Below are 55,267 nucleotides of genomic sequence, written 5' to 3' on the forward strand. Positions count from 1 at the left end.
TGTCGATGCGGGCAAAAAGCGGGGCATTCATGCCGATCTTCGAATAGTGGCGCGACAGCTTCGGCGAGATCTCCCGCTCCAGCGCCTGGATTACATCGTTGGTATGGGCGCCGGCCTTGTTCCAGAACAACGCCGAGACGCGCGAGAGCGCATCGCCGGCAATCTCCAGCGCCACCACCGTATTGTCGAATGTCGGCGCATCACTGTTTCCGGCAATCTCGTCGATCTCCTGCTCGTGCGCGGCGAGTGCGGCGTCGAAAGCGGCGGAAAAATCGCCGTCATCGATGGCATCGAACCGTGGCAGGCCGTGGAGAGCGTCCCAGTTGATGAGCGCCGGATTGAAATCGTGGGGAGAAGCCATCGGAGAATTCCTTTTGGTATGCGGGATGGTCAATATAGGAGAGCCGTCACGGAATTGGTATGTCGTCGCGATGGGCTTTTGTCTCATTCGGCGATCTGACGCACGTCAGCCGGTGGGCAAGATTTCACAGTTGAAAATTAACCGTTTGTTAACGATTGACGCGAATCACCCACAAGCGCTAGTTTCCCGGTGATCTTTCCTGCCAGGGGACATGCGCCATGGAAATTTTTTCCCTGCGGTCTTCTCAGAGTTTGCTATTTAAAAACAACCCTAATAACGCAGGAAATTCGAAGACAGCCGATATTCAAATCGAGACCAAGGCTCCGGCTCCGGTCTCGTTCCACATCGAAGATAATCTCGACCAAGGGCCGGATTTCACCGCGGTCAGCCCCGGCGAGCTGCGCAACTACGCCCGCCAAAGCTTCGATAGCGGCCTGATCGACCAGAACACTTACGCCGCGATTTCGGAACCGCTGCCGATGCATGCGATCGATCCGCTAGGCAATATCATCGATCTCTCCGGCGTCACCGACGGCACGAGTTTCAATTTCCTCGATTATTACAAGAACCAGCTGCAGGTCGCCATGTCGATCGGCGATCCTCATGAGGTTCAGACGCTGAAATCGATCGTCAGTTTCTTGAATGCATGATCGCAGTTAGGCCTTGCGCCAACCGATGAGACCGGGCGTGGCGTGCCATAGCGCCTGGGCGGCAAAGCCCATGAACAGGACGCCGGACGAGCGCACGATCAGCCGCTCATGGGCGCGATAGAAGCGCCGCACCGCACCCGCGCCAATGACGCCGATCAGGATGATGTCGGCGGTCACGAAACCCAGGAAGGACACAGCGAGAAGCACCGGCAGCGCCTCGAAATCGAGTGCACCGGCCGAGCCCGCGACCAGCGCCGTGAAGGTGGCAAGCGCCACCGGGTACCCCTTCGGGTTGGTGACCCCGAAAATCAGGCCACGCCGGAACGGCCGCTCGATCACGACAAGCGCCTGCCCATCCGCTTTTGGCTTGGCATTGACGGCGCCCCAGCCGATCCAGGCGAGGTAGAAACCGCAGGCGAGCCCGAGCAGATCGAAGACGAAGGTTCCGATCGTCTTGGCGCCGACGATCGCAATCAGCGCCAGCGACGACCAGATGAGATCCCCGACCAGATGCCCCATCATGAACAAGGCGCCGGCCTTGCGCCCCTGCCCGGCGCCGATGCCGAGCAGTTGCAGAAAGGCGGGGCCTGGTATGAGCACATAGAACAGCGCCGCCAGAAAGGCGCCGAAGAGCAGGGACTGCGTCATGGACATGCTCCGAAGAATGACCGGAGCAGACTAAGCGATGGCAGGCATCCGTCAAGGGCGATGACACGGCCATGAAAAGGTCAGAGCGGTTCTGCGCTCCGTGAGAAGCTGAACCGCTCCAATCGCAATCTGCATGTCGTCATCACCGTCCGGTTGGCATCGGCCGGGCTCGAGCCCGGCGCCGCGTCCGGGGCGCTTCCGCAACGGGTCGCCGTCGGCCGGGCGACGGATGCGACGTCGCCCGGTCACCCATCAGGTGCCCAGGACCTCAATTCCGTGCCTCTGGCACGCCGCCAATACCGCGCCGATTTCCTCCGCCGAAGGGGGGCCATCCGGCGGAACTTCGCTCTGGCCGATGTCGCGGAAGAAGTGGCTCATCGAATCTTCCACGACTGCGATCATCTGGGCGGGAAGGCTTCCGGTGTTGGCATAATTGTGCGGCTGGAAGGACCGCAGGGTGAGAACGTCGCCGGTCCGCGCGACCATCTGCGAGGGAGGTACGCTGTCGAACACCGTGAAAGTGATCTCACCGCTCAGGACCCGGAATATCTCCACGGATTCGTGCTTGTGCGGCGGCGTACCGGAACCGGGAGGCACGGTCACCTCCAGGATCGACAAGCCCTTCTCCGGCACTTCGCCCATGAACTGCACCTTGTCGCGAATGACCCAAAGGACGTCCGCGGTCTCTCGTGTCTTGAATGCTTGATCCATTATCGGCTCCATCGTCGGGCCGGCTCTTGCCGGCATGTGTGTGATCAGTTCTCGTCAGTCTCGGCAGCCTTCAACAGCGCCTGCATCGCCCAGGACGCGACCTGTCCCGCGTCCTTCCCCGTCAATCCGCCGTAGTCTTTAAGCGTTTCCCAGGCGCTGGCGCTGTAGAGAAGGTGGAAGAGCGCCTCGACCTTGCGGGCGCTCTTGGAATTTATATCCAGATTGGCGTCTTCGAGGCACGTCCGGAACGCAACGCGCCGTGTCTTGACCGTCCGCATCCGCATGGCGTGACCCGTGGGCGTATGAAGGCTGGCGCGAATGATACCTTCGTTCTTGTCGAACTGCGGAAAGGCGTCGAGGGGCGAGCGAAGAAGCTCCTCCAGGGTCGTTGGCAGGGTCGCCGCATTCATGTTCTGGTTAATGTAGACCCAGAACGCGTCGAACAGCGCTTCCTTCGTTGCAAAATGCCGAAACACCGTTCGCCTCTCCACTCCGGCAGACCGCGCAACATCGTCCATGGAAATGTCCGCGAACGCATTGCCGTTGAGAAGGTCTGAGGTGGCGCGCAGGATGCGCTCCCGTGTTTCCTGGGCCTGCGATTCCCGTAAGGGGGAACTGTACTTTCGTGTGGGCGACTGTTGGGACATTATGTCTCTCATGATGTATTAATGTCGCTGCTAGTGACACCATTTTACGATCATGTCAACTGGAGTTGTTGACCGTTGGCGGAGAGGGTATCGGCAAGACCTGGACGCAGGCGATGGCGCGCGAACAGCGACGATTGATGAGCGTCGTTGGGGCAATCCGGTCATCTTGGATGCCCCGAGAGGTATTGGCGCGCTTGCCACTCATTCAATAAAAAGCCCGCGCGGCGATGCCGGCGGGCCGATGTCCGTCCGAAGACGAATTCCGCGATTACTTCGCGAGGTTGCGCTTTCCGAGCGTGCGCAGGCGCAGTGCGTTGAGCTTGATGAAGCCGGCCGCGTCCTTCTGATCGTAGGCGCCCTGGTCGTCCTCGAAAGTGACGAGCTTGTCGGAGTAGAGGGACTTTTCGCTCTCGCGGCCGATGACCATGACGTTGCCCTTGTAGAGCTTCAGCGTCACTTCGCCTTCGACATGCTCCTGGCTCTTGTCGATCAGCGCTTGCAGCATCTCGCGCTCCGGCGAGAACCAGAAACCGTAATAGATCAGCTCGGCGTAACGCGGCATGATCTCATCCTTGAGATGGGCGGCACCCCGGTCGAGCGTAATCGATTCAATAGCGCGATGCGCAGAGAGCAGGATCGTGCCGCCGGGCGTTTCGTAAACGCCGCGCGACTTCATGCCGACGAAGCGGTTCTCGACGAGATCGAGACGGCCGATGCCGTTGTCGCGGCCGTAGGTGTTGAGCGTGGCGAGCAGCGTCGCCGGCGACATCTCGACACCGTTGATCGACACGGCATCGCCCTTGCGGAAGCCGACCTTGATTGTCGTCGCCTTGTCGGGCGCTGCTTCCGGGGAGATCGTGCGCATATGCACATATTCCGGCGCCTCCTGAGCAGGGTCCTCGAGAACCTTGCCCTCGGAAGATGAATGCAGAAGGTTGGCGTCGACGGAGAAGGGAGCTTCACCCTTCTTGTCCTTGGCGACCGGGATCTGGTGCTGTTCAGCAAAGGCCAGCAGCTCCGTGCGGCTCTTGAACGCCCAATCGCGCCAGGGCGCGATGATCTTGATGTCGGGGTTCAGGGCATAGGCGGAGAGCTCGAAGCGAACCTGATCGTTGCCCTTGCCGGTCGCGCCGTGGGCGATCGCATCGGCGCCGGTCTTATGGGCGATATCGATCAGATGCTTTGAGATCAGCGGACGGGCGATCGAGGTGCCGAGCAGATAGACGCCCTCGTAAACGGCGTTGGCACGGAACATCGGGAAGACGAAATCGCGGACGAATTCCTCGCGGACGTCCTCGATGTAGATCTCCTTGATGCCGAGCATCTCGGCCTTCTTGCGCGCCGGCTCCAGCTCCTCGCCCTGGCCGAGATCGGCGGTGAAGGTGACGACTTCGGCGCCGAGTTCCGTCTGCAGCCACTTCAGGATGATCGAGGTGTCGAGGCCGCCGGAATAGGCGAGCACGACTTTCTTCACGTCTTTGTATGATGCCATGATGATGAGGTCCGTTGCATAAGGCCGGCGAAAACCCGGTGTCGCGGCACTTTTAGCGAGATTGGCGCGTGACGCAAGGGCAAGTGCGATCGCTGAGGCGCCGATAGCGTTTGACACTGCGAAAGCGGCGCCCATATTCGGCTGCGTGCGAACAACGCTCGAGGAGGGGCTGTCCCCGTGACGAATATTCAAGACATTTTCAAGAAGTCCAATGTTGCCGTCATCACCGGCGGCGCTTCCGGCATCGGGCTTGCGGCGGCGAAGTACTTTGCCGGGCGCGGCATGAGCGTCGTCATCGCCGATCTCGGCGGCGACCGGCTGGCTAACGCCGCCGACGAACTCAAGGCCATTGCCGGCGAAGAGGATGTGATGGCGGTCGAGACCGACGTCGCCAGCCGCGACTCCCTGGAGGCGCTTGAACGCGCCGTGCTCCAGCGTTTTGGCCGCGTCCACGTGTTGATGAACAATGCCGGTATCGGTCCGGAAACCTCGATCTTCAGCCCGCAGGGCAATTGGGACCATATCCTCGCCGTCAACCTGATGGGCGTCGTCAACGGCACACGCGTCTTCGGGCCGAAGATGCTGTCCCATGGCGAGCCCGGCCTGATCATCAATACCGGCTCCAAGCAGGGCATCACCACGCCACCGGGCAATCCCGCCTACAATATCTCCAAGGCTGGCGTTAAAGTCTTTACCGAAGCGCTCGAACACGAGCTTCGCAACACCGCGGGGTCAAAAATCTCGGCGCACCTGCTGATCCCCGGCTTCGTCTTCACTGGCCTCACCAAGGGTGACCGCGCGGAAAAGCCGGCTGGCGCCTGGACACCGGAACAGACCGTCGACTTCATGGTCGAGAGCCTGGAACGCGGCGATTTCTATATCCTCTGCCCGGACAACGACGTCACCCGCCCGGTCGATGAACGCCGCATGGCCTGGGCGGCCGGCGACATCATCGAGAACCGCCCGCCGCTGTCGCGCTGGCACAAGGACTATGCCGACAAATTCAAGGCCTTCCTGGAGCAGAAGTGATCGTCGCCATCAGGAGGTTTGATTGGTAATTTTCTGAAAGCCGGATTAGAGATCGTCAGGTTTTTTCCGGCTTGCAGAGAGTGCCATGGATTTCGTGCCCAGCCTGCCAACACTTCTGGCCTTTGCCGCCGCGACGCTCCTCCTTGCCGCGACGCCCGGCCCCGACATGACGCTGTCGATCAGCCGCGCGCTGGCCCAAGGAAAGAAGTCTGCCCTCTTCGTCGTCGTCGGCACCAGCCTCGGCATCGTCGTCCACACCATGCTGGTCGCCTTCGGCATCTCGGCGCTGATCACTGCCTCACCAACGGCTTTCCTGATCCTGAAGACCGGCGGCGCGGCCTATCTGTTCTGGCTCGCAGTACAGGCGATCCGCTTCGGATCGAAACTTACGGTCGCCAAGGTCGAGACGCAGAAGGGGACCGCGTTTGCCAACATCTCATCCGGCTTCTGGGTCAATCTTCTAAACCCCAAGGTCATCATTTTCTTCATGACCTTCCTGCCGCAATTCGTCAGCGCCGGCGATCCCGCCGTTACGCAGAAACTGCTGTTTCTCGGATTTTGCTTCATCCTGATCGGCATGCCGGTCAATGCCAGCGTGATCCTCGCCGCCGATTGGCTGGCGTCCTGGCTGCAGAACAACAAGAAGGTTCTGCGCGGCATGGACTATACCTTCGCCGGCGTCTTCTCGGTCTTCGCCGCCAAAATCCTGCTCACCCAAGCGCGATAGGCCGCTATCGGCTTCGCCGATCGGCTCAGCCGATCAGCAAAGCGTCATCATCGAGTGTCTGGCCGCGCATCTTGCGGAACATGGCGATCAGATCTTCGACCTGCAGGTCCTTCCTGCTGTCACCCGCCACGTCGAGAACGATCTCGCCGCCATGAAGCATGATCGTGCGATGGCCGTAATCCAGCGCTTGGCGCATGGAATGCGTTACCATCATCGTCGTCAGCTTGCGCTCGGCAACGATCTTCTGCGTGAGGTCCATCACGAACTCAGCCATGCCGGGATCGAGCGCCGCCGTATGTTCGTCGAGCAGGAGCACCTCGGAGCCTGCAAGTGTCGCCATGACGAGCGACACGGCCTGCCGCTGCCCGCCCGAGAGCAGATCCATGCGATCCTTCAGCCGATTTTCCAGCCCGAGATTAAGCTCGGCGATCCGTTCCTTGAAATAGTCCCGACGTTTGCCGCCAAGCGCCGGCACAAGCCCGCGCTTTTCGCCGCGCCGGGCCGCCAGAGCAAGATTCTCTTCGATCGACAACGAGCCGCAGCTGCCAGTCAGCGGATCCTGGAAGACGCGCGCCACCAGGCCGGCGCGCGCTGCCGTCGATTTGCGCGTCACCTCGCTCTTGCCGATCAGCACCTGTCCCTCACTCGGGATGACATCGCCAGCGAGCACGCCGAGCAGCGTCGATTTGCCGGCGCCGTTGGAGCCGATGACGGTGACGAAGGAGCCTTGTTCGATGGTCAGGCTGACGCCGTTCAGAGCCTGCTTCTGCAGCGGCGTGCCGCGTCCGAAGACGACCTTGATATCCTTGACGCTGATCACGATGCGGCACCTCGGCGAAGACGGGGGAGAATGAGCGCGAAGGTGACGAGCACCGCCGTCACGAAATTGAGATCGGAGGCCTGCAGGCCGATGACGTCGCTCGACAGCGCCAGCTGGATGGCGATGCGATAGAGGATCGAGCCGAGCACGCAGCCGACGAGGGCGATCAGCAGGCCCCGGCGTCCGAGCAGCGTCTCGCCGATGATGACGGCGGCAAGACCGACGACGATCGTGCCGACGCCCGAAGTGACGTCGGCAAATCCGTTGGTTTGGGCAAACAAGGCGCCACCGAACGCCACCAGCGCGTTCGAGATCGCCATGCCGAGATAGATCTGCCGGCTGGTGTCGACGCCCTGGGCGCGGGCCATGCGGGCATTGGCGCCGGTGGCGCGCATCGCAAGCCCGGCATCGCTTTCGAGGAAGCGCCAGACAATGATCAGCGCGACAATAACCAGAACGCCGACGAAGAGCGGCCGCACGTAGAAATCACGCAGGCCATGGCCGAAAAACGGGCTGATCATCGTATCGGCATTGATGAGGGCGACGTTCGGTTTTCCCATCACCCGCAGATTGACCGAAAACAGCGCGATCATCGTCAGGATCGAGGCGAGCAGATTGAGGATCTTGAAGCGCACGTTGAGCAGCGCCGTCACCATGCCGGCCGCCGCACCCGCCGCCATCGCAATCAGCGCCGCGAGCCAGGCATTGACGCCGGCAATGATCAGCACCGCGGTAACCGCCGCACCGAGCGGAAAGGAACCGTCTACCGTGAGGTCAGGAAAATCGAGGACGCGGAAGGCGAGATAGACGCCGAGGGCGACGAAGGAATAGACCAGGCCGAGCTCGACGGCCCCCCAGAATGCGATTTGGCTCAAGGCTTTCAGCCCCTTTTGTTTTCGTTCCGCCCGTCGCGAAACCGCAGCCTTTTAATACTTCAGCCGCCCCCGTGCAAACGGGAGCGGCTGAATGTGAATGGTTGATGCGACGATGAGCGCTTATTCGATGACCTTGTTGGCGCGTGAAAGCACGCTCTCGGGCAGGGTGACGCCCATCTTGGCCGCAGCCGCCTTGTTGACGACGAGATCGCTGCCGGCGGCGGTCTTGACCGCGATGTCGCCCGGGTTTTCGCCCTTCAGGACGCGCACGACGATCTCGCCCGTCTGCTTGCCGACGTCGTAATAATTGAAGCCGAGCGCGGCGATCGAACCGCGCGAAACCGAATCCGTATCAGCGGTGAAGAGCGGCAACTTGCTCTCTTCGGCAACCGCAACGGCGCCCTCGAGCGCGGAGATGATCGTGTTGTCGGTCGGAATATAGATGGCATCGGCGCGGCCGACGAGGGCGCGGGCGGCACCCTGAACCTCGGCCGATTTGGTCGCGGCCGATTCGACCACCGTCAGGCCGGCCTTTTCGGCTTCGGCCTTCAGCACGGCGAGCAGCGAAACCGAATTCGCCTCGCCGGAGTTGTAGAGATAGCCGATCGTCTTCACCTTCGGCAGGATTTCCTTGATCAGCGCCAGGTGCTCGCCGACGGGCGACATGTCGGAAAGGCCGGTGACGTTGCCGCCCGGCTTGTCCATGTTCTTGACGAGCTGGGCGCCGAGCGGATCGGAGACGGCCGTGAAGACGACAGGAATGTCGCGCGTCGCCGAGACGACGGCCTGGGCCGACGGCGTGGAAATGGGGACGATCACGTTGGGCTCGTCGCCGGCGAACTGACGGGCAATCTGGGCTGCCGTCGCCGGATTGCCCTGCGCCGATTCGAACATGAATTTCAGGTTCTCGCCTTCCTTGTAGCCCGCCGACATCAGCACGTCGAGAACGCCCTTGCGGGCGGCATCGAGCGCGGGATGCTCGACGATCGCAGTGACGGCAACGGTCACATTATCGGCCTTGGCGGGCAGGGAAAGGGCCAAAGTGGCGGCAAGAGCGAGCAAAATCGGGCGCATGGATGTCCTCCTGAATGATTTTGGCGGCACTATTAGGAAAAGCGCATGCTTAAATCAATGCAGGAGAATTGTAGCGAGGATCAAACTTGCTGATCAGTCGTCGGCGCCGTGATTGGCGATCATCATTGCCTCGAAGGCCAGGCGCTCGGTCTTGCGCATGCGTTCGGATTCCGATTTCAGCTGGCCGCAGGCGGCAAGGATGTCGCGGCCGCGCGGTGTGCGGATCGGCGAAGCGTAACCGGCCGAATTGATGAAATCGGCGAACTTTTCGATCTGCTCCCAATCCGAACACTGGTAGTTGGTGCCGGGCCAGGGATTGAACGGAATGAGGTTGATCTTCGCCGGCACGCCTTTCAGGAGCTTGATCAAACCCTTCGCGTCTTCGAGGCTGTCGTTGACGTCCTTCAGCATCACATATTCGAAGGTGATGCGCCGGGCATTGGAAAGGCCCGGATAGGCCTTGCAGGCGTCGATCAGTTCCTTCAGCGGGTACTTCTTGTTGATCGGCACCAGAATATCGCGCAGGTCGTCGCGCACCGCATGCAGCGAGATCGCCAGCATGACGCCGATCTCCTCGCCGGTGCGGAAGATCTCCGGCACGACGCCGGAGGTGGAAAGCGTCACGCGGCGTTTGGACAGCGACAGGCCGTCGCCATCCGTGGCGATCAGCAGCGCTTGCTTGACGCTGTCGAAATTATAGAGCGGCTCGCCCATGCCCATCATGACGATATTGCTGACCTTGCGGCCCTCGGCAGGCATGATCGTGCCTTGCGGCGCTTCACGATCCGGGAAGTCGCCGAGCCGGTCGCGAGCGAGCAGCAACTGCGACAGAATTTCCTCCGCCGTCAGGTTGCGCACCAGGCGCTGTGTACCGGTATGACAGAAGGAACAGGTCAGCGTGCAGCCGACCTGGCTTGAGATGCAGAGCGTGCCGCGGCCCTCTTCCGGAATGTAGACGGCCTCGATCTCGACCGGGCGGCCCGCGCCCCGCGCGGGAAAACGCAGCAGCCATTTGCGCGTGCCGTCGTTCGAGACCTGCTCCTCGACGATTTCCGGACGCGCGATGGTGAAATGCGTCTTCAGCATTTCACGCAGATCCTTGGCGATATTGGTCATATAGTCGAAATCGGAGACGCCGCGCACATAGATCCAATTCCAGAGCTGCGAGACGCGCATCTTGATCTGCTTTTCGGGCACGCCTTTTTCCCGGAGCGCCGCCGCCATTTCCTCCCGGGAGAGCCCGATCAACGACGGCTTCTCGGCGCCGGAAGACGGGCGCGCGGCCTGAGGTTTGTTGATGACGATCGCATCCATGACGGACATAGGCTTCTGACCCCGAATTCGAACACGTAACCGTTCCGCAAGCCGCGGACTTCGGGATCTGATCCGGAAGACTTGCGGAGGCATGACGGCACATTGGCAGAAATTGATGGCGGACGGCGACTGATATCGCGATCTGTCCGCTGTTTGCGCGGCCTTTAGCATTATTTTGCCCGCGCGTCACTAATGCATGTCGCCCAAAAGTGTGAAGCGGTTTTGGAAAAACGACATGCATACAGCAGAGACCTAAACGGCAAGAGCCGGCACAAGGCCGGCTCTTGAAACTTTGTGACTGAAAGTCCCGCTTACTTGCAGCTTTCGATCTGCTTGAGCGCAGCCGAGATGCCCGACAGCGAATAGCTGTAGGACGTGCCGGTGCCTTTGCGCGAAACCGCATTGACGGTCATCGAATGGCCGGTCTTCATCGCCGCGACGAGGGCCGGCTCCTGGGCAGCATTCTCGACCCAGCCCGCCTTGTCCTTGGTAAACATGACGAAGGTCTTGTTGTCGATGACGACATTGATCTTCGAATTTTCCTTCACCGTGTAGCCCATCATCGCCTGCGGCTCGTAGGAGATGTTCTGGCCGGGCCGCTGCGAAACGATGAAGAAATTGTCGCCATGGTCGACGCTTGCTGGCTGCTTTGCCGTTGGAACGGACAGCACGTAGCACACGGTGCTATTGCCCGACTTATAGGAATAGGCGCCCCATGCCTGGAACTGCTGAATGCGGGTCGGCGCGGCCTGCTGCGCTGCCGCCACTCCGGCCATTGTCAGGGTGAGGGCGAGGGCGGATACGATACTTCTTACAAACATGGATTCCTGCCGGTTCTTGCGATTCAAGGCCCGAAGCGATCATAGCGGGCGCCGCATAATCACGATCTGCTTTATTTTGACTTAATTCAGGTTACCAAATGGTCAACAATAGCTGCGATTTGTATGTGCCTGTGTCATTTCAGCTCGACTACCACCTTTGCCCCTTGCCGAAATCGGCTGCGATGCCGGTGCGCCGATGGCACCGACTGGCCGTTCGGCTGAACTTAAGACACAAAGATTCAGGCAACAGTTTGACCTTTCAAAAATCCGCTGTACCTCATTAAGACTTTGGAAATCCGGGACGAAATTTTCGCCGCAGGGGGCTGGTGAGACGACATGGATGCCGAGGAAAGACAGCGTTTCGCTGCCCTCGCAAAGGCCGTCGCGGATGATCGCGACCAGCAGGCCTTTTCTATCCTGTTCGACTATTTCGCGCCGCGCCTGAAGAGCTGGCTGATGCGCCAGAAGATGACATCAGGCGAGGCCGAAGAGCTGGTCCAGGAGATCATGATCGTGCTCTGGCACAAGGCCTATCTCTACGATGCGACGCGATCTTCTCTGTCGACCTGGCTGTTTCGCATCGCCCGCAACCGCCGCATCGATCTGCGGCGCCGCACCAGCACCCGCACTTTCGACGAAACGGACCCGACCCTGCTGCCACCGGCTGAGATCGGTGCCGATGAAATCATCGCCAATGGCGATCGCGATGCCAAGCTGCGCGCCGCTGTCGAGCAACTGTCCGAAGAACAGCGCGATATGCTGCGTGCAGCCTTCTTTCTCGGCCAATCGCATTCTGAGATAGCCGAAGCGACCGGGCTGCCGCTCGGCACGGTGAAATCACGTATTCGGCTTGCGTTTGGAAAGCTTCGCAAGATGCTCGAGCAGGAACTCAGGTGAACCGCGCCGCGGCCTTCAAATCGTTTTCATCGTGTCCGCAGGCCGGTCGGCAAGGACGCGGTCCGCTGCGTCGTAATGGCTCGGCCGGATATGACCGCGCACCATGGCGAAGGCGGCGGAAAGCACGGCGATGTCGTCAGAAAAGCCGATAACAGCGAAAATATCCGGGATCATGTCTATCGGCATGACGAAGTATGCCAGCGCGGCCAGCAGCACGCCGCGCACCTTGGTCGGCGTCTGCGGATCCAGCGCACAGTAGAAACCGGCGACGACGTCGCGCGAGAAGGGAATCTGGCGCACGGCCCGGCGGAAGGTCGGCCAGAACTTCTGCCGTACGGTTTCCTCCCGCCGGCTCTGGGTGTCCTCGTCGCCCGGCAGCAGGATTTCCCCGAATTTGACCTCGTCCATTCCTGACATCCTTTCGTCCATGCGAACATATGGTGATGGCGCTTCGGCTTTCAATCAGCGCTCGTTTCAAACGGCACCGCGTGCCGCCGCCTTGTCCATCGCCCTGGCGAGCTTGAAATCCAGTTCCGTCAGCCCGCCGGCATCATGCGTGTTCAGCGTCACATCCACCCGGGAATAGACGTTGAACCATTCGGGATGGTGGTTGAGTTTCTCGGCCGTAATCGCTGCCTGCGTCATGAAGCCGAAGGCCTCGATGAAATTTGAAAACTTGAACGTTTTCGAGATTGAAGAGGCCGCATCGTTGAGCGCCCAGCCTGAAAGCTCAGCCAGTCGTGCCTCGGCCGCCGCCCGTTCCAGTCTTTCCTGTTTCATGCCATGGTCCTCTCATCTGTCAGCAGGTCACTGATGAAAGACATCAGCATCCTTTTCGTTTGCATGGGCAATATATGCCGTTCTCCGCTTGCGGAGGGAATTTTTACCCACCTTGCCGCCGAGGCGAGGCTGACCGATCGTTTCACGATCGATTCCGCCGGCACCGGCGGCTGAGATGAAGGTGAACCGCCCGACTGCCGTTCGATCGCTGTTGCCCGCAACCATGGCATCGACATAGCAGGGCAACGCGCCCGGCGCATCCGTTCGATCGATTTCGTCAGTGTCGATCTGATCGTCGCCATGGACCGCGACAATGTTGCGGAACTCAACAGGATCGCCCCTCCCGAGGCGAACATCCAGCTGTTCGGCGATATCGCGCTGGGAACGGGGAGGACATTGCCGACCCCTATGATGGCGGTCCGGAAGGTTTCGAGCTGCTCTATACCAAGCTCTTGACCGGCTGCAGCAGCCTGCTCGAAACGCTGGTCCCCGAACGTACTTCGTGCAGCGGGAACACTTCCTCGGTGAGATAGGGCCCGCCGCCGACCGATTCGCGCGATGAAAGCAGCACGAAACGCGGCGCCGTGAAGGTCGCGGTGTGGAAGTTGCCACGCCCACTCAGATATTGCACGACATCGTCGAGCCGCGAGGATTTCAGCCGGGCCAGCGTCACGTGCGGCGTGAATTTGCGCGGATCCGGCGGCAGGCCGATGCGCTGGCAGATCCGTTCGATCTCAGCCTGCAGGGCGTACATCTCAGGCGACTGAGAAACGCCCGCCCAGACCGAATGCGGCTTCTTCGAGCCGAAGGACCCGATGCCTTCGAGCCGGAACTGAAATTCCGGCCGATCGATCCGGTCGAGGCGTTCAACGATTTCATCGGCCGTTCGGCCGTCGACATCACCGATGAAGCGCAGCGTGATATGGTAATTTTCCACATCGATCCATCGTGCTCCGGGGAGGCCACCGCGCAGCAATGAAAGGCTCATTGCCGCATTGCGCGGAATTTCGAGGGCGGTAAACAGTCTCGGCATAACGAGCACTCCCCGAATCTTTTGCAGGTGCTTACACGGAATCACGCAATCAATGGCCGTGCAAGCCCCTAATTCTTCACAGAAGAAATCGTATCGATGAAATTTGTGACATCAGCTTCCATTTTCTCGACCATGACGTCGACACCTCTCGCGTTTGGATGCATGCCGTCATCGAGCTTCAGCCCCGCATCGAGCGCAACCCCGTCGAGGAAGAAGGCATAAAGTGGAACTCCATATTTGTCGGAAAGTTTCCGATAAATCGGATTGAAGCGCGCCGCATAATCCGCTCCCATGTTCGGCGGCGCCATCATGCCGACAAGCAGCACCGCTATGCCGCGCGCCTTGAGCCGGGCGATCATCTGATCGAGGTTTTTCTCGCTCTCTTCCGGCGGAATACCGCGCAGCGCATCATTGGCGCCGAGCTCGAGGATAACGCCATCGGTGCCGTCGGGGACCGACCAGTCGACCCGGGCAAGCCCACCTGTCGTGGTATCGCCCGAAACCCCGGCATTGGCAATGGAAACGTCGAGCCCCTTGGCCTTCAAAGCCGCCTGCAGCTTTTCCGGAAAGCCCTCGCCGGGCGGCAGCTGATAACCCGCCATCAGGCTGTCCCCGAATCCGACGAGATTGATCGTCCGCGCATTGACTCCAACGGCAAAGATCAGCGACACCGCGATGACGGTGAATTGAAGCGCGGCAACTTTAAATCTCATTCTGGCTTCCCTAGATTGGCGAGGTGCCGTGATGCGGCCATTGCGTTAGAGATTAATATAGGTCGATTTCTGTTGGCAAAAACCATCATCGAGTTGAAGGGCGCCGATCTCACCCTTGGCAGTGCGGCCGCCTCCGTCCATGTTCTGAAGGGCATCGATCTCGGTATCGCTGCCGGCGAATCCGTTGGCATCGTCGGACCTTCCGGTTCCGGCAAATCCACCCTGCTGATGGTGCTTGCCGGACTGGAAAAGCTCGACAGCGGCGAAATCAATATCAACGACACGCCGCTCCATGCCCTGAGTGAGGATGAGGTCGCCGATTTCCGCGGCCGCAACATCGGCATCGTCTTCCAGTCCTTCCACCTGATCGCCAACATGACGGCGCTGGAAAACGTCGCGGTGCCGCTGGAGCTCGCCAATATCAGCAACGCCTTCGAAATCGCCCATCGCGAACTGAGTTCGGTCGGCCTCGGCGAACGGCTGAACCACTATCCCGGCCAGCTTTCCGGCGGCGAGCAGCAGCGCGTGGCGATTGCCAGAGCGCTCGCTCCCTCGCCCGCCTTGCTGATCGCCGACGAGCCCACAGGCAATCTCGATACCGAAACGGGCCGACAGATCGCCGACCTTCTCTTCGCCAAACAGGCCGAACGCGGCATGACCCTGCTTCTCGTCACCCACGACGTCTCGCTTGCAAACCGCTGCTCGCGCCAGATCCGCGTCCGTTCCGGCAGGATCGAGGGCGACAGCGCCGCCCGCCGCAGCGAGGCGGCAATCGCATGAGCACGGTCACGCCACGCGTCGCGCTCGCTTTTCGCCTGGCGCTCCGCGAGCTGCGCGGTGGCATTCGCGGCTTCTACATCTTCCTGGCGTGCATCGCGCTCGGCACCGGTGCGATCGCCGCCGTCAATTCCGTTTCGCAGTCGATCACTGACACGATCGCCTCGCAAGGGCAGGAGCTGCTGGCGGGCGACGTCCGCTTCGAGCTCAACAATCGCCAGGCGACATCTCAGGAAATGAGCTTCCTTCAGGGCCTGGGAACCATTTCGGTTTCAACCGGCCTTCGCTCGATGGCCCGCAAGCCCGACGGTTCCGACCAGGCGCTGGTCGAGGTCAAGGCCGTCGACGACGCCTATCCGCTCTACGGCAGGTTCGTCGCCGAACCGGACTATCCGCTTGCAGCCCTGCTCTCCAGCCAAGGGGGCACCTATGGCGCGGTCGCCGCCCCGCTGCTTCTCGATCGGCTAGGCCTTGCGGTCGGCGACGAATTGCTGCTCGGCAATGTCAAGCTCAGCATTACCGGCACGGTGAAGACCGAGCCCGACGCGCTGTCGGAAGGCTTCGGTTTTGCGCCGCGTCTGCTCGTCAGCCGCCAGGCGCTCGAAGCGTCGGGGCTGATCCAGACCGGAAGTCTGGTCGAACACGCCTATAAGATCCGGTTGGAAGATAAGGGCGCCATGTCGGGCATCCAGGCCCGCGCCTCCAAGGAGTTTCCCTCCGCCGGCTGGGCGATCCGTACCAGTGATCGCGCAGCACCCTCCCTCACCGAAAATATCACCCGTTTCTCGCAATTCCTGACGCTGGTCGGCCTCACCGCGCTGATCGTCGGCGGCGTCGGCGTCGCCAATGCCGTGCGTGCTTTCCTCGATTCCAAGCGCACCACCATCGCCACCTTCAAATGCCTCGGCGCTCCAGCCGCCGTCGTCGTTCTGATCTATCTCTTTCAGATCGCCATCATCGCCCTTGGCGGCATCTTGGCCGGCCTCGTCATCGGCGCCCTGTCGCCGATCTTTGCGGCACAGTTCCTGGCGCAATTCCTGCCGGTCTCAACCGCGCCGACCCTCTATCCCGGCGCCCTGCTGCTCGCGACGCTGTTCGGCATCCTGACGACGCTCGCCTTCGCCATTCTGCCGCTTGGTCATGCCCGCGAAGTGCCGGCAACGGCGCTCTTCCGAGAGCAGGGCTTCGAAGCCCGCCGGCTGCCGTCCTGGCCTTATATCCTGCTTGCCGCCGTCTTCATGGCGGCCCTTGCCAGCCTTGCCATCCTCACCGCCTATGATCGTTTTATCGCCGTCGTCTTCGTCGGCGCAATCATCTTCGCCTTCGTCGTCCTGCGCCTCGTCGCCGCCTTGATCGCCTGGCTCGCGCGCCGCAGCCCGCGCGTTCACTCGCCGGCGCTCAGGCTCGCGATTGGCAACATCCACCGCCCCGGAGCGCTGACGCCCTCGGTCGTCCTCTCGCTCGGCCTCGGCCTGGCATTGCTGGTGACCCTGACCTTGATCGACGGCAACCTGCGCCAGCAGCTGACCAGCCGCATGAACGAGGGGGCACCCAACTTCTTCTTCGTCGATATCCAGAGTGCCGAGGTCGATGCCTTCCGCAATCTCGTCCAGGCGCAAGCGCCAAGGGGCAAGCTGATGGAGGTGCCGATGCTGCGCGGCCGGATCGTCGCCTTCAATGGTGAGGATGTCACCAAGATGAATGTGCCGGCCGCCGGCCGCTGGGTGCTGAACGGCGATCGCGGCATCACCTACGCCGACACGCTGCCCGAAAATGCCGCGCTCGCCGAAGGCAGCTGGTGGGACAAGGATTACAGCGGCGAGCCGCTCGTCTCCTTCTCCTCGGAAGAAGCGCATGAACTCGGCCTCAAGATCGGCGATACCGTCACCGTCAACGTGCTCGGCCGCAACATCACTGCAAAGATCGCCAATCTGCGCCGTGTCGAGTGGGAATCGCTGTCGATCAATTTCGTCATGGTCTTCTCGCCGAACACGTTCCGCGGCGCCCCGCATGCCTGGCTGGCGACGCTAACCGATCCCTCCTCAACACCGGCCGAAGATGCTGCCATCCTGAAATCCGTCACCCACACCTATCCGACGATCACCAGCGTGCGCGTCAAGGATGCGATCGATATCGTCAACCAGCTCGTCGCCCAGCTTGCGACAGCGATCCGCGCCGCCGCATCGGTGGCGCTCGTCGCCTCTATTCTTGTCCTTGCCGGGGCGCTCGCCGCCGGCAACAGGGCGCGCACTCACGACGCGGTGGTGCTGAAGACGCTCGGCGCCACGCGCGCTATGCTGATTCGCGCCTTCAGCTACGAATATCTGATCCTCGGGCTGGCCACCGCGATCTTCGCACTCTTTGCCGGCGGTATCGCCGCCTGGTTCATCGTCGCCCGCATCATGCGACTGCCGTCTGCCTTCCTGCCCGATGTGGCGGGACTGACGCTCGTCACCGCGCTCGTGCTCACCGTCGGCATCGGCCTCATCGGCACCTGGCGCATCCTCGGGCAGAAGGCCGCACCGGTGCTGCGTGAGCTTTAGACGGATAGCACGGTCGACACGACTTCACGTTACGGCGATTTAACCGGCCGCGCCTTTGCAAGCCCCTTGTTTGCAAAGGGCGAAAGCCTCATATTGTCTGCAGGCATGCTGGAGCTCCGCAGCGGCGCCCGGGTCGAAAACCCCGACACCGTATCTCCTTCGGAGCTTGTAAGAGGAAACTATGGCTGATCTTCGTAACTATCAAAGCCGCGTCCAGACCGGCGAGATGATTGATCAAGGCCTGCGCGCATATATGCTCAAGGTCTACAATCTGATGGCGCTGGGCCTGGCGATCACCGGCGTGGCAGCATATCTCGGATTCAACTTCGCGGTCCAGGACGGCCAGCTCACCCAGTTTGGCGCGCTTCTGTTCCAGTCGCCGTTGCGCTGGGTCGTGATCCTTGCCCCCCTTGCGGTCGTCTTCTTCCTGAGCTTCCGCATTCATCAGATGAGCGTGTCCGCCGCCCAGACCACCTTCTGGATCTACGCCGCCTTGGTAGGGCTGTCGCTCTCGTCGGTCTTCCTGGTCTATACAGGCCAGAGCGTCGTTCAGACCTTCTTCGTCACCGCCGCCTCCTTCGGCGCGCTGTCTCTTTACGGCTATACGGCGAAGCGTGACCTGTCGGCGATGGGTTCGTTCCTGATCATGGGTCTCTTCGGCCTGATCATCGCCTCGCTCGTCAACATCTTCCTGGCTTCATCCGCGCTGCAGTTCGCGATCTCGGTGATCGGCGTGCTGATCTTCGCAGGTCTCACCGCCTACGACACGCAGCGGATCAAGGAACTCTACTATGAAGCGGATGACGTCGCTGTTGCCGGTCGCAAGGCGATCATGGGCGCACTGACGCTATACCTCGACTTCCTCAACCTGTTCATGTTCCTGCTGCAGTTCATGGGTAACCGCAGATAACAGGCGCATTGATAGATCGAAAAGGCGGCTTCGGCCGCCTTTTTTGTTGCACCGGTTTCTCAGGGGTGGTTTTAGAGGAGCCTGCTCCTTCCGACGGACCTGCCGCCCGATGTCCTTCCTCCTGCGCGACGCCTCCCAAACCGACATCACCGCCATTACGGAGATCTATCGCGACTCGGTCCTCAATGGCGTTGCAAGCTACGAGATTGCGCCGCCCTCCGAGGCCGAAATGGCCCAGCGGTTTTCCGTGATCGTCAGCCAGCAATATCCCTATATCGCCGCAACCGATGCTGACGGGAAACTCCTGGGCTACGCTTATGCGTCAGCCTTCCGCACCCGCCCTGCCTATCGCTGGATGGTGGAGGATTCGATCTACCTGGCACCCGAAGCCCGCGGCCGCGGCATCGGCAAGGCACTGATCGCCGAGCTGATCGACCGCTGCACCGGGCTTGGCTTTCGTCAGATGGTAGCCGTCATCGGCGGCGCGAGCCCGGCCTCGATCGCGCTTCATCTGAAGGCAGGTTTTGTGGAGGTCGGACTGATGAAGGGTACCGGCTACAAGCACGGCCGCTGGCTGGACACGATGCTCATGCAGCGCAGCCTCGGCGAGGGCATGAGGACCGATCCGGATCCCTCCATTTATCCCGGTACGCTGTTTGCGGGCTGATGAGAATTATTTATCGACAAGCTTCAAGGCCTTGTCGAACACCTTGAGGACCTGATTCAGCTCGTGCCCGCGCTTCAGGATCATGCCGTTGACGTTGATGACAGAATAGGCGCCCTGCTTGGCGGCAAGCTTCGGGTTCTTTTCGATCCGGAAGAGCGGCATCTCGCCGGAGCGCTTGAAGACGGAAAAGACTGCTCTGTCCTTCAGATGGTCGATGGCATAATCGCGCCATTCCCCCTCGCCGACCATGCGGCCGTAGATCCAGAGGATCGCGTCCAGCTCGCGCCGGTGGAAGGTCACCGGAAGCGGGTCCTTGCTTTGCTTGTACTCCCTGAGATCGACGACGACCGAGGAACTATTGTCGACGGAGCGGCTTTCGCCGTGTCGCAAATCCGGCTGATCTGTCATCAGGTCTCCAAGGCCTCCGCTTGTGACAGGAGAGTGACAGTTTGCCCGAGCCGCCGCAAATTGCAAGAGCGCGGCCCCTCACATTCGGCCTACGGCAGCGCCGCACGTCCAGACACCTTTCGCTGGGGACGAAGCAGTGCTTTCTCCCCAGCGCCGCATTTCAGTCAAAACAGCGCCTCATTTGCAGGGGATTTATGCATCCCGGTTTGGCGCCAGCGCGCCAAAGGGCCCGGCGGAGCGTATCGACCTTAACCCCAGCCCCGAATACGCTCGGCCGGGCCGCCCGGCATTTCACCCGTAATCGGTTGAAATATCAGATATTTTTTCCCGCCATTACCACGGTCGCCCCGAGAATCGCTGCCGGATCGCCGTCGGCCGTTGCCGACTGCAGCAGAATCGCGCAGCCCTCGAGCTGCGGCCGCTGCAGGACGCTCGCCGGCAGCGTCAGACTGGTCGCCTTGCCGTCCCACATGCCTACGGTTTCGACATTGGTGACGCTGTGCAGATAGGAGATCTTCTTGCCGCTGTTTTCGCCTTTTTCGACGTCGATCGTCTTTTCCTTGTCGAAATAGACCATCACGACATTGGCCTTTCCCTGCCCTGCGCCGATTTTGATCTCCAGCTCGTCGCCGCGCATTGCCGCGCTGACGGGGATGGTCAGCCCGTTGCCTTCGCTGCTGTAGGTGTCGATCTTGCTGTTGATGCCGGTGAGATCGGCGCCGGCCAAATGGCCACGGCCATTGACGATCGCCTGCGGCGTATAGACGTTGCTGCGACCCATCGTCCTGGCATAGCCGTACTGCCGCTCGGTATTTTCCTTCGAGCTCAGCGTGTCGGCCCAGCCGAGATAATTCCAGTAGTCGATGTGATAGGCGAGCGCGATGACATCGCCCTGGTTCACCAGCTTGCGAAAGGCGGCATCAGCGGGAGGACAGGAGGAGCAGCCCTGCGACGTGAAAAGCTCGACGACGCCTTTGGGCTTGCCGTCTTCGGCCTGCAGCGAGCCTGAAAAAGCGATGCCGACGATCAGCGGAATCAAGAAACGGGGGGACATTCACCTGCACCTCTTTTTCAGCGCCGGCGGCGTTTGGAACTGAAGGCTCTGAGATATGAACGTACGAATAATCCTTCCGGGTCCAAACGAAAAATCACGAACGGGTGAGACCCTAGCTCGGCCGGAACGCAGCTGAAACAAATCATCGTGAGCCCCCGGCAAAGACTCTTGCAGCAAAGAAAAAGCCGCCGGAAACGCTCTCCGGCGGCCATTATCAATCCACTCTCCTAGACCCGGGTGATTTTAGGCCGACCGGCCTAAAATCTGAATCCGGATCTACATCAAAGAAGAAGAGCATGATGTCGTCCGAAAACCGCTCACACTTTTCGGCATCATGCCCTGAAAATCAGGCAGCGAGATCACGCAGGACCGTCTGCAGAATGCCGCCATTGTTGAGGTAGATCACCTCGTCGAGCGTATCGACACGCGACAGCAGCGGAACTTCCTTCACAGTGCCGTCGCCATAGGTAATCTTGGCGATCTTCCTCTCGCGCGGCTTGATCTTGTCCAGCCCCTCGATGGTGACGAGCTCATCACCCTTGAGGCCGAGGCTCTGCCAGGTCGTGCCCTCTTCGAAGACGAAGGGGATGACGCCCATGCCGACCAGGTTCGAGCGATGGATGCGCTCGAAGCTCTGGGCGATGACAGCCTTGACGCCGAGCAGGTTGGTGCCCTTGGCAGCCCAGTCGCGCGAGGAGCCGTTGCCGTATTCGACACCGGCGAAGATGACGAGCGGAACGCCTTCGGCCTTGTACTGCATGGCGGCGTCGTAGATCGAAGTCTCTTCCTTCGACGGGTAGTGGATGGTGTAGCCGCCTTCCTTGCCGTTCGGGCCGAGCATATGGTTGCGGATGCGGATATTGGCAAAGGTGCCGCGCATCATCACCTCATGGTTGCCGCGCCGCGTGCCGTACTGGTTGAAGTCGGCAACCGCGACGTCATGGCCGATGAGGTAGGCGCCGGCCGGCGATGCCGCCTTGATCGAGCCGGCCGGAGAGATGTGGTCGGTGGTGATCTTGTCACCGAACAGGCCGAGGACGCGGGCGCCCTTGATGTCGGCAACGCCGGTGCCCTTCTTGCCCATGCCGACGAAGTAGGGTGGGTTCTGGACATAGGTCGAGTTGTCGTCCCAGGCATAGGTCTGGCCCGGCGGAACCTGAACCGCCTGCCAGTTGATGTCGCCCTTGAAGACATCGGCATATTTGCTTTCGTAGAGTTCGCGGGTGACGTATTTCTGGATGAACTCCTGCACCTCGTGCGAGGTCGGCCAGATATCCTTGAGGTAGACGGGCTTGCCGTTCTGGTCTTCGCCGATCGGCTCCTTGGTCAGGTCCTTCTGCACCGTGCCGGCGAGAGCGTAGGCGACGACAAGCGGTGGCGAAGCAAGATAGTTCGCCTGGACGTCGGGCGAGATGCGGCCTTCGAAGTTGCGGTTGCCGGAGAGCACGCCGGAAACGATCAGACCCTTGTCGTTGATCGTCTTCGAGATCGGCGCCGGCAGCGGGCCGGAATTGCCGATGCAGGTGGTGCAGCCGAAGCCGACGAGATTGAAGCCGAGCTTGTCGAGATCGGCCTGCAGACCTGACTTGGCGAGATATTCACCGACCACCTGCGATCCCGGAGCCAGCGAGGTCTTGACCCACGGCTTGGTCTTCAGTCCCTTGGCAACGGCGTTGCGGGCGAGAAGGCCGGCCGCGATCAGCACCGACGGGTTGGAGGTGTTGGTGCAGGAGGTGATGGCGGCAATCGCGACGTCGCCGTGGCCGAGATCGAAATCGGTGCCTTCGACCGCATAGCGGTTGGCAAGCTGGCCGGGCTTCTTGTAGTCGGCATCCATCGAGCCGGCAAAGCCGGAAGCGATGTTTTCAAGCGCGATGCGGCCTTCCGGACGCTTCGGGCCGGCCATCGACGGCACGACGTCGCCGAGGTCGAGTTCCAGCGTGTCGGTGAAGACGAGGTCGGAACCGTCGCCTTCGCGCCACATGCCCTGGGCCTTCGAATAGGCTTCGACGAGGGCGATGCGGTCATGCGTGCGGCCGGACATGGTGAGGTAGTTGATGGTTTCGCCGTCAACCGGGAAGAAGCCGCAGGTGGCGCCGTATTCCGGACCCATGTTGCCGATTGTCGCGCGGTCAGCGAGCGGCATGTTGTCCATGCCGGGGCCGAAGAATTCGACGAACTTGGAAACGACGCCCTTCTTGCGCAGCATCTGCACGACGGTCAGAACGAGGTCGGTCGCGGTGACGCCTTCCTTGAGCTTGCCGGTCAGCTTGAAGCCGATGACTTCAGGCAGGAGCATCGAAACCGGCTGGCCGAGCATGGCGGCTTCAGCCTCGATACCGCCCACACCCCAGCCGAGAACGCCGAGACCATTGATCATCGTCGTGTGGCTGTCGGTGCCGACACAGGTATCGGGATAGGCGATCGTCTCGCCGTCCTCTTCCTTGGTCCAGACGGTCTGGCCGAGATATTCGAGATTGACCTGGTGACAGATGCCGGTGCCCGGAGGAACGACGCGGAAATTCTTGAATGCCTGCTGGCCCCACTTCAGGAAGCGGTAGCGCTCGCCGTTGCGCTGATATTCCAGCTCGACATTCTTGGCGAAAGCCTGCGGCGTGCCGAACTCGTCGACGATGACGGAGTGGTCGATGACGAGGTCGACAGGAACAAGCGGATTGATCTTCTCGGGATCGCCGCCGAGCGACACCATCGCGTCGCGCATCGCGGCAAGATCGACGACGGCGGGAACGCCGGTGAAGTCCTGCATTAGCACGCGCGCCGGGCGATAGGCGATTTCGTTTTCGACAGCGCCCTTGTTGTTCAGCCACGCGGCGACGGCGAGGATGTGCTCCTTGGTCACCGACTGGCCGTCTTCGAAGCGCAGCAGATTTTCGAGCAGCACCTTCATCGAATAGGGAAGCTTCGATACGCCGGCCAGACCGTTTGCCTCAGCCTTGGGCAGGCTGTAATAGACATAGTCCTTTCCACCAACGGAAAGCGTGGAACGACAATTGAAACTGTCAAGAGATTTAGACACGAGAAACCCCGTTCTGATAGCCAACACAGTCGTGCGAACGCCTATGCACTTAATGCACATCAGGATGCGGGTACGGCCATTTCCGCTGTCCGCACGTGGAGCAGATGCTCCAAGTTCGGCGCAAGGATGAAATTCACGCCGACCGCTGGCGTGGTTGCCGGTCTTATAGATAATTTCCTAAAAACTTGCCATACCCGAGCACTGCCAAAACCAGACATTTTTTGAGCCTTCCGAAAGCCGCAACGAAGAAAGAGCAGACGCATGCAACTCACCGCCGAAAATCTGGCTGCAAGGCGCGGTGAGGATCTCATTTTCGTAAACATTTCCTTTCACTTGACGGCCGGAGAAGCCCTCGTTCTGACCGGCAAAAATGGATCGGGAAAATCCACTTTGCTGCGCGTTGCCGCCGGTCTTCTTAAGCCCGAAAAGGGAACTGTCATCTTCCGCGATAAAGAGAGCCCGCAAGGCCGCCATCCGGGCGAGGCCAGCCATTACCTCGGCCATCGAAATGCGATGAAGAATGAACTTACGGTTGCAGAGAATTTGGAATTCTGGCAGTCCTTCCTCAGCAGCCCGGGCGCCGCCGGCCTCCCTGTCGATGACGCCGCCGAAGCCGTCGGCCTCTTAGGGATCACCCACCTTCCCTTCGGCTATCTCTCCGCCGGCCAGCAACGCCGCTTCGCCTTCGCCAAGCTGCTCGTCGCCCACCGCCCCATCTGGATCCTCGACGAGCCCACCGCGGCCCTCGACGCCAGCGCCGACCGGCTGTTTGCCGGATTGATCGAAGCGCATCTGGCAAAAGGCGGCATCGTGCTGGCGGCAACTCATCAGCCACTGGGGCTCCAGAATGTGCAGGAATTGAAGATGACGGGCTTTGCCGGCGTGGATCAGGGAGTGTGGGGATGACCACCCTCTTTCTCCGCGACCTGAAACTTTCCATCCGCGCCGGCGGCGGCGCGCTGATCGGCGTGCTGTTCTTCCTGACCATTGTCGCCGTCATCCCCTTCGGCGTCGGACCCGATCTCAAGCTGCTCTCGCGCATCGGCCCCGCCATTGTCTGGATCGGCGCGCTGCTTGCCGCCCTTCTCGGCCTCGACCGGCTGTTCCAGGCCGAGCGCGACGATGGGTCGCTCGACCTGATGCTGATGCAGGAAACGCCACTTGTGCTCACCGTGCTCCTCAAATGCTTCGCCCACTGGACCGCGACCAGCCTGCCGCTGGTCATCGCTTCGCCGCTGCTCGGCCTGTTCATGAACATGGACGAGACGGCGATCGGCGCCACCATGCTGACGCTCTTCGTCGGATCGCCGGCGATCACCTTCATTGGCGCCGTCGGGGCTGCCGTCGCCGTTGCCCTGCCCCGCGGCGGTCTGCTGGTCTCGATCCTCGTATTGCCTTTGACGATCCCCGTGCTGATCTTCGGTGTCAGCGCCACCTATGCCGCGGTCGAGGATCCTGCGCCATTCCTGCCGCCCTTCCTCATATTGATCGCACTGACGCTGTTCTTTGCGGTCATCGGCCCCGCCGCCGCCGCCTTGGCGCTGCGAAACACGTCGGATTGAATGCCTTTCGATTGCGGGAAAAGCCGGATCAAGGTAAGGAAGCGCTCATGAGCCAAACCAGCCTTGCCATCAGCAAAATCAGCGATCTCGCCAACCCGACGCGGTTTCTGGCGCTGGCCGCGCGCATCATTCCCTGGATGGCCAGCATTACCGTTCTCTGTTTTGCGGTCGGTCTTTATCTGAGCTTCGCGACCGAAGGCGATTACCAGCAGGGCGAGACGGTGCGCATCATGTATATCCATGTGCCCGCCGCGTGGCTGTCGATGATGTGCTATACGATCATGAGCTTCTCGGCGATCGGCACGCTGGTGTGGCGCCACCCGCTCGCTGATGTTTCCGCCAAGGCCGCAGCCCCGCTCGGCGCCGCCTTTACGCTGCTGGCGCTCATCACCGGCTCGCTCTGGGGCAAGCCGATGTGGGGCACCTGGTGGGTCTGGGATGCCAGACTGACCTCTGTCTTCATCCTCTTTCTGATGTATCTCGGCCTCATTGCGCTGAGCCGCGCCATCGACGATCCCTCGAGGGCCGCACGCGTCTCCGCCGTGCTGATCCTCGTGGGCTTCGTCAACATCCCGATCATCAAGTTTTCCGTCGACTGGTGGAACACGCTGCATCAGCCGGCAAGCGTGATGCGCCTCGATGGCCCGGCGATCGATCCGGAATTCCTGCGCCCGCTCTTCGTCATGGCGACCGCCTTCACGCTGCTCTTCTTCACCCTGCACCTCATGGCCATGAGAAACGAGATCTGGCGCCGCCGCGTCGCCGCCCAGCGCCGTCTCGCCGCCCGCATGGCCAGCCGGGAGGAATAGGCCGTGACGCACGCCTTCTATGTCTATGCATCCTATGGCATCGCCGCATTGGTGACACTCGCCGTCATCCTGTGGACCTGGGCCGACGGCCGGGCGCGCCGCCGCGAGCTTGCGAGCCTCGAAGCCGCCGGTATCCGCCGCCGCTCGGCGCGGCCAAAGGATGGCGAATGACCGAGACGCCCGACACCAAAACTGCCAAGCCCCGAGGACTTGGCCGCTACGCCCTGGCGCTTCTGCCGCTGATCGTGTTCGGCGGCATTGCGGCGACGGCCGCGAAGATGCTCTATGACCAGGATTTCCACGGCAAAAACATCGCCGAAATCCCGTCCGCCCTGATCGGCACCAAGGCGCCGTCGCTGAACCTTCCGCCACTCGACGGCGCCAACCTGCCAGCGCTGACCGACGCCGCGATCAAAGACAAGCTGACGCTTGTCAACGTCTTCGCCTCCTGGTGCATCCCCTGCCGCGACGAACACCCTATTCTCAAGGAACTCGCCAAAGACGGCCGGCTGAACATCGTCGCCATCAATTACAAGGACAAGAATGAGAACGCCCTGCGCTTTCTTGGCGAACTCGGCAATCCCTATCAAGCGATCGGCATCGATCCAAACGGCAAGGCGGCGATCGACTGGGGCGTCTACGGCATCCCGGAAAGTTACCTCGTCAGCGCCGACGGCACCATCCTCTACAAGCGCGTCGGCCCCTTCGACGACATCAGCCTGAAGGAAGGCCTGTATCCGGCGATGGAAAAGGCGCTGGGCAAGCCGGCTTCGTAAGTTTCTCCCTACGAACATACGATTAGCTGTCGATTACGCCCGCCGAGGGCGATGCCTCCAGCCCCGCGCCTCCAGATGATCATTGATCCGGCTCCACGGACCGGCCGCACGCCGTTCACCGCGATCAATCTTTTCGCGATGGTTCATATCAAAACCTCTGCCTAGACATCAGAATATTGATTTCAGACATCAATAGGCACATCATGGACCTCAACTGTCAGAGTGTGCGCAAGATAAGCGATGTTTAATCGTGATCACTGCAGCTCAGATGCGGGCCGCCAGGGCCATTCTCGGTATCGACCAGCGGCAGTTGGCCGAACTGACGGGAGTTTCGGTTCCGACGATCCAGAGAATGGAGGCGAGTGCCGATGTGGTGCGCGGGAATGTCGACACCCTGATGCGTCTGCTGGCGGCGCTGGACAGTGCAGGTGTCGAGGTGATCAACGAGGGAGCCGTTAGCACGGATGGCGGGCGCGGGGTCAGGCTTAAAGCGAAGACCAAGCCCTCAGAGAGCGCAACCACGGAACGGTTGGCGTCCTTGTCCACAGCGAGGACGAACTCGTGACATCGGTTTCAGTCCTATTGTTATGCGCGGCGGCATTGCTTGGGACGGCGGTTTTGGCGGTACTGCTCACTCATTCGAGCCGGTCGACGCCAGTTGTCTACGGTGTGAGCCTGGCTTTCTCCGCCATCGCCTTTGTCACTGCCCTCGCATATCTTGGCGGAGGGCTTCCTTCCGCCGAAGCATCGTTGCTTGCCCTTCCTATCGGCCTCCCGTGGCTGGGAAGCCATTTCCGGCTCGATGCGCTCGCTGCCTTCTTCATAATCGTCGTCAATCTCGGTAGTGCCCTTTCGGCTCTCTACGCCCTTGGTTACGGCCGTCACGAACATGCGCCGCATCGCGTGCTGCCGTTCTTTCCCGCCTTCCTCTCCGGCATGAACCTGGTGATCCTGGCAGACGATGCCTTCACCTTCCTCATCTCCTGGGAGTTCATGTCGCTTGCTTCCTGGGCGCTGGTGATGGCCCACCATCGCGATGCCGATAACCGGAAGGCCGGCTACGTCTACATCGTCATGGCGAGCGCCGGCTCGCTTGCCCTGTTGCTCGCATTCGGCCTGCTTGCAGGATCTGCCGGCGATTATAGCTTCGCAGCCATGCGGTTATCGGCGCACAGTCCGTTTGTGGCCGGCCTCGCGCTTGTCCTGCTGCTGCTCGGCGCGGGTTCCAAGGCTGGTCTCGTGCCGCTGCATGTCTGGTTGCCGCTGGCGCATCCAGCAGCCCCAAGCCATGTTTCCGCCTTGATGAGCGGCGTCATGACCAAGGTCGCGGTCTATGGTTTCATCCGGGTGGTCTTCGATCTGCTCGGCATGCCGACCTGGTGGTCGGGTATCGTCGTGCTGATCATCGGCAGCGGGAGCGCCGTGCTCGGCATCCTGCAGGCGCTGATGGAGAGCGATCTCAAACGATTGCTCGCCTACAGCACCATCGAAAATATCGGGGTGATCTTCGTCAGCCTCGGGCTGGCGCTTGCCTTCAAGGCGAACGGTATGGGGCTGGCGGCAGCATTAGCGCTGGCTGCCGCGCTATTTCATGTCCTCAACCATTCATTCTTCAAGAGCTTGCTCTTCTTCGGCGCCGGCGCGGTGCTGACGGCGACCGGTGAGCGGAGCATGGACAAGCTCGGCGGCCTTATCCATCGCATGCCGGTCACGAGCGTCGTTTTCCTCGTCGGCTGCGTCGCGATCTCGGCCCTGCCGCCATTCAATGGCTTTGTTTCCGAGTGGCTGTCGTTCCAGGCTATGCTGCAGAGCCCGGTTCTGCCGCAATGGGGCTTGAAGATTCTGGTGCCGGCGGTGGGCGGCATGCTGGCTTTATCGGCTGCCCTGGCGGCTGCCTGTTTCGTCAAGACATTCGGCGTGACCTTTCTCGGTCGTCCTCGCACCATTGTGGCCGAGAAGGCGGTGGAGGTCGATCGCTTCTCGCTCGCGGCGATGTGCGTGCTGGCCGCGCTGTGTCTTCTGGCGGGCATCCTGCCGGGGATCGTCATCGATGCGCTCGCGCCCGTAACGCTGTCGCTGATCGGGGAACAGGTGCCGATGCAGACGGATATTCCATGGCTGTCGATTGTGCCGATCGCCGAGAGCCGCAGTACCTATAATGGTCTTCTGGTATTCCTGTTCACCCTCTTCTCAGCGTCGTCGACGGCCTATCTCATCCACCGTTTCGCCTCGCGGGCGCTGCGCCGGGCGCCCGCCTGGGATTGCGGCTTTCCCGAAATCAACCCGGCGACGCAATACACGGCAGGCAGCTTTGCCCAGCCGGTTCGGCGCGTTTTCGGGACAGTGGTTTTCCGCGTCCGCGAAAGGGTGGACATGCCGCCGCCGGGGGATCTTCGGCCGGCGCGTTTTGCCGTCGAGGCGCATGACCTGATTTGGGAAGGGCTCTACCTGCCGATCGTCGGCGCCGTCGGGTTTGCCGCCGAAAAGCTCAACCATCTGCAATTCCTGACGATCCGGCGCTATCTGAGCCTGGTCTTCCTCGCGCTCGTCTTCCTGCTTCTGGTGCTGGCGCTATGGTCATGATCTCCGCTCTCCTCGTCCAGGCCGTTCAGATGGCGCTCGTCGTGCTGATCGCGCCGCTGCTGACCGGTTTTATCCGTCTGATCAAGGCGCGGTTGCTGCGCCGGCGGGGGCCCTCCATGATCCAGCCCTACCGCGACATTCTGCGGCTCGTGCGCAAGGAAGTGGTGCTGGCCGAGAATGCGTCATGGCTGTTCCGGATAACGCCCTACCTCATCTTCGCCGCGACCTGGGTCGCGGCTGCAGTCATCCCGACTTTCGCCACTGGCCTCATCTTTAGCTGGACGGCCGATCTGATCGCCATCATCGCACTGCTTGGCAGCGCGCGTTTCTTTCTGGCGCTCGCCGGCATGGACGTCGGCACCAGCTTCGGCGGCATCGGATCGAGCCGCGAAGTGATGATCGCAACGCTGGCAGAACCGTCGATGCTGCTCATCATCTTCACGCTCGCCCTGATCGCCGGCTCGACCCAGCTTTCGAGCATCGCCGCCTTCATGACGTCACCGCAGGTGGGGCTGCGGGTTTCGCTGGCGATCGCCTTGATCGCGCTCGTCATGATCGCAATCGCCGAAAACGCGCGTATTCCCGTTGATAATCCCGCTACCCATCTGGAACTGACCATGGTGCATGAGGCCATGGTGCTCGAATATTCCGGACGGCACCTCGCAATTATCGAATTGGCGGCCTTCCTGAAGCTCGAACTCTACATCTCGTTGATCGCCTGCATGTTCGTTCCGTGGAAACTCGCCGAATTGGGAGAAGGCCCTTCTGCCTATCTGGCTGGCATCCTTGCCTATCTCGCCAAGCTCGCAGTCGGCGGTGCTCTCCTCGCCCTGTTCGAAACGGCAACCGCCAAGATGCGGGTTTTCCGGGTGCCGGAATTTCTTGGCGCCGCGCTGATGCTCGGCCTGCTCGCGACTCTGTTGCGCTTCGTTTCAAGGAGCCTTTGATGAACGGTGCGGTCTTCGATATCGCCCATATGCTCGCCGGCGGCCTGGTCTTGGTCAGCATGATGATGCTCTATCAGGACCGTCTCTACGCATTGCTCAACGTCTTCGCGCTGCATTCGCTGATATTGACGATGTCGGTCGCTTGGCAGGCCTTCGTCCAGGATGCTCCGCATCTCTATGTCACGGCGGCGATCGCTCTCGTCTTCAAGGCAATCGTTATCCCCGTCGTACTCCATCGCATGATCCGCCAACTCGGCATCCACCGCGAGATCGAGGCCGTTGTCGGCATCGGCTCCACCATGCTCGCTGGCATCGCTCTCGTCGCTTTGGCGACGGTTATAATGCTGCGGGTGACGCCGGAGGCGGATCCTTTGGCGCGCGAGGACCTCGCCTTCGCATTATCCGTCCTGCTGCTGGGATTGCTGATCATGGTCACCCGCCGCAACGCGGTCAGTCAGGTCGTGGGCTTCATGTCGCTCGAAAATGGGCTGGTGCTCGCCGCGACCGGCGCCAAGGGCATGCCGCTCGTCGTCGAGATCAGCGTCGCCTTCTCGATCCTGATCGCCTTCATCGTCATCGGCGTTTTTCTGTTTCGCATCCGCGAACGCTTCGACACGGTCGATGTCCGCGCGCTGGATGACTTCAAAGGGAGACGGCGGAAATGAATGCGTTCTCCTCCGTCGTGGCCTTCGATGCCGTGACAGCCGTCCTTGTGATACCGCTCGTTGCGGCTGCCCTCCTGGCGCTTTTGCCCGGTTATCGGATGACCGCACGGCTGAACGTATTTGCAAGCCTGCTGACCTTGCTCGCCGCGCTTTCCTTGTTCCCGGCCGAACGGCCGGCTCCGGGGCAATATCTGCTCGTCGACGATCTCAATATCGTCTTCATCGTCCTCAACAGCTTCGTGGGCTTTACCACCAGCATCTTCAGTGCCAGCTACATTGCGCATGAACTGGATATCGGCCGGCTGACGCCTGCAAACCTTCGTTTCTACCATGCCATGTATCAGATCATGATGTTCGGCATGAATCTGGCATTCGTGTCCAACAATATCGGCCTGATGTGGGTCGCCGTCGAGCTTGCAACGCTCACCACCGTGCTGATGGTCGGCATCTACCGTACCCACGAAGCACTGGAAGCTGCCTGGAAATATTTCATTCTGGGAAGCGTCGGCATCGCGTTTGCGCTCTTCGGCACCATTCTCATCTACCTGGCGGCGCAGCCGGTCGTCGGCGAAGGCTATGACGCCATGGTCTGGACCATTCTGATCGAGCACGCCTCGGCCTTCGATCCGGCGCTTCTCAACGTCGCTTTCGTATTTCTGCTGCTTGGATATGGCACCAAGATCGGTCTCGCGCCATTGCATGCCTGGCTGCCGGATGCCCATGCCGAGGGCCCGACGCCGATCTCGGCGGTCCTATCCGGCTTGCTCCTGAATGTCGCGCTCTATGCGGTCTTGCGCTTCAAGATGCTGTTGTCGGCCAATCCCGAAGCTCTTGCGCCTGGACCGCTGATGATGACGATGGGGCTCGCCTCGCTGATTTTCGCGGCCTTCATGCTCTACCGCCGCCGCGACATCAAACGCCTGTTCGCCTATTCTTCGATCGAGCACATGGGCCTGATCGTCTTTGCTTTCGGCCTCGGCGGACCATTCGCCAATTTCGCCGGACTATTGCATATGGTCATGCATTCGCTGACGAAATCGGCGATCTTCTTCGCCGTCGGCCATATCGCCCAGGTCAAGGGAACGCAAAGGCTCTCCGCCATCCGCGGCCTCAGCGAAACGCATCCGGGGCTGGGCTGGGGCTTGCTGACCGGCGTTGTCGCCATCGCCGGCGTGCCGCCGGCGGGGATATTCATGAGCGAGTTCCTGATCGTCAGTTCAGCTTTCGCAAAGCAACCGCTGCTCGCCATTCCGCTCGTCTTCGGATTGCTGGTCGCTTTCGGTGCACTGCTGCTGCGGCTCACGGGAGCGGTGTTCGGACAGCCCCGCGGCAGCACGGCGCCCGCCGAGGCATCCTATGTGCCGATGTATGCTCATCTCATGCTGGTGCTTGTCGCCGGCGTCTATCTGCCGTCAGAGCTGGTTGCCTGGTTCCAGCATATCGCCAACCTTCTTCGATGATGCGAGGGGAGATGTCGACGCTCAGTGATGTCCTCGAGAAAGGTCGTTCCGTACCGCACCACGCTCCGTGGCAACGCGCCATCGTCGATGCGGTCACATGGACATCGGCCATATCGGCGCTATCCGAAGGGCGCCTGATCCTGCTCGGTCTATGGGGCGAGGCGAGTGCCGTTCATATGGCCTTACTCGACGAACCGACCCGCGCAATCGGGGTTCTCAGTCTGGAAGAGCTGGAGGAGGGCGGCTATCCTTCCGTCGCGCAATTGCATCCGCCGGCCTTGCGGCTGGAGCGGGCGCTCCGCGATCTCACGGGGCTTGACCCACGGGATTTGCCGGATAGCCGGCCGTGGCTCGATCACGGCTGCTGGGATCTGCGCCATCCCCTCGGAGAACGCGGGATCGCGTTGCCGGAAGCCGGTCCTTATGCCTTTTTGCCCGCCGAAGGTGACAGTCTGCACCAGATCGCGGTTGGCCCGGTGCACGCCGGCATCATCGAGCCGGGACATTTCCGCTTTGCAGCCAATGGCGAGACGGTCGTCCGCCTTGAGGAGCGACTCGGTTACGTCCACAAGGGGATAGAGGCGCTGATGGAGGGCGCGGATCCGATTCGCGGATCCCAGCTCGCCGGGAGAGTGTCCGGCGACAGCACCGTCGCATACGCCTATGCCTTTTCGTGTGCCGTCGAGGCCGCATTGGGGATCGTTGTTCCGCCGCGGGCGATCTGGTTGCGCGCTCTGATGGCGGAATTGGAACGGCTCGCCAACCATCTTGGCGACATCGGCGCCATCTGCAACGACGCCGCGTTTCCTCTGATGCTGGCTCATTGCGGCGCGCTGCGCGAGCGTGTGTTGCGGGCAGCCGATGCCGCCTTCGGTCACCGCCTGATGCGCGACCGTATCGCGCCCGGCGGCGTCACCCGCGATCTGAACGGCGGCGGAGCGGCCGGCTTGCGAAGCCTCCTTCTCGAAATCCGCCATCGGTTTCCAGCCCTGGTCGAGCTCTACGACAACACCGCCTCGTTGCAGGACCGGACGGTCGGCACAGGTAGGCTGCGCGCCGAATTGGCGCGCGCGTACGGGGCCGGCGGCTACGTCGGGCGCGCATCCGGGCGCGGTTTCGATGCCCGGCACGTCTTGCTCTACCCGCCCTATGATCATTTGGTCTTCGGCGTTCCGGTGCTTAATGACGGCGACGTTAACGCCCGCGTCTGGATCCGTATTCGGGAGGTCGACGAGAGCCTGTTGCTCATCGAGCAGATTCTCGATCGTCTCCCGATCGGATCTATCCTCAACGCGATCCCTTCCGTCGGTGAACGTCGGGAAGGCATGGCGCTTGTCGAGGGTTTTCGTGGTGACGTCCTGGTCTGGCTTCGGCTTGCACCGGAGGGTGTCGTCGAACGCTGCCATCTGCGCGATCCATCTTGGTTTCAGTGGCCGCTGATCGAGGCAGCGATCGAAGGCAATATCGTTGCCGATTTCCCGCTCTGCAACAAGTCGTTCAATTGTTCCTATTCTGGTCATGATCTTTGAAGGCAGGGTCGCATGCGAAAACTCCTTTTCGAAAACCTGATCCGCCTGCCGCTGACAGAACCGGCGCCATCCCCCTCCGATGCGGCCATGGAAGAGCTCATCGCCGCTATCGACAAAACCGCGCGCCGGCGCCTTGGGCGCAGCCTATCAATCCGCGCAGTCGATGCCGGTTCCTGTAACGGCTGCGAGTTGGAGATGCATGCGCTGAGCAATGCCTTCTACGATATCGAGCGTTTCGGCATGCGTTTCGTTGCCTCGCCGCGCCATGCCGACGTGCTGCTCGTAACCGGCCCCGTAACCAAGAACATGCGCGAAGCACTAGAACGGACAAACAACGCCACACCGGCTCCAAAGTGGGTGGTTGCGCTCGGTGGTTGCGCCCGCGACGGTGGCTGTTTTGCGGGCAGTTATGCGGTTGTCGGCGGAGTTTCCAAGGTCATACCCGTCGACCTTCATATTCCAGGTTGCCCGCCGTCGCCGACGGACATCCTCCGAGGTCTTCTTTCTTTACTTGAATACGTCGATACAGGAGGCCGCGCTTCGTGACGGCGAGGTTCAATGGTTCGACTTCTCCAGGCTGGACTTGTTGCAATTGGGATGCTGATCACGGCGGCACTCGGCCTTCTCGCTGCCGTCCGGCGCAGGGCCTTTTCACCGGAGCCGCCACGGCGACGGTTACAATCTCGAAAGCCGGACATCCATCAAATGGATCCGTCCACACGCCTTGCCATTGACCTGGTCGAGAAGGTTTTCATCCGGGATTTCGGATGGTCTTTCCGCAGGCAGACGGATTCGAACATCGGTATCGACGCTCGCGCTGAAATCCTCGAAAACGGTTGGCCAACGGGCCGGCTTCTGCCGCTGCAGATCCGACCGATGTCCTGCGCGGAGAGAACCGAAGGCCATTACATCTATCGCGGTGAAAAACACCATCTGGACTGTTGGGCGAGGCATTCGCTACCCGTTTGCGTCATCATCGTTGACACCGAAACCGGACTGATATTGTGGCAGCGAATGGAGAAGCAGCTATGGGAGGAAGTGAGGATGGAATGGTCGATTGCCATCCCGGCAACCAACTTGCTCGACGCCACTGCCAGGCTCTGTTTCGAGGAGGCGATACCGACTGATCCGGAATTCCTGATGCGCTCGGCCTTTGCGCTCGATCTCGTTTTGATGGAGCAAATACAAGACCAGACAACGTTTTTCGTATGGGACGAGTGGGGCGATACAACTGCGATCTTTGGCAATCTCCGCATCTACATCGGTGAAGGCCAGGAGGCAGAGCCGGATGTGCAGATCGATTATCGTCTCCGAGCTCACAACCTCCACGACGTCATGGTCAGGCTTTTCCCCTGGGCGATCTATTCGTATGCCGAACCTATTTCGGAATATTCCGGTGAGGTTGCCGTTCATATTCTGGAAGTCGAACTGCGGCCCGAAGCGCGTGCCTATCTGGAGGCCGAGAATTTTCTGGTTGCAGGCTATCCCGAGGATGAGGCGCCATCGGCCCCGGAACCTCAGGACTTCATCACGGAAGAAGAGGAAAGTGAGTTTTGGCGCAGCCGGGGAACACCTCACGATCCTCGCGATCGGCAGGATTAGGAGCAGCGGGAAAGATTGGGGAGGGGATTTTATTGCCCCTAAACCCCACCCTGCCAGATCTTGATCGCCTCAACCGGCCAGATCAGCATCAGCACATTCAGTGTCAGATTATCCCGGATCATATACCCGGTGGAAATCTCGAAGAAGATGGCGACGGCCACGGTCAACGCTATCGGCGCCCGCCAGGCGAAGAAGAAGCCGACGCACATGAAGACGGTGTCCATCGCCGAATTCAGGATGCTGTCGCCGTAATAATCGAGCGCGATCGTCGCGGTGCGGTAGCGGTCGATGATGAGAGGGGAGTTTTCCAGCAGTTCCCAGCCGGACTCGATGACGAGCGCCAGGAGCAGACGCGCCATCAGCGGCTTGCGGCGCAGGAGCAGATAGCTCAGTCCGTAAAACAGGAAGCCGTGGATAATGTGCGACGGCGTGTACCAATCCGACAGATGCTGCGAGTTGCCGCTGGTATTGACCCCGCCCTCCCACAGCTTGACATAGCCGCAGGCGCAGATCGGCACGCGCCCCATCAGATGCTCGGCGACGACTTGGGCGACCAGGACCGCAAGGCACGCGACGAACCAGAAGGTCTGATGCCTGATCCGGTATTCGACGTCTGCAGCGCTCACTTTTCACCGTCCGTTTCGGGATTGAGGCTATGTTTCAGCACCAGCGGCATCTGCGCCAGCGTGAAGATGATGGTGATCGGCATCGTGCCCCAGACCTTGAACGCGACCCAGGTATCGTCGGAAAAGTTGCGCCAGACGACTTCGTTCAGCACGGCGAGGAACAGAAAGAAGATGCCCCAACGGATCGTGAGTTTGCGCCAGCCTTCGGCATCGAGCTGGAAGGCGGCGTTGAAGACATAGCCGAGCAGCGACCGGCCAAAGGCCAGCCCGCCGAGCAGCGCCACCCCGAAGAGCGTGTTGACGATGGTCGGCTTCATCTTGATGAAGGTCTCGTTCTGCAGCCAGATCGACAGCGAGCCGAAGATGACGACGACGATGCCGGAGACGAAGGGCATGATCGGTAGATGGCCGAGCACGATCTTCGAAACTACAAGCGAAATCACCGTCGCCGCCATGAAGAGCCCGGTCGCGACGAACAGCGGCCCGCCCAGTTCGGAAAGGGCGGGAAATTTTTCGACCAGCCATTGGCCACGCAGATTGGCGAAGAAGAAGATCATCAGCGGCCCGAGTTCCAACGCCAGTTTCAGTATCGGATGATGGCGGTCGGCCGCGGACGGGGTGATATCGCTTTCGGTGGTCATGCGTTCTTCGAACCTGCTATTGCTGAAAACCTGTTTCCCGACCGTCCCTTGCAGGCTTTCGGCGGCATATCTGTGGCATCATTGCCCGAGCCCGGCAATGGCATGGGCAAAATCCTCGGCCTCGAACGGCTCCAGGTCTTCCACGCCCTCGCCGACACCGATGAAGTAGACCGGCAGCTTGTGCTTGGCGGAGATCGCAACGAGAATGCCGCCCCGTGCCGTGCCGTCGAGCTTGGTCATGATCAGCCCGTTGACGCCGGCGACATTGCGGAAGATCTCGACCTGGCTCAGCGCATTCTGCCCCGTCGTGGCGTCGAGCGTCTGCAGTACGGTGTGCGGCGCATCGGGATCGAGCTTGCCGAGCACGCGCACGATCTTCTCGAGCTCGGCCATCAGCTCGGCCTTGTTCTGCAGCCGGCCGGCGGTATCGACGATCAGCACGTCGCATTTTTTCGCCTTCGCCTGTTCGAAGGCATCATAGGCAAGACCGGCGGCATCGGAGCCGAGCTTGGTGCCGATGAATTCGGAATTGGTTCGCTCAGCCCAGATCTTCAGCTGCTCGATCGCCGCCGCGCGGAATGTATCGCCGGCGGCCAGCATCACCTTCAGCCCGGCGCCCGAAAGCTTCGCGGCAAGCTTGCCGATCGTCGTCGTCTTGCCGGTACCGTTGACGCCGACGACGAGGATGACATGCGGCTTGTGCGAGAGATCGAGCTGCAGCGGCTTGGCGACCGGCGTCAAAACCTTGGCGATTTCGGACGCCATAATCCGGCTGACATCCTCGCCGGTCACATCCTTGCCATAGCGCTCGGAAGCCAGCGTATCGGTAACGCGCAACGCCGTTTCGACGCCGAGATCGGCCTGGATCAGCAGATCTTCGAGATCCTGCAGCGTCTCGTCGTCGAGCTTGCGCTTGGTGAAGAGCGCTGTGATCTGGCCGGTGAGCTGCGAGGAGGTGCGCGCAAGCCCGTTCCGCAGACGCTGGAACCAGTTGAGCTTCGGCTGCGGGGCAATGGGCTCCGGTGCAATGATCGCAGGGCCGGTGGTGAAGCCTTTGGGGAGGACGGGAGATTCAGACTTCGGCCATTCCGTAATCGTCTCGGAAGGCTCGGCGGATGTGATCCCCCCCTCTGCCCTGCCGGGCATCTCCCCCACAGGGGGGGAGATCGGCTGAACGGCGATCTCTTGCTCCACATCAAGCTCGGGCTCTTCTGGAAGCAGGTCTGCGCCATCCGCTGTCTCTTCCGCGGAAACCGACACCTCCGGCTCCGAACGATCTCGCCCATTGTGGGGGAGATGTCCCGCAAGGACAGAGGGGGGTGTTTCCACCACGTCCACAGCCATCGGCTGGGCTTCCGTCTCCGCTTCCGCCTCGGCTTCCAGCAGCGACAGCGGAACAACGCCGATATCGCTCAGCTGATCCGGAGCCGGCAGGATCGCGGGCTCAGCATCGTCACGCTCTTCCTCGGCGCCCTCGCCGACATCCGCAGCCGGCCCGCCGGCCGTATCCATCTCCTCGGGAAGAACAGGATCTTCCGCAATCGGCAGGTCCTCGTCGCGCGAGCGTGGCTCGAGCTCCCTTTCCACGGCCTCAGGCAGGGGTTCCTCAGCCGGCTTGCCGAAGGTGAAGACCTTTTTGATGAAACTGAGCGCCATGGGAATTCCGTGAAAGTCAGGCCGCTGCGGCCGTCAATTGCATGTCGAGATGCTTGCCATTGTGGCCGGTGATCGTCGCCGGCACAAGTTCGCCGGGACGAAGGCCGGCGGCTGCGACCAGCGTGAAGTTTTCCGTATGGGCCAGGCCGTTGTTTTCAACAAGCAGCCACTGCCGGGTTCCGACCATGCCATCGAGATGGGATTGATGCAGCCTCTGTCCAGTGGCGCGCAGCCTTGCCGCGCGATCCTTGACCAGCGACCGGTCGAGCTGCGGCATGCGGGCGGCCGGCGTGCCGTGACGCGGGCTGTAGGGGAAAACGTGCAGGTGCGCGATGCCAGCCTCTTCGGCGAGCCGCACTGTATTGGCGAACATCTCTTCCGTTTCCGTGGGGAAACCGGCGATCATATCGGCGCCGAAGCTCATTTCAGGGCGAAGGCGGCGCGCTTCCTCGATGAAACGCAGCGCATCGGCGCGCGAGTGCCGGCGCTTCATCCGCTTCAGGATCATGTCGTCGCCATGCTGCAGCGATAGATGCAGATGCGGCATGAAACGCGGCTCGTCGGCAATGAGGTCCATCAGATGGGCGTCGGCCTCGATGCTGTCGATCGAGGAAAGCCGCAGACGACGGATTTCAGGGAGCTGTTTCAGCAGCGTCTTCGCCAGAAGGCCGAGCGTCGGCGCCCCGGGCAGATCGGCGCCATAGCTGGTGGCGTCGACGCCGGTCAGCACGATCTCGCGATAACCGCTGTCGGCGAGTTTGCGCGCCTGATCGACGACCGCACCCATCGGCACGGAGCGGGAATTGCCGCGGCCATAGGGGATGATGCAGAAGGTGCAGCGATGGTCGCAGCCGTTCTGCACCTGAATGAAGGCGCGCACGTGGCCGTCGATGTGCCTTACCATCTGCGGCGCCGTCGCCTTGACGCTCATGATATCGTTGACGCGGAGCTTCTCTTCGGCCGAAACGCCGAAATCCGGCAGGCTGCGATAAGAGGCGCTCGTCAGCTTCTCCTCGTTGCCGAGCACCGCATCGACCTCCCCCATGGCAGCGAAGGTTTGTTTTTCCGTCTGCGCGGCGCAGCCGGTGACGATGATGCGGGCATGCGGATTGTCGCGCCGCGCCCGGCGGATCGCCTGGCGGGCCTGGCGCACGGCCTCGCCGGTTACGGCGCAGGTGTTGACCAGGATGGCGTTGTTGAGCCCGGCCTTCTCGGCCTGCGCCTTCATCACTTCGGATTCATATGTGTTGAGGCGGCAGCCGAAGGTAATGACCTCGATGCCGCTCACTGCGCCTCGACCTCTCGGGTGCCGTCGCGCGACCAGAGGCCGGTCGAAGGATCGACCCGGCCCGACCATTCCCATTCCGCCGGTCCCGTCATGATGACGTGATCGTCACGCTCGCGCCATTCGATGGAAAGTGTCGCCGGCGGCTTGGCGCCTGCCACGTTGATCGTGACCTTGCGGCCGGTGCGGCCGGTGCGCGCCGCGCTGACGGCGGCCGAACAGGCGGCCGAACCGCAGGCAAGCGTCAGTCCCGCACCGCGCTCCCATGTGCGCGTCGTCACCGATGTCGGCGAGGTCACCTGCGCCAGCGTGATGTTGGCGCGCTCGGGAAACATCGGATGGTTTTCGAGTAACGGCCCGAAGCGGGCGAGATCATAGGACATCACGTCCCTGTCCACCCAGAAGATCGCGTGCGGATTGCCCATCGACATTGCCGAGGGCGAATGCAGCACCGGATTGTCGATCGGGCCGATTTGCAGTTCGATGCGGCTGGTGTCGCGGAATTCTTCCGCCAGCGGAATCCTGTTCCAATCGAAGACCGGCCGGCCCATATCGACGGAGATCGTCCCGTCCTCGTGCTCGACGGCATTGAGAATGCCGGCGACCGTCTGGAAGGTGAAGGCCTTCTTTCCGGTCTCGGCGGCAAGCGCCTGCACGACGCAGCGTGTGCCGTTGCCGCAGGCCTGCGCCTTCGAGCCGTCGGAATTCAGGATATCGATGAAGGCATCGGTGCCGTCGGCCTTCGGATCATGGATCGCCATGATCTGGTCGAACTCGGTCTCAGGATCGGCATTGAGCGCGACCGCCGCCGCAGGCGTCACCTTGTCCGTCCGTCCGCGCATGTCGACGACCAGGATCTTGTTGCCAAGCCCGTTCATCCTCGCGAATTCGACCGTTGCGTTCATGGTATCATTCCGTCCGTCTTTCCGCTGTATATGGCGGAAACGCGAGGGAATTACCAGTGGGTGAGTGCCATGCAGGCCTTGCAGCCGACCGAGGTCTCGGGCCGTCCGGCTTCTACCGCTGTCCGCCGTCGGGCTCGAACGACGCCGCATGCGCCTCGACGATAGCGGCGGTGATGACCTTTCTCAGCTCATAGACCAGCGAGCGGGACCGTTTGCGGTCCAGATCCTGTGCCGCTTTTGCAAGACTAAGGCCTTCGTTGAGAACAATATGATGGGCCCGTGCCAGCGCCCAACTTTCAATATCAGCATTGATCATTCGATATCTCCGCCGGATCATCCGGCATCAAGGATATTCACGAATCATTTTACAGGACGCACTTAAGTGGAAAATAGAATCACAAGCAGAATATTTTGCAACTCGCCTAAATAGCGAATTTGAACTGTGAGCGGGAATTTAACCGCTTGCCCCATGTGGCGCCGCTTCCGAAAAGCCGCCATGCGGCCATCTGCCCGCATTCGCCTTGACTTTCCCGCCGCTTTCCTGTTTATCGCGCCCAATCCGCGACGAGCCACATGACTCCGAGCCGCCGACCGGGACTTCGAGATCCCGGAGGTCAACACCCGACAGCGCGATGCGCCCTCGGGTGCTTTTTGGCTTTGCGTCTTGTTTTCGTCAAGGAAAAGCACGACGTTTCCGGGAATATCGAACCCGCCCGAAACGTATCAAGGAAGAGCCGATGTTTGAAAACCTCCAGGACCGTCTTGGATCCATTCTGAATGGACTGACAGGCCGTGGCGCGCTTTCGGAAGCCGATGTTTCCGCAGCGCTGCGCGAGGTTCGCCGTGCGCTGCTGGAAGCCGACGTCGCGCTCGACGTCGTGCGCTCCTTCACCGACCGCGTGCGTGAAAAGGCCGTCGGCGCCGAGATCCTGAAGTCGATCAAACCCGGCCAGATGGTCGTCAAGATCGTCCATGACGAACTGATCGAGATGCTGGGTGGCGAAGGTGTGGGCATCGATCTGCATGCGCCGGCCCCCGTCGTGGTCATGATGGTCGGCCTGCAGGGCTCGGGCAAAACGACGACGACCGCCAAGATCGCCAATCGTCTGTCGACGCGCGACAAGAAAAAGGTGCTGATGGCATCGCTCGACACGCGCCGTCCCGCCGCGCAAGAGCAGCTTCGCCAGCTCGGCGTCCAGGCCAATATCGACACGTTGCCGATCATCGCAGGCCAGTCGCCGACCGATATCGCCGCCCGCGCCGTGCAGGCGGCCAAGCTCGGTGGCCACGACGTCGTCATCCTCGATACCGCCGGCCGCACCCATATCGACGAGCCCTTGATGGTCGAAATGGCCGACATCAAGAAAAAGTCGAACCCGCATGAAATCCTGCTGGTCGCCGATAGCCTCACCGGTCAGGACGCCGTCAATCTCGCCCGCAACTTCGACGAACGCGTCGGCATCACCGGCCTCGTGCTGACCCGCATGGACGGCGACGGCCGTGGCGGTGCTGCCCTTTCGATGCGCGCCGTCACCGGCAAGCCGATCAAGCTGATCGGCGTCGGCGAGAAGATGAGCGAGCTCGAGGAGTTCCATCCCCGCCGCATCGCCGACCGCATCCTCGGCATGGGCGACATCGTTTCGCTCGTCGAGCGCGCGGCCGAAAACATCGACGCCGAGAAGGCGGCCGCTATGGCCGCCAAGATGGCCAAGGGCAAGTTCGACCTCGACGATCTCGCCGATCAGCTGCGCCAGATGCAGAAGATGGGCGGCATGGGCGGCATCATGGGCATGATGCCCGGCATGGCCGGCATGAAGGACAAGATGGCCGCCGCCGGCCTCGACGATAAGCTTTTCGGCCGCCAGATCGCCATCATCCAATCGATGACCAAGGCCGAGCGCGCCAATCCCGACCTGCTCAAGCATTCGCGCAAGAAGCGCATCGCCGCCGGTTCCGGCACCGATGCCGCCGCCATCAACAAGCTTCTGAAGATGCACCGCCAGATGGCTGATATGATGAAGATGATGGGCGGCAAGGGCAAAGGCGGCCTGATGAAGCAGATGATGGGCGGCCTTGCCGGCAAGATGGGGCTTGGCGGCGGCCTGGGTGGCATGGGGGGCGGCATGCCCGATCTCTCGAATATCGATCCTCGCCAGCTCGAAGCCCTGCAGAAGCAGGCGGAAGCGGCGGGGCTTGGAAAGCCGGGTGGGGGTATGCCCGGTCTCGGCGGCTTGCCGGGTGGTTTGCCGGGCCTCGGCGGCGCCAAGCTGCCGGGTCTTGGCGGTGGTTTCCCGGGATTGCCCGGCTTGCCGAAGAAGAAGTGAAAGGATCGTTTGCCCCATGATTGATCCAGACGTCAAAGCCCAGCTCGCGAGCTATCGTCAGTCGATCGACAATATCGATGCCGCTCTCGTGCACATGCTGGCCGAACGCTTCCGCTGCACCAAAGAGGTCGGCGTGCTGAAGGCCAAATACAATCTGCCGCCGGCCGATCCGGCGCGCGAGGAATACCAGATCGAACGCCTTCGCCAGCTGGCGAAGGCCGCCAATCTGGATCCGGATTTCGCCGAGAAGTTCCTGAACTTCGTCATCAAGGAAGTCATCCGGCATCATGAGCAGATCGCTGCGGATCACGCTGAACAGAGCGCCGCAGCCCGATAACCCTGCCGCCCTACGAAGCGGTCAAGAACAGCCTAAGGAGTAAAGAACATGGCCCTGAAAATTCGTCTCGCCCGCGGTGGCTCCAAGAAGCGTCCCTATTACCACGTCGTGCTCGCCGATGCGCGCAGCCCGCGTGACGGCCGCTTCCTCGAAAACCTCGGCTCCTGGAACCCGATGCTTGCCAAGGACGATGAGAAGCGCGTTCAGCTGAACGCCGAGCGCATCAAGCACTGGCTCGACAACGGTGCCCAGCCGACCGACCGCGTTCTGCGCTTCCTCGACGAAGCCGGCGTTGCCAAGCGTGAAGCCAAGAACAACCCCGTCAAGGCGAAGCCGGGCAAGCGCGCCCAGGAACGTGCCGCCGAAAAGGCTCAGAAGGCCGCCGACGCCGCCGCTGCTGCCGCCGACGCTGCGGAATAATCGCAACCTTCCTTTCTTAGACGGGCGGCATGGCGACATGCCGCCCGTTTTCGTTTCCAATCGCCCGCACTTCGTTTATGAGAAACCTGTCTTTCGGCTTCACATGAAGGAACCCATGACAAAGCTTGAAAACCCGGTTTTGATGGCGACGATCGGTGGCGCGCAGGGCCTCAGGGGCGAGGTGCGCGCCAAGGCCTATACGGCCGATCCGACCGCGCTCGGCGATTACGGCCTTCTGCACAGCATGGACGGACGCAGCTTCGAAATCCTCGAGATCCGCGAGATGAAGAACGTCGTCGTCGTCCGCTTCCGTGGCATCAACGACCGCAACGCCGCCGAAGCGCTGAACGGACTTGAACTCTATATCGAGCGAGACAACCTGCCGGACGAGGAGCTCGAGGACGACGAATTTTACTATGCCGATCTCGAAGGGCTCGAAGCGCTTGATGACAAGGGCGTCAGCTACGGAACGGTCTCCGGCGTCTTCGATTTCGGCGCCGGCGATCTCCTGGAGCTCAAGGGCCCGGGCAAGCGCCCGGTTCTCATTCCCTTCTCGGAAGCCTCCGTACTGGAAATCGATCTCGAAGCCGGTACGCTGCTGATCGACCCGCTGGCGGCGGGACTGGTCGACGAACCCGAGCTTTCGCAGTTCACCGCCGGCAAGCCGAAAAAGAAGAAATAATGGCTTTCCGGGCACGCGTACTGACACTTTATCCGGAAATGTTTCCGGGACATCTTGGCTTCTCGCTTGCCGGCAAGGCGATGGAGCGGGGGCAATGGTCGCTGGATCTGGTGCAGATCCGCGATTTCGCCACCGACAGACACCGCACCGTCGACGACACCCCGGCCGGCGGCGGCGCCGGCATGGTGCTGAAGGCTGACGTTCTCGCCCGCGCGATCGACAGTGCCGGTGAAAATGATCCCCGGCCGCGCCTGCTGATGAGCCCGCGCGGCCGGCCGCTGACGCAGCAGCGCGTGCGTGAGCTTGCGACGGGTGACGGCGTCATCATCGTCTGCGGTCGCTTCGAGGGCGTCGACCAACGGGTGATCGAGGCGCGCGGACTGGAAGAGGTCTCGATCGGCGATTACGTGCTGTCGGGCGGCGAGCCGGCGGCGCTGATCCTGCTTGATGCGATCATCCGCATCCTGCCCGGCGTCATGGGCAACGATCTTTCCGGCCTGCACGAAAGCTTCGAGGGCGGGCTGCTGGAACATCCCCATTATACCCGGCCACAAGAGTGGGAAGGCCGGGAAATTCCCTCCGTCTTGACCTCCGGCAACCACGGTGCCATCGAGAAGTGGCGCCACCAGGAAGCGGTGCGGCTGACGCGGGAACGGCGGCCGGACCTGCTCGATCGCGCTAAAACCGAGAAAAACGGCTGATTTCGCCGTCCTTTTCACAAAAATGTCGTGTGAGGGATGACAAGCCCCGGCCTTTCGTGTAATGGCGCACGCGGAAATGGGGTTAGCCCCGTCTGCCAGCAAACAAAGAATGGCGAATCCGCTCCCGTCCGCAAGGGCAAACTCCGGAGGCATCGACCGAAGGACAGTGTGAGCGCTCTGGCTGTTTCAGAAGAACCAAAGGTTGAGACGATGAACATCATCCAGCAGCTCGAGGCCGAACAGGCCGCCAAGATCGAAGCCAAGCGCACCCTCCCCGAATTCTCCCCGGGCGACACCGTCCGCGTCAACGTCAAGGTCACGGAAGGCAACCGTACCCGCGTCCAGGCCTATGAAGGCGTTTGCATCGCCCGCTCCGGCGGCGGCCTGCAGGAAAACTTCACGGTTCGCAAGATCTCCTACGGCGAAGGCGTCGAGCGCGTATTCCCGGTCTACTCGCCGATGATCGAAAGCGTCGACGTCGTTCGCCGCGGTAAGGTCCGTCGCGCCAAGCTCTATTACCTCCGCGACCGTCGCGGCAAGTCGGCTCGTATCGTTGAAGACACCGGCGTTCGCGCCCGCAAGCTCAACGACGCCGAGCGCGCTGCTGTCGCCGAGGAAAAAGCCCGTATCGAAGCCGAGAAGGTTGCAGCCGCCCAGGCACTCGCCGCCGAAAAGGCAGCAGCAGAAGCTGCGGAAGCCAAGGCCGCTGCCGAAGCAGCTGCTGCGGCCGAAGCCGAGAAGGCCGCAGAATAAGATCTGCGCAAAATTCTGTTTCTGGAAAGGCGGTCTTCGGATCGCCTTTTCTATTTTTTGCGCTTGCGCATGACCGGCGGCCTTGCCTTCGGCAGGTCATCCGTGACAATTTTGCCGTTCAATTTTGGAGCCGTTCTATGCTGTTTCGTCGCACCGTTCTCGCAAGCTTCGCCGCCCTTGTGCTTGCACCTATAGCCGCATCGGCCGCCGAGCTGCCGGATCTCGGCGGCAAGAGCGTCATCGTCGTCACCGAGAATGCCTATCCGCCGCTGCAGTTCGTCGATCCGAAATCCGGCAAGGCGATCGGCTGGGAATATGATGCGATGAACGAGATCGCCAAGCGGCTGAACTTCAAGGTCGAATATCAGAACACCAGCTGGGACGCGATGATCCAGGCGGTTTCCGACGGCCAGTACAACATCGGCATGACCGGCATCACCATCAAGGACGACCGTAAGCAGAAGGTCGACTTCTCCGATCCCTATATGCGCTCGCAGCAATTCATGCTGGTACGCGGTGATGAGAAGCGCTTCGCCGACGCCAAGTCCTTCGGTGAATTCAAGGACGGCCTGATCGGCGCTCAGCCCGGCACCTCGCCTTTCTACACCGCCGTCTATGAGATCCTCGACGGCAACGAACAGAACCCGCGCATCAAGCTATTCGAAACCTTCGGTGCAACCGTGCAGGCCCTGAAGACCGGCGACGTCGATCTCGTCCTCACCGACAGCGTCGCCGCCAAGGGTTATGTCGATTCCTCGAACGGCGCCCTGAAGGTGGTTGGCGAACCGCTCGGCACCGAGGATTTCGGCTTCATCTTCCCGAAGGGCTCTGATCTCGTCGCCCCTGTCAATGCCGCCATCGCAGCGCTGAAAGCTGACGGCACCTTCGAGGCGCTGAACAAGAAGTGGTTCCTCGACTACAAAATGGGCGAATAATCCCCCGAGCAATGGCGCCACAACCATACCCGCGACAGGAGAAGGAAGACCGCCCTTGGTGGCTGGCCCTCCTTATCCTGATCGGCATCGTCCTCGCAGTCGTCATCGTCACCAACGATATTTATGCGCAGGTCTTCCAGACCGTGGTCAATGGCGCAGGCATTACCGTGTTCGTGACACTGGTCGCCTTCATGCTGGCGACAGTGCTTGGTCTCGGTATCTCGCTGCTTGGCCTGTCCGACAGCATCGTGCTGCGTCAGGTCGCCCGTTTCTACATCGAGATCATCCGCGGCATCCCGATCCTGGTGCTGCTCTTCTACATCGCCTTCGTCGGCGCACCCGGTTTCGTCGCGGCCTATAACTTCATGATCACACCCCTGGTGAAATCAGGCGTTACGGAACCGATTCTGGTGCGCGACCTGTCGCTGATGTGGCGCGCCATCATTGCGTTGATGATCGGCTATTCCTCCTTCATTGCCGAGATCTTCCGCGCCGGTTTCCAGTCCGTCGATATCGGTCAGATCGAGGCGGCCAAGTCGCTCGGCCTGTCGCGCTACCGCCGATTCCGGCTCGTTGTGTTCCCGCAGGCGATCCGGGTCATCCTCCCGCCGCTCTCCAACGATTTCGTCTCGATGGTGAAGGATTCGTCCCTCGTTTCGGTGCTCGGCGTGGCCGACATCACGCAGATGGGCAAGGTCTACGCCTCCGGCTCCTTCCGCTTCTTCGAGACCTACTCGATCGTCACCTATATCTACCTGATCCTGACGATCGGCCTGTCGCTTTTCCTGCGGCGGGTCGAGAAGAAGATGAAGCAGATGCCGCGGCGCTAGAGCACTTTGCCTCCATGCGGACGCGCCAAGGATGCGCTTCACGATTCGAATTGCCGTTTCGATCAAAAATCGCTATATCCAGCGCCATGGAATCCAAGTTCAGTTGCATTGGCGCGCATATTTTCGTGCTGCAGGATCATTATCGCCTGCCGGCGCGATTCTTCGCATGCGTCTCCGGTGCGCTCAACAGCCGACTTCGTTGATCGAATGACGGCCAGCGGAGCCTGATCCGCTTTTTCCGATTTTCCAAAGCTTCCAAAAACGGACTTACCGCCATGAGCGCACCGCGTACCCTCTACGACAAGATCTGGGACGACCACCTGGTCGACGAGCAGGCAGACGGCACCTGTCTTCTCTACATCGACCGCCATCTGGTCCATGAAGTCACCTCGCCGCAGGCTTTCGAAGGCCTGCGCATGTCCGGCCGCAAGGTTCGCGCCCCGGAAAAGACGCTCGCCGTTGTCGACCACAACGTTCCCACCTCGGCCGACCGCCATCTCGGCATCAAGAACGAGGAAAGCCGCATCCAGGTCGAGCAGCTCGCCAAGAACGCCGCCGAGTTCAACGTCGAATATTATTCCGAGAACGATAAGCGCCAGGGCATCGTCCACATCATCGGGCCGGAACAGGGCTTCACCCTGCCGGGCATGACGATCGTCTGCGGCGACAGCCACACCTCCACCCATGGCGCCTTCGGCTCGCTCGCCCACGGCATCGGCACGTCCGAGGTCGAGCACGTTCTCGCCACCCAGACGCTGATCCAGAAGAAGGCCAAGAACATGCTGGTGCAGGTCGACGGCCAGCTGCCGGCAGGCGTCACCGCCAAGGATATCGTTCTGGCCATCATCGGCGAGATCGGCACCGCTGGCGGCACCGGCTACGTCATCGAATATGCCGGCGAAGCGATCCGTTCGCTGTCGATGGAAGGCCGCATGACGATCTGCAACATGTCGATCGAAGGCGGCGCCCGCGCCGGCCTCATTGCCCCTGACGAAATCACCTTCGAATATATCAAGGGCAAGCCGCGCGCGCCGAAGGGCGAAGCGCTGGAACAGGCGATCGCCTATTGGAAGACGCTGAAATCAGACGAAGGCGCTCATTTCGACCGCATCGTCAAGCTGAACGCCGCCGAACTGCCGCCGATCGTCTCCTGGGGTTCTTCTCCTGAGGATGTCGTCTCCGTCCAGGGCATCGTGCCGAACCCGGATGAAATCCAGGACGAAACCAAGCGTGCCTCCAAGTGGCGTGCGCTTGACTATATGGGCCTGAAGCCGGGCACGAAGATGACCGACATCGCTGTCGATCGCGTCTTCATCGGCTCGTGCACCAACGGCCGCATCGAAGACCTGCGCGCCGCTGCCAAGGTCGTCGAGGGCAAGACCGTCGCCTCGACCGTCAACGCGATGATCGTTCCGGGCTCCGGCCTCGTCAAGGAACAGGCGGAAGCCGAAGGCCTCGACAAGATCTTCAAGGCCGCCGGCTTTGACTGGCGCGAGCCGGGCTGCTCCATGTGCCTTGCCATGAACGACGACCGGCTGAAGCCGGGCGAGCGTTGCGCCTCGACGTCGAACCGCAATTTCGAAGGCCGTCAGGGCTTCAAGGGCCGCACGCATCTCGTCTCGCCGGCCATGGCAGCCGCCGCCGCGATCGCCGGGCACTTCGTCGATATCCGCGAATGGAACTGACCCGCCGGGCGGAATGAAAGATAAAGCCGCCCGGTGCGTCTCAGCGCATCGGGCGGCTTCTTATATGGCGCTGTCGGCAGCCGATCGACGGTATTCAGCAACGGCGATCAGAAAGCCGCTGTCATCGGATCCGGCCCCATGCGGGCGCCGGCGCTGTCGAGTTTGGCGATCGCCGCCATGTCGTCGGCATCGAGCTTGAAATCGAACACCTGGAAGTTTTCTTCGATGCGCGACGGCGTCACCGATTTCGGGATGACGACGAGACCGGTATCGATATGCCAGCGGATGATGACCTGGGCCGGCGTCTTCCCATGCTTGTTGGCGATCTCGCCGATGACCTTGTTCGAGATGAATTTGCCTTGGCCGAGCGGGCTCCAGGATTCGGTGGCGATATTCAGTTTCTTGTGAGCCTCCTGCGCCGCCTTCTGCTGGAAGTCGGGGTGCAGCTCGATCTGATTGATGACCGGAACGACGCCGGTCTCGCCGATGATGCGCTCGAGATGTTCGGGATAGAAATTCGACACGCCGATCGAGCGGGCGCGGCCCTCTTCGCGGATGCGCACGAATGCCTTCCAGGTCTCGGTGTAGAGGCCGCGATGCGGCGACGGCCAGTGAATGAGATAGAGGTCGACATAGTCGGAGCCAAGTTTCTTGAGACTGCCGTCGAAGGCCCGCAACGCATTGTCGTAGCCCTGGTCGGTATTCCTGAGCTTGGTGGTGACGAAGATATCCTTGCGGTCGAGGCCCGACGAGCGGATACCTTCGCCCACACCCTCTTCATTATCGTAACCCGAAGCCGTATCGATATGCCGATAGCCTGCGGCAATGGCAGTGCGTACCGTCGGCGCGGCAATCTCCTGCGGCGTCTGCCACACGCCGAGACCGACCTGGGGAATGGAATGTCCGTCATGGAAAGTGATGATGGGTTGAGCGGTCACAATATATCTCCGGGAGTTTGAAGAATTGGACGAGGCATGGATTGCGCCCGCACCTGCGGACGTCCCGGAACGCATTTCAGCCGGAGCGTCCGGTCACCGGAACCATATAGGTGGCGGCAGCTTGAAGACAATCAGAGGACCCGGACAATCGTTCCCTTTCGAAGGTGGGGCAGAAGGCGGCGCATGTCACGCAGGCTTACGGCCACGCAGCCGGCCGTCGGCTCGTAGCCCGGCCTGATGAGATGGAAGAAGATCGCCGAACCGCGATGGCGCGCCCGCGAGGAAATGTTCCAGTCCATGACAAGGCAGATATCGTAGAGACCGTCGCTGCGCCGCATCTCCTCATGACTTGCCCCGAATGGCGCCCGCACGAGGCGGTTGTAGTTGGCGTTGCCGGGCTGGTCGCACCAGAGCATGTCTGCGCGGATGCGGCGAATGGGAAGCGAGGTGATGAGTTGACCGTTTTGTTCACCGCGCCGGAAACCGGAAATCAGCCGCATCGCCGCGATTGGCGTGGCGCCGTCGCCCTCGCGTTTCAGGATGGTACGGCCCGATCGGCCGATTGCGGCAGGGACGGTGATTGCGCCGAACCGAACGATGGCGCGGCTCTTCTTCCCTGGAGCGGGCCGCACCATGATCGTTGATGGCCGCATGCCCCGGCTCCGCCTTGCTTTTTCCATTTTTCTCGCATGTCTTGCATTGCCTGGTGCCTTGATTGAAATCATATGAAAAGCTGCGCGGCAATAGCCCCGCCGGCCGATCCTTGCCAAAGCTGCAATTTGGCGTAGGACTAGGGGACTTAACTTTGAGGATGCAACGGCATGACCGCACGCACCATTCTTCTGGTGGATGACGACGAGGACCTTCGTCAGACCTTGACGGAGCAATTGTCGCTTTATGAGGAATTCACGGTTCTGCAGGAAGCCAGCGCCGGCAAAGGTGTTGCGACCGCCCGTTCGACGCCGGTCGACCTCTTGATCATGGATGTCGGCCTGCCCGACATGGACGGCCGCGAAGCGGTGAAGCTCTTGCGCAAGGGCGGCTTCAAGGCGCCGATCATCATGCTGACCGGCCACGATACCGATTCGGACACGATCCTCGGCCTCGAAGCCGGCGCCAACGACTACGTCACCAAGCCCTTCCGCTTCGCTGTGCTGCTCGCGCGCATCCGTGTACAATTGCGCCAGCACGAGCAGAGCGAGGACGCGACCTTCACCGTCGGCCCCTATCTCTTCAAGCCGAGTCAGAAACTGCTTACCACCGACAACGGCCAGAAGATCCGCCTGACGGAAAAGGAAGCGGCGATCATCCGCTATCTCTACCGTGCCGAGCAGAAGGTCGTCACCCGCGACGTGCTTCTTGAAGAGGTCTGGGGCTATAACTCAGGTGTAACGACGCACACGCTGGAAACCCACGTCTACCGGCTGCGCCAGAAGATCGAGCGCGATCCCTCCAACGCCGAAATTCTGGTGACGGAAAACGGCGGCTACAAGATCATACCCTAGAGCATTCCGTTTCCCCAAATCACGGAGATGCTCTATCTCTTTGTTTTCACGCAATTCCCGGCAAGAGCGTTTCACGCTTTGCTTGGCAAATCCGCCAGGCACTTTTGCCGGAGTTGCTCTAAGGCGAAAAGCCGGCATGGCGCTGACCGACGACATTCATCTGCTTTCCCAGCTTCCGCTGTTCAAGGACATGAGCGAGGACCAGCTGCGGCTGATCGCCTTCGGCGCCGACCGGCGCATGATCGCCGCCGGCCAGATGCTGTTCCGCCAGGGCTCGCCGGCCGAAAGCGCTTATGTCGTCTTGAGCGGCAGCCTCGAACTCAGCACGATGAGCAGCGACGGCATGCAGCGGGCGGAGGCGGTCGCCGGGCAGGGAACACTGATTTCCGAACTGGCGCTGGTCACCCTGGTGGAGCGCAAGTTCACTGCAATCGCACGCGAGGACACGAGCATCATCCGCATCACTCGCGCCCTCTTCCATCGACTGCTCGAGGAATATCCCGATGCGGCCCGTCTGATCGAAAACCGCATCCGCGACAACCTCGCCGAACTTGCAGCCATGGCGGCAAGCCAGTTCCATCGATTCAGCTGAACCTTGTCAGAAGTCGAAATGCGCTGTCACCGGCACATGGTCCGACGGCCGATCCCAGCCGCGCGCCTCCTTCAGGATCTCGATCCGCTGGAGATGCGGCCCGAGATCCGATGACGACCAGATATGGTCGAGCCGGCGGCCGCGATCGGCCGCCTCCCAGTCCTTGGCGCGGTAGCTCCACCAGGTATAAAGCTTCTCGCTTGCCGGCACGTGCTGGCGCATGAGATCGAGCCAAGCGCCGCGCTTCATCACCTCGAGCAGCCCGTCGGTTTCGACGGGCGTATGGCTGACGATTTTCAGCAGTTGCTTGTGCGACCAGACATCGTGCTCCAGCGGAGCGATGTTGAGGTCACCGACCAGGATGGCGGAGGTGTTAGCCTCGCCATTCGCTTTCAAGAGCTTCATCTCCTCGATGAAATCGAGCTTGTGGCCGAATTTCGGATTGATCATGCGATCGGGCTCGTCGCCGCCGGCCGGCACGTAAAAATTGTGCAGCCGGACACGGCGGTTGCCGCGCTCGAACACCGCCGATATGTGGCGGGCATCGCCGACGCCGCAATAATCCTGCCGGTGATCCTCCGTCAGCGGAATGCGCGAGGCGATTGCGACCCCGTGATACCCCTTCTGGCCGTGCATGATGATGTGATCGTAGCCCATCGCCCGCAAAGGTGCTGCCGGGAAGAGCTCGTTCGGCACCTTGGTCTCCTGCAGGCAGAGAATGTCAGGCCTCTGTTTGAGCACGAGCTGCTCCACGATCGGCATGCGCAGACGTACCGAATTGATGTTCCAGGTGGTGATCGAAAAGCCCATGCCCCATGCCCTCTCGCGTCAACTTCGCATGCCAGTCGAACCACAGAACTGTGGCTCGACGCGACGCACTTTCATGAAAGGGCTTTAAAACAAAGGCGGGCAGGAAGAAACCGGCAGCGTGCAAAAGCCCCAGTCGATCAACCGAAAACCCTCAGTCTCGAGAAGCTGCCGTGCCCGGAATGCTCTCATAGGGCACCCGGAAGACCCGGTCGTCGAACTGCACACCCGTCTTGACGTTGAAGATCATCACCGACGTATCCTTGCCCTGGTTGTCGGTGATCGTCCACTGGCGCAGATCATAGGTCTTCGGATCGAACATCATGGTGATCGTCGAGTTTCCGAACACGGTATTGTTGCCGAGCGCGATCGTCGTCAGGTCCGACTCCTCCTTCACACCCTTCACCATGCCGGCCGAAAGGTCGATATGTTGCGCCAGGAGCAGGCTGAGCGGAGTCTTCGAGAGCGGATAGAGATCCCAGGTCTTGAGCTTAGTATTGCCGATGGCGACGTTCTTGCCGTCGGCGATCACCCGCATTGGCGACGGATCGTCATAGTTGAAGCGCAGCTTGCCGGGACGCTGGATGAAGAACTTGCCGCCGGTCTGCTCGCCGCGCGGACCGAACTGGACGAATTCGCCCTGCATCGTCGTGACGCCGGAGAAATGATCGGCGATTGCCTGCGCGGTGCCGGAAGCGGGCGCTGCCGCTTGTGCGATGGCGCTGAGAGGGACGGCGCTCGCCACAGCAGCGACGGCGAAAGCGCCGAGAAGATCGCGGCGCGTCATCGCCAGGCCGGAGAGGAAGGAATCGGAGTTACGCATCTAAATCTCCTTAATGCGATCTGCATGCCGCCGAAAGGCGGCGTCTTCAAGGCGTTGCGATCGGCGCGCGAAAAGCAGCGACATCGATGCCACCGCGTTTCCGCCAAAAGGGCCTCATCAGAAATATATGGCGCTTGTCTCAGCGGTCGAGGATGTCGCCCTCGGTCGGAACGAGGATTTCTCGTTTGCCGGCGTGGTTGGCCGGCCCGATGATGCCTTCCTTCTCCATGCGCTCGATCAGCGACGCAGCGCGGTTGTAGCCGATACCAAGCCGGCGTTGAACGTAAGAAGTCGAAGCCTTGCCGTCGCGCAGCACGATGGCGACGGCCTGATCGTAGGGATCTTCCGAATCCGAAAGGTTCGACGTGCCGGCCGGACCGCCGCCGCCGTAATCGCCGTCCTCTTCGTCATCGGCGGTGATCGCATCGAGATATTGCGGCGAGCCCTGCGTCTTCAGGTAGGAGACGATCTCTTCCACCTCGACATCCGAAACGAACGGGCCGTGGACGCGCTGGATGCGCCCTCCGCCCGCCATATAGAGCATGTCGCCCATGCCGAGCAGCTGTTCGGCACCCTGTTCGCCAAGAATTGTGCGGCTGTCGATCTTCGAGGTGACCTGGAATGAGATGCGGGTCGGAAAGTTCGCCTTGATCGTGCCGGTAATGACGTCGACCGATGGACGCTGGGTCGCCATGATCACGTGGATGCCGGCCGCACGCGCCATCTGCGCCAGGCGCTGGACCGCCCCTTCGATGTCCTTGCCGGCGACCATCATCAGATCGGCCATCTCGTCGATGATGACCACGATATAGGGCATCGGCTTGAGGTCGAATTCCTCGGTCTCGTACATGGCCTCGCCGGTATGGCGGTCGAAGCCGGTCTGCACCGTGCGGGAGATAAC

60 protein-coding genes and 1 pseudogene (2 of these 61 running past the window's edge) are annotated in these 55,267 nt (G+C 61.3%); 33 read left to right on the plus strand and 28 right to left on the minus strand.

From position 1 onward, the window contains the following. A protein-coding gene (locus HJC00_RS08315; protein WP_221163844.1) for a M3 family metallopeptidase crosses the window boundary here: on the minus strand, positions 1–361 show its beginning. The gene continues 1,727 nt to the left of window position 1, outside the view; the window shows 361 of its 2,088 coding nt (coding positions 1–361); its start codon is at positions 359–361; its stop codon lies beyond the left edge, outside the window. A gap of 218 nt (positions 362–579) precedes the next feature. Here HJC00_RS08315 and HJC00_RS08320 point away from each other — a divergent pair, with 218 nt between their 5' ends. Further along, positions 580–1,011 (plus strand): hypothetical protein, encoded by a 432-nt coding sequence (locus tag HJC00_RS08320; RefSeq protein ID WP_221163845.1) that lies wholly within the window; start codon positions 580–582, stop codon positions 1,009–1,011. A gap of 6 nt (positions 1,012–1,017) precedes the next feature. Here HJC00_RS08320 and HJC00_RS08325 read toward each other — a convergent pair whose 3' ends face one another. The 4 genes from HJC00_RS08325 to HJC00_RS08340 all read right to left on the minus strand — a co-directional run bounded on the left by HJC00_RS08325 (position 1,018) and on the right by HJC00_RS08340 (position 4,509). Next, complete coding sequence (locus tag HJC00_RS08325; protein WP_210632977.1) at positions 1,018–1,659, minus strand: LysE family translocator; 642 nt, start codon at positions 1,657–1,659, stop codon at positions 1,018–1,020. A gap of 252 nt (positions 1,660–1,911) precedes the next feature. Then, positions 1,912–2,370 (minus strand): cupin domain-containing protein, encoded by a 459-nt coding sequence (locus tag HJC00_RS08330; protein ID WP_210632978.1) that lies wholly within the window; start codon positions 2,368–2,370, stop codon positions 1,912–1,914. A gap of 44 nt (positions 2,371–2,414) precedes the next feature. Beyond that, entirely contained in the window at positions 2,415–3,029 is a 615-nt protein-coding gene (locus HJC00_RS08335) for a TetR/AcrR family transcriptional regulator (RefSeq protein ID WP_311044164.1), read from the minus strand. 256 nt (positions 3,030–3,285) lie between these two features. After that, on the minus strand, positions 3,286–4,509 hold the full coding sequence (locus tag HJC00_RS08340) for an argininosuccinate synthase (RefSeq protein WP_210632980.1): 1,224 nt from the start codon (positions 4,507–4,509) through the stop codon (positions 3,286–3,288). A gap of 177 nt (positions 4,510–4,686) precedes the next feature. Between HJC00_RS08340 and HJC00_RS08345 the strand changes: the two genes are divergently transcribed. Continuing rightward, the gene (locus HJC00_RS08345) at positions 4,687–5,538 is read left to right on the plus strand and encodes an SDR family NAD(P)-dependent oxidoreductase (RefSeq protein WP_221154741.1); all 852 of its coding nucleotides are present in this window, start codon (positions 4,687–4,689) and stop codon (positions 5,536–5,538) included. An 85-nt stretch (positions 5,539–5,623) separates the two neighbouring features. Further along, entirely contained in the window at positions 5,624–6,265 is a 642-nt protein-coding gene (locus HJC00_RS08350; RefSeq protein WP_221122929.1) for a LysE family translocator, read from the plus strand. Between the two features lie 25 nt (positions 6,266–6,290). On the opposite strand, the gene HJC00_RS08355 is transcribed toward HJC00_RS08350, so the two are convergent. From HJC00_RS08355 to HJC00_RS08375, 5 genes are all read right to left on the minus strand, one after another. Further along, positions 6,291–7,085: an ABC transporter ATP-binding protein gene (locus HJC00_RS08355; protein ID WP_221122928.1), complete on the minus strand. Its 795-nt coding sequence runs from the start codon at positions 7,083–7,085 to the stop codon at positions 6,291–6,293. Continuing rightward, the gene (locus tag HJC00_RS08360; RefSeq protein WP_210632984.1) at positions 7,082–7,960 is read right to left on the minus strand and encodes an ABC transporter permease; all 879 of its coding nucleotides are present in this window, start codon (positions 7,958–7,960) and stop codon (positions 7,082–7,084) included. Before HJC00_RS08360 ends, HJC00_RS08355 begins: the two co-directional genes overlap by 4 nt. Before the next feature lie 120 nt (positions 7,961–8,080). Further along, a complete protein-coding gene (locus HJC00_RS08365; protein ID WP_210632985.1) occupies positions 8,081–9,034 on the minus strand; it encodes an ABC transporter substrate-binding protein in 954 nt (317 codons plus the stop codon). Between the two features lie 93 nt (positions 9,035–9,127). Next, positions 9,128–10,357: a 23S rRNA (adenine(2503)-C(2))-methyltransferase RlmN gene (gene rlmN / locus HJC00_RS08370; RefSeq protein WP_210632986.1), complete on the minus strand. Its 1,230-nt coding sequence runs from the start codon at positions 10,355–10,357 to the stop codon at positions 9,128–9,130. Between the two features lie 302 nt (positions 10,358–10,659). Next, the gene (locus HJC00_RS08375) at positions 10,660–11,169 is read right to left on the minus strand and encodes an invasion associated locus B family protein (protein ID WP_064805485.1); all 510 of its coding nucleotides are present in this window, start codon (positions 11,167–11,169) and stop codon (positions 10,660–10,662) included. Between the two features lie 336 nt (positions 11,170–11,505). Here HJC00_RS08375 and HJC00_RS08380 point away from each other — a divergent pair, with 336 nt between their 5' ends. Continuing rightward, complete coding sequence (locus HJC00_RS08380) at positions 11,506–12,066, plus strand: sigma-70 family RNA polymerase sigma factor (RefSeq protein ID WP_210632987.1); 561 nt, start codon at positions 11,506–11,508, stop codon at positions 12,064–12,066. 15 nt (positions 12,067–12,081) lie between these two features. Here the strand turns inward: HJC00_RS08380 and HJC00_RS08385 are convergent, their stop codons facing one another. Together HJC00_RS08385 and HJC00_RS08390 are read right to left on the minus strand one after the other, a co-directional pair. Next, the gene (locus HJC00_RS08385; RefSeq protein WP_221163846.1) at positions 12,082–12,474 is read right to left on the minus strand and encodes a YkvA family protein; all 393 of its coding nucleotides are present in this window, start codon (positions 12,472–12,474) and stop codon (positions 12,082–12,084) included. 66 nt (positions 12,475–12,540) lie between these two features. Continuing rightward, on the minus strand, positions 12,541–12,846 hold the full coding sequence (locus HJC00_RS08390; protein WP_210632989.1) for a 4a-hydroxytetrahydrobiopterin dehydratase: 306 nt from the start codon (positions 12,844–12,846) through the stop codon (positions 12,541–12,543). A gap of 33 nt (positions 12,847–12,879) precedes the next feature. Here HJC00_RS08390 and HJC00_RS32390 point away from each other — a divergent pair. Continuing rightward, positions 12,880–13,379: pseudogene (locus HJC00_RS32390) on the plus strand (low molecular weight protein-tyrosine-phosphatase). Here HJC00_RS32390 and thpR read toward each other — a convergent pair. Beyond that, a complete protein-coding gene (gene thpR / locus HJC00_RS08405; protein ID WP_210632991.1) occupies positions 13,286–13,879 on the minus strand; it encodes an RNA 2',3'-cyclic phosphodiesterase in 594 nt (197 codons plus the stop codon). The pseudogene HJC00_RS32390 and the gene thpR sit on opposite strands and share 94 nt — an antisense overlap. A gap of 68 nt (positions 13,880–13,947) precedes the next feature. Next, entirely contained in the window at positions 13,948–14,592 is a 645-nt protein-coding gene (locus tag HJC00_RS08410) for an arylesterase (RefSeq protein WP_221154744.1), read from the minus strand. A 72-nt stretch (positions 14,593–14,664) separates the two neighbouring features. On the opposite strand from HJC00_RS08410, the gene HJC00_RS08415 reads away from it, so the two are divergent. From HJC00_RS08415 to HJC00_RS08430, 4 genes are all read left to right on the plus strand, one after another. After that, positions 14,665–15,372 carry an ABC transporter ATP-binding protein gene (locus HJC00_RS08415; RefSeq protein ID WP_221163847.1) on the plus strand — a complete coding sequence of 236 codons (708 nt, stop codon included), beginning with the start codon at positions 14,665–14,667 and terminating at the stop codon, positions 15,370–15,372. Continuing rightward, entirely contained in the window at positions 15,369–17,912 is a 2,544-nt protein-coding gene (locus tag HJC00_RS08420; RefSeq protein ID WP_221163848.1) for an ABC transporter permease, read from the plus strand. The genes HJC00_RS08415 and HJC00_RS08420 overlap by 4 nt, the downstream gene beginning before the upstream one ends. A gap of 181 nt (positions 17,913–18,093) precedes the next feature. Next, on the plus strand, positions 18,094–18,822 hold the full coding sequence (locus tag HJC00_RS08425) for a Bax inhibitor-1/YccA family protein (RefSeq protein ID WP_210632994.1): 729 nt from the start codon (positions 18,094–18,096) through the stop codon (positions 18,820–18,822). Positions 18,823–18,931: 109 nt separating this feature from the next. Beyond that, positions 18,932–19,489 carry a GNAT family N-acetyltransferase gene (locus HJC00_RS08430; RefSeq protein ID WP_221146096.1) on the plus strand — a complete coding sequence of 186 codons (558 nt, stop codon included), beginning with the start codon at positions 18,932–18,934 and terminating at the stop codon, positions 19,487–19,489. A 6-nt stretch (positions 19,490–19,495) separates the two neighbouring features. Here HJC00_RS08430 and HJC00_RS08435 read toward each other — a convergent pair whose 3' ends face one another. The 3 genes from HJC00_RS08435 to acnA all read right to left on the minus strand — a co-directional run bounded on the left by HJC00_RS08435 (position 19,496) and on the right by acnA (position 23,988). Then, positions 19,496–19,897 carry a DUF2794 domain-containing protein gene (locus HJC00_RS08435; RefSeq protein ID WP_064805507.1) on the minus strand — a complete coding sequence of 134 codons (402 nt, stop codon included), beginning with the start codon at positions 19,895–19,897 and terminating at the stop codon, positions 19,496–19,498. 313 nt (positions 19,898–20,210) lie between these two features. Further along, complete coding sequence (locus tag HJC00_RS08440) at positions 20,211–20,951, minus strand: thioredoxin family protein (protein WP_221154749.1); 741 nt, start codon at positions 20,949–20,951, stop codon at positions 20,211–20,213. A 346-nt stretch (positions 20,952–21,297) separates the two neighbouring features. Continuing rightward, positions 21,298–23,988: an aconitate hydratase AcnA gene (gene acnA, locus HJC00_RS08445; RefSeq protein ID WP_221154751.1), complete on the minus strand. Its 2,691-nt coding sequence runs from the start codon at positions 23,986–23,988 to the stop codon at positions 21,298–21,300. Between the two features lie 261 nt (positions 23,989–24,249). Here acnA and ccmA point away from each other — a divergent pair, with 261 nt between their 5' ends. The 13 genes from ccmA to HJC00_RS08510 all read left to right on the plus strand — a co-directional run bounded on the left by ccmA (position 24,250) and on the right by HJC00_RS08510 (position 35,921). Beyond that, on the plus strand, positions 24,250–24,894 hold the full coding sequence (gene ccmA, locus HJC00_RS08450) for a heme ABC exporter ATP-binding protein CcmA (RefSeq protein ID WP_221154753.1): 645 nt from the start codon (positions 24,250–24,252) through the stop codon (positions 24,892–24,894). Further along, positions 24,891–25,550 carry a heme exporter protein CcmB gene (ccmB, locus tag HJC00_RS08455; RefSeq protein ID WP_210632999.1) on the plus strand — a complete coding sequence of 220 codons (660 nt, stop codon included), beginning with the start codon at positions 24,891–24,893 and terminating at the stop codon, positions 25,548–25,550. The genes ccmA and ccmB overlap by 4 nt, the downstream gene beginning before the upstream one ends. Positions 25,551–25,597: 47 nt before the next feature. Continuing rightward, positions 25,598–26,359 (plus strand): heme ABC transporter permease, encoded by a 762-nt coding sequence (locus HJC00_RS08460; protein WP_221154754.1) that lies wholly within the window; start codon positions 25,598–25,600, stop codon positions 26,357–26,359. A 3-nt stretch (positions 26,360–26,362) separates the two neighbouring features. Beyond that, on the plus strand, positions 26,363–26,530 hold the full coding sequence (ccmD, locus tag HJC00_RS08465) for a heme exporter protein CcmD (protein WP_221146102.1): 168 nt from the start codon (positions 26,363–26,365) through the stop codon (positions 26,528–26,530). Beyond that, a complete protein-coding gene (locus HJC00_RS08470) occupies positions 26,527–27,135 on the plus strand; it encodes a DsbE family thiol:disulfide interchange protein (protein WP_221154757.1) in 609 nt (202 codons plus the stop codon). Before ccmD ends, HJC00_RS08470 begins: the two co-directional genes overlap by 4 nt. A 250-nt stretch (positions 27,136–27,385) precedes the next feature. Then, positions 27,386–27,700 carry a helix-turn-helix domain-containing protein gene (locus tag HJC00_RS08475; protein ID WP_405047659.1) on the plus strand — a complete coding sequence of 105 codons (315 nt, stop codon included), beginning with the start codon at positions 27,386–27,388 and terminating at the stop codon, positions 27,698–27,700. Next, on the plus strand, positions 27,697–29,718 hold the full coding sequence (gene hyfB, locus HJC00_RS08480) for a hydrogenase 4 subunit B (RefSeq protein ID WP_221163849.1): 2,022 nt from the start codon (positions 27,697–27,699) through the stop codon (positions 29,716–29,718). Before HJC00_RS08475 ends, hyfB begins: the two co-directional genes overlap by 4 nt. Beyond that, on the plus strand, positions 29,709–30,665 hold the full coding sequence (locus tag HJC00_RS08485; RefSeq protein WP_210633004.1) for a respiratory chain complex I subunit 1 family protein: 957 nt from the start codon (positions 29,709–29,711) through the stop codon (positions 30,663–30,665). The genes hyfB and HJC00_RS08485 overlap by 10 nt, the downstream gene beginning before the upstream one ends. Next, positions 30,665–31,330, plus strand: coding sequence for a hydrogenase-4 component E (locus HJC00_RS08490; protein WP_221146108.1), 666 nt, complete (start codon positions 30,665–30,667; stop codon positions 31,328–31,330). The genes HJC00_RS08485 and HJC00_RS08490 overlap by 1 nt, the downstream gene beginning before the upstream one ends. Then, positions 31,327–32,790 carry a hydrogenase 4 subunit F gene (locus HJC00_RS08495; protein WP_221163850.1) on the plus strand — a complete coding sequence of 488 codons (1,464 nt, stop codon included), beginning with the start codon at positions 31,327–31,329 and terminating at the stop codon, positions 32,788–32,790. The genes HJC00_RS08490 and HJC00_RS08495 overlap by 4 nt, the downstream gene beginning before the upstream one ends. An 11-nt stretch (positions 32,791–32,801) precedes the next feature. Beyond that, positions 32,802–34,319, plus strand: coding sequence for a nickel-dependent hydrogenase large subunit (locus tag HJC00_RS08500; RefSeq protein WP_221154764.1), 1,518 nt, complete (start codon positions 32,802–32,804; stop codon positions 34,317–34,319). 12 nt (positions 34,320–34,331) lie between these two features. Continuing rightward, positions 34,332–34,865 carry an NADH-quinone oxidoreductase subunit B family protein gene (locus HJC00_RS08505; protein ID WP_168302249.1) on the plus strand — a complete coding sequence of 178 codons (534 nt, stop codon included), beginning with the start codon at positions 34,332–34,334 and terminating at the stop codon, positions 34,863–34,865. A 159-nt stretch (positions 34,866–35,024) separates the two neighbouring features. Then, complete coding sequence (locus tag HJC00_RS08510) at positions 35,025–35,921, plus strand: DUF4365 domain-containing protein (RefSeq protein ID WP_259672209.1); 897 nt, start codon at positions 35,025–35,027, stop codon at positions 35,919–35,921. A 38-nt stretch (positions 35,922–35,959) separates the two neighbouring features. On the opposite strand, the gene HJC00_RS08515 is transcribed toward HJC00_RS08510, so the two are convergent. From HJC00_RS08515 to HJC00_RS08540, 6 genes are all read right to left on the minus strand, one after another. Then, entirely contained in the window at positions 35,960–36,547 is a 588-nt protein-coding gene (locus HJC00_RS08515) for a DUF2585 domain-containing protein (RefSeq protein WP_221146124.1), read from the minus strand. Further along, a complete protein-coding gene (locus tag HJC00_RS08520) occupies positions 36,544–37,188 on the minus strand; it encodes a septation protein A (RefSeq protein ID WP_221146126.1) in 645 nt (214 codons plus the stop codon). The genes HJC00_RS08515 and HJC00_RS08520 overlap by 4 nt, the downstream gene beginning before the upstream one ends. A 78-nt stretch (positions 37,189–37,266) precedes the next feature. Continuing rightward, positions 37,267–38,844 (minus strand): signal recognition particle-docking protein FtsY, encoded by a 1,578-nt coding sequence (gene ftsY, locus HJC00_RS08525; RefSeq protein WP_221163852.1) that lies wholly within the window; start codon positions 38,842–38,844, stop codon positions 37,267–37,269. A gap of 16 nt (positions 38,845–38,860) precedes the next feature. Continuing rightward, on the minus strand, positions 38,861–40,132 hold the full coding sequence (gene mtaB, locus HJC00_RS08530) for a tRNA (N(6)-L-threonylcarbamoyladenosine(37)-C(2))-methylthiotransferase MtaB (protein WP_221163853.1): 1,272 nt from the start codon (positions 40,130–40,132) through the stop codon (positions 38,861–38,863). Further along, positions 40,129–41,034, minus strand: a complete 906-nt coding sequence (gene dapF / locus HJC00_RS08535) for a diaminopimelate epimerase (protein ID WP_221163854.1) — start codon at positions 41,032–41,034, stop codon at positions 40,129–40,131. Before dapF ends, mtaB begins: the two co-directional genes overlap by 4 nt. Before the next feature lie 112 nt (positions 41,035–41,146). Next, entirely contained in the window at positions 41,147–41,371 is a 225-nt protein-coding gene (locus HJC00_RS08540) for a hypothetical protein (RefSeq protein WP_042119085.1), read from the minus strand. Positions 41,372–41,771: 400 nt separating this feature from the next. Between HJC00_RS08540 and ffh the strand changes: the two genes are divergently transcribed. The 9 genes from ffh to leuC all read left to right on the plus strand — a co-directional run bounded on the left by ffh (position 41,772) and on the right by leuC (position 49,701). Further along, positions 41,772–43,358: a signal recognition particle protein gene (gene ffh, locus HJC00_RS08545; RefSeq protein ID WP_221163855.1), complete on the plus strand. Its 1,587-nt coding sequence runs from the start codon at positions 41,772–41,774 to the stop codon at positions 43,356–43,358. 16 nt (positions 43,359–43,374) lie between these two features. After that, positions 43,375–43,695 carry a chorismate mutase gene (locus tag HJC00_RS08550; RefSeq protein ID WP_011427149.1) on the plus strand — a complete coding sequence of 107 codons (321 nt, stop codon included), beginning with the start codon at positions 43,375–43,377 and terminating at the stop codon, positions 43,693–43,695. Between the two features lie 48 nt (positions 43,696–43,743). Next, entirely contained in the window at positions 43,744–44,115 is a 372-nt protein-coding gene (rpsP, locus tag HJC00_RS08555; RefSeq protein ID WP_037116834.1) for a 30S ribosomal protein S16, read from the plus strand. Positions 44,116–44,230: 115 nt separating this feature from the next. After that, positions 44,231–44,797, plus strand: coding sequence for a ribosome maturation factor RimM (rimM, locus tag HJC00_RS08560; protein WP_210633016.1), 567 nt, complete (start codon positions 44,231–44,233; stop codon positions 44,795–44,797). Then, positions 44,797–45,498: a tRNA (guanosine(37)-N1)-methyltransferase TrmD gene (gene trmD, locus HJC00_RS08565; RefSeq protein ID WP_210633017.1), complete on the plus strand. Its 702-nt coding sequence runs from the start codon at positions 44,797–44,799 to the stop codon at positions 45,496–45,498. The genes rimM and trmD overlap by 1 nt, the downstream gene beginning before the upstream one ends. A 210-nt stretch (positions 45,499–45,708) precedes the next feature. Continuing rightward, a complete protein-coding gene (gene rplS / locus HJC00_RS08570; protein WP_064805537.1) occupies positions 45,709–46,251 on the plus strand; it encodes a 50S ribosomal protein L19 in 543 nt (180 codons plus the stop codon). A gap of 137 nt (positions 46,252–46,388) precedes the next feature. Beyond that, on the plus strand, positions 46,389–47,186 hold the full coding sequence (locus HJC00_RS08575) for a basic amino acid ABC transporter substrate-binding protein (protein ID WP_210633018.1): 798 nt from the start codon (positions 46,389–46,391) through the stop codon (positions 47,184–47,186). Between the two features lie 11 nt (positions 47,187–47,197). Then, the gene (locus HJC00_RS08580; RefSeq protein WP_221154773.1) at positions 47,198–48,016 is read left to right on the plus strand and encodes an amino acid ABC transporter permease; all 819 of its coding nucleotides are present in this window, start codon (positions 47,198–47,200) and stop codon (positions 48,014–48,016) included. A 275-nt stretch (positions 48,017–48,291) separates the two neighbouring features. Next, a complete protein-coding gene (gene leuC, locus HJC00_RS08585; RefSeq protein ID WP_221146137.1) occupies positions 48,292–49,701 on the plus strand; it encodes a 3-isopropylmalate dehydratase large subunit in 1,410 nt (469 codons plus the stop codon). Positions 49,702–49,808: 107 nt separating this feature from the next. Here leuC and HJC00_RS08590 read toward each other — a convergent pair whose 3' ends face one another. Together HJC00_RS08590 and HJC00_RS08595 are read right to left on the minus strand one after the other, a co-directional pair. After that, on the minus strand, positions 49,809–50,639 hold the full coding sequence (locus HJC00_RS08590) for an aldo/keto reductase (protein ID WP_210633021.1): 831 nt from the start codon (positions 50,637–50,639) through the stop codon (positions 49,809–49,811). Positions 50,640–50,770: 131 nt separating this feature from the next. Further along, positions 50,771–51,292: a L,D-transpeptidase gene (locus tag HJC00_RS08595; protein WP_221146139.1), complete on the minus strand. Its 522-nt coding sequence runs from the start codon at positions 51,290–51,292 to the stop codon at positions 50,771–50,773. Between the two features lie 168 nt (positions 51,293–51,460). On the opposite strand from HJC00_RS08595, the gene HJC00_RS08600 reads away from it, so the two are divergent. Then, complete coding sequence (locus HJC00_RS08600; RefSeq protein WP_210633023.1) at positions 51,461–52,144, plus strand: response regulator transcription factor; 684 nt, start codon at positions 51,461–51,463, stop codon at positions 52,142–52,144. Between the two features lie 136 nt (positions 52,145–52,280). Continuing rightward, positions 52,281–52,736, plus strand: a complete 456-nt coding sequence (locus HJC00_RS08605; RefSeq protein ID WP_221154774.1) for a cyclic nucleotide-binding domain-containing protein — start codon at positions 52,281–52,283, stop codon at positions 52,734–52,736. A gap of 6 nt (positions 52,737–52,742) precedes the next feature. On the opposite strand, the gene HJC00_RS08610 is transcribed toward HJC00_RS08605, so the two are convergent. The 3 genes from HJC00_RS08610 to HJC00_RS08620 all read right to left on the minus strand — a co-directional run. After that, positions 52,743–53,546, minus strand: a complete 804-nt coding sequence (locus HJC00_RS08610) for an exodeoxyribonuclease III (RefSeq protein ID WP_221146140.1) — start codon at positions 53,544–53,546, stop codon at positions 52,743–52,745. Between the two features lie 151 nt (positions 53,547–53,697). Continuing rightward, complete coding sequence (locus tag HJC00_RS08615; RefSeq protein WP_210633026.1) at positions 53,698–54,366, minus strand: outer membrane lipoprotein carrier protein LolA; 669 nt, start codon at positions 54,364–54,366, stop codon at positions 53,698–53,700. 139 nt (positions 54,367–54,505) lie between these two features. Then, positions 54,506–55,267, minus strand: partial view of a DNA translocase FtsK gene (locus HJC00_RS08620; RefSeq protein WP_221163856.1) — the 3' portion only. 1,908 nt of this gene lie beyond the right edge of the window; 762 of the gene's 2,670 nt are visible here — the last part of the coding sequence; its start codon lies off the right edge, out of view; the stop codon is at positions 54,506–54,508.

The sequence above is a fragment of the Rhizobium sp. NLR22b genome, assembly GCF_019685295.1.
Classification (GTDB): Bacteria; Pseudomonadota; Alphaproteobacteria; order Rhizobiales; family Rhizobiaceae; genus Rhizobium.

Bases quoted from the DNA above. Each gene is read 5' to 3' on its own strand.
- HJC00_RS08320 (WP_221163845.1), top strand. From the start codon at position 580: ATGGAAATTTTTTCCCTGCGGTCTTCTCAGAGTTTGCTATTTAAAAAC.
- HJC00_RS08325 (WP_210632977.1), bottom strand. From the start codon at position 1,659: ATGACGCAGTCCCTGCTCTTCGGCGCCTTTCTGGCGGCGCTGTTCTAT.
- HJC00_RS08330 (WP_210632978.1), bottom strand. From the start codon at position 2,370: ATGGATCAAGCATTCAAGACACGAGAGACCGCGGACGTCCTTTGGGTC.
- HJC00_RS08335 (WP_311044164.1), bottom strand. From the start codon at position 3,029: ATGAGAGACATAATGTCCCAACAGTCGCCCACACGAAAGTACAGTTCC.
- HJC00_RS08340 (WP_210632980.1), bottom strand. From the start codon at position 4,509: ATGGCATCATACAAAGACGTGAAGAAAGTCGTGCTCGCCTATTCCGGC.
- HJC00_RS08350 (WP_221122929.1), top strand. From the start codon at position 5,624: ATGGATTTCGTGCCCAGCCTGCCAACACTTCTGGCCTTTGCCGCCGCG.
- HJC00_RS08365 (WP_210632985.1), bottom strand. From the start codon at position 9,034: ATGCGCCCGATTTTGCTCGCTCTTGCCGCCACTTTGGCCCTTTCCCTG.
- rlmN (WP_210632986.1), bottom strand. From the start codon at position 10,357: ATGTCCGTCATGGATGCGATCGTCATCAACAAACCTCAGGCCGCGCGC.
- HJC00_RS08375 (WP_064805485.1), bottom strand. From the start codon at position 11,169: ATGTTTGTAAGAAGTATCGTATCCGCCCTCGCCCTCACCCTGACAATG.
- HJC00_RS08380 (WP_210632987.1), top strand. From the start codon at position 11,506: ATGGATGCCGAGGAAAGACAGCGTTTCGCTGCCCTCGCAAAGGCCGTC.
- HJC00_RS08385 (WP_221163846.1), bottom strand. From the start codon at position 12,474: ATGGACGAGGTCAAATTCGGGGAAATCCTGCTGCCGGGCGACGAGGAC.
- HJC00_RS08390 (WP_210632989.1), bottom strand. From the start codon at position 12,846: ATGAAACAGGAAAGACTGGAACGGGCGGCGGCCGAGGCACGACTGGCT.
- thpR (WP_210632991.1), bottom strand. From the start codon at position 13,879: ATGCCGAGACTGTTTACCGCCCTCGAAATTCCGCGCAATGCGGCAATG.
- HJC00_RS08410 (WP_221154744.1), bottom strand. From the start codon at position 14,592: ATGAGATTTAAAGTTGCCGCGCTTCAATTCACCGTCATCGCGGTGTCG.
- HJC00_RS08420 (WP_221163848.1), top strand. From the start codon at position 15,369: ATGAGCACGGTCACGCCACGCGTCGCGCTCGCTTTTCGCCTGGCGCTC.
- HJC00_RS08425 (WP_210632994.1), top strand. From the start codon at position 18,094: ATGGCTGATCTTCGTAACTATCAAAGCCGCGTCCAGACCGGCGAGATG.
- HJC00_RS08430 (WP_221146096.1), top strand. From the start codon at position 18,932: ATGTCCTTCCTCCTGCGCGACGCCTCCCAAACCGACATCACCGCCATT.
- HJC00_RS08435 (WP_064805507.1), bottom strand. From the start codon at position 19,897: ATGACAGATCAGCCGGATTTGCGACACGGCGAAAGCCGCTCCGTCGAC.
- HJC00_RS08440 (WP_221154749.1), bottom strand. From the start codon at position 20,951: ATGTCCCCCCGTTTCTTGATTCCGCTGATCGTCGGCATCGCTTTTTCA.
- ccmA (WP_221154753.1), top strand. From the start codon at position 24,250: ATGCAACTCACCGCCGAAAATCTGGCTGCAAGGCGCGGTGAGGATCTC.
- ccmB (WP_210632999.1), top strand. From the start codon at position 24,891: ATGACCACCCTCTTTCTCCGCGACCTGAAACTTTCCATCCGCGCCGGC.
- HJC00_RS08460 (WP_221154754.1), top strand. From the start codon at position 25,598: ATGAGCCAAACCAGCCTTGCCATCAGCAAAATCAGCGATCTCGCCAAC.
- HJC00_RS08470 (WP_221154757.1), top strand. From the start codon at position 26,527: ATGACCGAGACGCCCGACACCAAAACTGCCAAGCCCCGAGGACTTGGC.
- HJC00_RS08485 (WP_210633004.1), top strand. From the start codon at position 29,709: ATGGTCATGATCTCCGCTCTCCTCGTCCAGGCCGTTCAGATGGCGCTC.
- HJC00_RS08490 (WP_221146108.1), top strand. From the start codon at position 30,665: ATGAACGGTGCGGTCTTCGATATCGCCCATATGCTCGCCGGCGGCCTG.
- HJC00_RS08495 (WP_221163850.1), top strand. From the start codon at position 31,327: ATGAATGCGTTCTCCTCCGTCGTGGCCTTCGATGCCGTGACAGCCGTC.
- HJC00_RS08500 (WP_221154764.1), top strand. From the start codon at position 32,802: ATGTCGACGCTCAGTGATGTCCTCGAGAAAGGTCGTTCCGTACCGCAC.
- HJC00_RS08505 (WP_168302249.1), top strand. From the start codon at position 34,332: ATGCGAAAACTCCTTTTCGAAAACCTGATCCGCCTGCCGCTGACAGAA.
- HJC00_RS08510 (WP_259672209.1), top strand. From the start codon at position 35,025: ATGGATCCGTCCACACGCCTTGCCATTGACCTGGTCGAGAAGGTTTTC.
- HJC00_RS08520 (WP_221146126.1), bottom strand. From the start codon at position 37,188: ATGACCACCGAAAGCGATATCACCCCGTCCGCGGCCGACCGCCATCAT.
- ftsY (WP_221163852.1), bottom strand. From the start codon at position 38,844: ATGGCGCTCAGTTTCATCAAAAAGGTCTTCACCTTCGGCAAGCCGGCT.
- dapF (WP_221163854.1), bottom strand. From the start codon at position 41,034: ATGAACGCAACGGTCGAATTCGCGAGGATGAACGGGCTTGGCAACAAG.
- HJC00_RS08540 (WP_042119085.1), bottom strand. From the start codon at position 41,371: ATGATCCGGCGGAGATATCGAATGATCAATGCTGATATTGAAAGTTGG.
- ffh (WP_221163855.1), top strand. From the start codon at position 41,772: ATGTTTGAAAACCTCCAGGACCGTCTTGGATCCATTCTGAATGGACTG.
- HJC00_RS08550 (WP_011427149.1), top strand. From the start codon at position 43,375: ATGATTGATCCAGACGTCAAAGCCCAGCTCGCGAGCTATCGTCAGTCG.
- rpsP (WP_037116834.1), top strand. From the start codon at position 43,744: ATGGCCCTGAAAATTCGTCTCGCCCGCGGTGGCTCCAAGAAGCGTCCC.
- rimM (WP_210633016.1), top strand. From the start codon at position 44,231: ATGACAAAGCTTGAAAACCCGGTTTTGATGGCGACGATCGGTGGCGCG.
- trmD (WP_210633017.1), top strand. From the start codon at position 44,797: ATGGCTTTCCGGGCACGCGTACTGACACTTTATCCGGAAATGTTTCCG.
- rplS (WP_064805537.1), top strand. From the start codon at position 45,709: ATGAACATCATCCAGCAGCTCGAGGCCGAACAGGCCGCCAAGATCGAA.
- HJC00_RS08575 (WP_210633018.1), top strand. From the start codon at position 46,389: ATGCTGTTTCGTCGCACCGTTCTCGCAAGCTTCGCCGCCCTTGTGCTT.
- HJC00_RS08580 (WP_221154773.1), top strand. From the start codon at position 47,198: ATGGCGCCACAACCATACCCGCGACAGGAGAAGGAAGACCGCCCTTGG.
- leuC (WP_221146137.1), top strand. From the start codon at position 48,292: ATGAGCGCACCGCGTACCCTCTACGACAAGATCTGGGACGACCACCTG.
- HJC00_RS08595 (WP_221146139.1), bottom strand. From the start codon at position 51,292: ATGCGGCCATCAACGATCATGGTGCGGCCCGCTCCAGGGAAGAAGAGC.
- HJC00_RS08600 (WP_210633023.1), top strand. From the start codon at position 51,461: ATGACCGCACGCACCATTCTTCTGGTGGATGACGACGAGGACCTTCGT.
- HJC00_RS08605 (WP_221154774.1), top strand. From the start codon at position 52,281: ATGGCGCTGACCGACGACATTCATCTGCTTTCCCAGCTTCCGCTGTTC.
- HJC00_RS08610 (WP_221146140.1), bottom strand. From the start codon at position 53,546: ATGGGCTTTTCGATCACCACCTGGAACATCAATTCGGTACGTCTGCGC.
- HJC00_RS08615 (WP_210633026.1), bottom strand. From the start codon at position 54,366: ATGCGTAACTCCGATTCCTTCCTCTCCGGCCTGGCGATGACGCGCCGC.